We start from the raw sequence: 57671 nt of genomic DNA, 5'->3' as shown, positions 1-57671 counted from the left end.
TTGAGGTCTAAAGCTCCATTAAGTTCTAAATACCAGGTGTTTTCTACTTTATTATCACCCATAATGGTAAGTTTTTTATTGGTATTTATAAACAATCCTAAATTAGTGTGAGAATTATAAGAGGTAACATTGTTCTTAATATTAACAATACTCCAATCTTTATTACTTATTGCATCTTCAATATCCCATACATCACCATGCAACCATGTTCCTTGACTGCTCCAATCTCCATTTGCATTAGTTTGATATGGCATTGGTGCCGTTTGCTCTTGGACAGTACTTATGTTCATTAACTTCAGAGTATTATTATTCTCTGAATAATCTGATGTTGTACTATTTTTTATATCTGTCATAGGGTAGTAAGCTAATAGATTTGCCCATGATACTTTTTGAAGGGTTTTAGTGTCCTTAATTTGCTTAGGTATAATTTTCCCTTTAACGAAACCACTATTATTTTCAATTTCTTGATAAACCAATTGCTGAACTTGCTCGTCAGTTATTGCAGAATTAAAAACTCTTATTTCATCAATATCACCAGTGAAGTATTCCTTGTTACCTACATTTCTCGATAAACGACCAACTTCAAAATCACCATTCCACTCGCTTGTTCCTAGAAAAGTTTCACCTATTAATGTGGGTAAAGTAGCCATACTTTGTAATTTACCATCAACATACATTCTAAGCTCGCCTGTTGTATTAGTAAAGGTTCCTGCAACATGATGCCATTCGTTATAGTTTATGTTGATACCATTGACAACATTTGTAGAGCCTGAAGTTGTGCGAATTCCGAACATTAACTCATTACCATTTTGAACATAGAGCCTACAAGAAATGCCTTCTCCAGCAATAGTAGTATTAGATATTACCTGATTATTAGCATCAATTTTTACCCAAGCCATAATTGTTATTTGACCTCGTCCATTTATAATGCTATTACCACTCAAATAATCATCTATTCCATCAAAATCTAAAGTTGCTGAAGGTGGTGGATTAACATTGAATAAATCGCGATAATCTAAATCACCTCCAGAGAATAAATCACCTTCAGTATCTGGCAAAATTGAAGTAGTAGGATTATTAATTTCGTCATTTACATCTGTAGAATCACTAACATTACTGCCTTCAAAATTGGTATCTAATCCATCTGAATCTGTATCATTCCCAGAGACTGAATTAGCCATTCCATTTTCTTCAATGTCTGGTGTGCCATCGTTATCTGAATCTAAATCAACATAATCATAAATACCATCATTGTCTGTATCTACAAGGGTAATAGCTGTGCCATAAGTATCATCAACACCATCTTTATTCGCATCTGTAATAGTTGAACCCATACCGCTAGGAGCTGCATAACCTATTGTTGGTTGTGCTTCAATATTATCTGGAATACCATCATTATCTGAATCTAAATCTAGATGATTATAACTACCTGAATTATCTGTATTTGTTGGGATTGTTCCTGTACCAGCAGTATTTGGAATGCCTAAAGTTGTTGCTGTTTTGCCAATAAGACCATCTGCATCACCATCTTTATCTATATCTTGTCCGCCAGACTCTATAACATCTGTTATACCATCATTATCGCTATCTACATCAAAATGATTTGGAATACCATCAGAATCGAAATCTAAATTAGCGCAAACACCCAAAGCATTTAAAGTGCAAAAATCTGGATCTAAATAGTTTGGAGTTCCATCGATATCATGATCTGCAGAAGGATCAATTCCGTTAGACTCTAGTTTATCTGTTACACCATCATTTTCATCATCTAAATCATCTACATCACTAAGTCCATCTTTGTCCTGGTCTGGCAATGTTAAAATAAATAGTTTCCCATCTCCATGGTCACTAGACCCAGCAGTAAGCCTTGCTTTAGTTATTACAGAACCGGTTGGTGCAATATCATTGAGAAAAAATAAAGCTATACCTATAGTTCCTTTATTTTCTATTACACGGTCACTCAACCAATAGTCTGTTCCAACATTAGGTGGGTTTATTGCTCCAGGCGTTCCTAGATTAGATGAAGTTCCGGTACCACCAAAGCCATATTGTGTAGTGGTTTGGTTTACAAACGTCTCTCCTAAGGATTGCTCTAGCCCTCCACCAACAGGAATTCCAAAAAATTCAATATGGTAGCAATTATTGGCGTTACGTTCTGTGATAGCAATAATACCGCTTGAGCTGGCTATAATACCACCTGCATAACTCAAAGTCTGTCGCTGCGCATTAGTAGTTTGCTCAGCTGTAAAATCGTTGCATATATTGGCTCCGTTACCATTAGCCTCAAAATAATGATTGAGGTTAAGTGATTGAAATGCATCTAGTGCCGAACTATTCCAGGTAGCAACAGCACTTGTAGTTTCTGTGCTTCCTCCGTTAAGTCTTATCCTATTAATTCCATGTCCTGTTGGCCCTAATTGTGTTAATTCATATCCCGTTGGAACACCAAAATTAAAGTAAACATTATTGTTTACGGTAACACTCTTAATGTTTGCGGGTTGATTTTGATTCGTTTGGCTAGTACTCCATTGAAAAGTAACACCAGTTTGAATACTTGAAGCGTTTGTTTGTGCCTTTATAGTTAAGGATAAAATTAAGGCTAAGACGAATAGTAGTTTTTTAGACATAAGCTATAATAGTTTGGGACTAATTATAATTATGTACTACAATAAAATCTTTAATTCAATGGAATGTATTTTAAGGGAAAGTTTTATATATACGACAAAACTTAAAACAAGATTTTACCGTATAGACCACAATGTTAGTGATTTATAATAAAGTTTCCAAGCAAATCGTTTATTATTTTTCGATAAAGCGTATAAAAAACCCGATTAATGGGTGTCTTTAAAGCCTAAAATAGTCAAATATATTAGTTAATCACTTCTCATTTTAAACACGTTAAAACCAAAAAAACTGTAAAACCTTCAACCTAGATAGGGTTTTTACTCTATCAAAGTTATTTTTAGCTACAAAACTTAAACGAAAAAAGTAACCAAATCCTCTATTTTAGAAATCAGCTGAACTTTTATTTGTGTGTTTTTTAATGCAATTTTATTGTATTTTGAAACAAAAATGGTTGAAAACCCCAATTTTTGAGCTTCTAGAATACGTTGCTCGACCCGCTGTACTGGTCTAATTTCACCAGACAGACCAACCTCCGCAGCAAAACAATAATCACTTTGTAAAGCCACATCTTCATTAGATGATAATATAGCCGCGACAACCGCTAAATCAATCGCAGGATCATCTACCGTAATGCCTCCAGTAATGTTTAGAAACACGTCTTTTGCTCCCAAACGGAAACCAGCTCGTTTTTCTAAAACTGCTAAAAGCATATTTAAACGTTTGGCATTAAAACCAGTTGCTGAGCGTTGTGGAGTACCATAAACTGCTGTGCTAACTAAAGCTTGCACTTCTATCATTAATGGTCTTAAGCCTTCTAAGGTAGCTGCAATCGCGTTACCAGAAAGCTCACCATCTTTCTTAGAAATTAATATTTCAGAAGGGTTAGATACTTCACGTAAACCAGAACCTTTCATTTCGTATATACCAAGTTCGTTAGTAGAACCAAATCGATTTTTATTTGCCCTTAAAATTCTAAACACATGGTTTCGATCTCCTTCAAATTGCAAAACTGTATCGACCATGTGCTCTAATATTTTTGGTCCAGCAATATTACCATCTTTAGTAATATGACCAATCAATAAAACGGGAGTCGCTGTTTCTTTTGCAAATTTGATGAGTTCAGTTGTACATTCTTTAACCTGAGAAATACTACCAGCAGAGGACTCTATATAATCGCTATGTAGGGTTTGTATAGAATCTATTATAACAATATCTGGCTTTAAAGCTTCAATTTGTTTAAAGATGTTTTGTGTTTTTGTTTCTGTAAGAATGTAACAGTTATTACTACTCGGGTTAATGCGTTCTGCACGCATTTTTATCTGCTTCTGGCTTTCTTCACCAGAGATATAAAGTGTTTTATATTCTAATTTTAATGCTATTTGAAGTAAAAGCGTGCTTTTTCCTATTCCTGGCTCTCCACCTAAAAGTGTTAGTGAGCCATAAACCATACCACCTCCAAGTACACGATTAAATTCTGCATCTTGCATATTTAACCTGGCTTCTTGAGACGTGTCTATCTCATTAACTTTTAAAGGTTTTGAAACTCGTTTTGTAGATGAAGAAGGCGTCTTCCAATCACTCTTTTCTGGTTTTTGAATAACTTCTTCAGTAATAGTATTCCATTCTTTACAAGATGTGCACTGACCTTGCCATTTGGCATATTGGCTGCCACAGTTTTGACAAAAAAAAGTAGTTTTAATTTTAGCCATATTCATTTTCCGTGAAAACGGAAATATATAATTTAGAAAAGCTAAATTAAGATAATTTTAGTTGATGTCTTTAAACCAACTCACAATAGCTAAAACTTTTAGCGCAGCCATTTTTGATGGTACATTAGAAAACAAAAATGTCTTTGTTTTTGTATACATGGCTTCAAAAAAGTAGTCCGTTGATAATGAGCTTATTTTAGTTTTCTTCATCATTATCCTCCTCCTCTTCTTCGCCTTCCTCATCAGTATCAACTACAGAAAGCTCGTCTATTTTTGAGAAAATAAAGTCTCTGTTGATATGGCTAACATCATTTAATGTTAACGCAGATTCATATAATTTTTTTGCCTTTTTGGTTTTACCAATCTTTTCGGCATATTGGGCTAAGTAATACGTGCCTAAAAGCGAATTTGGATTTAGCTTTTTAGCCAACTTACCAATTTTCTCCAAGGACTCTAAATCGTTTCGTTGTTCTGCAACCTTAACAACTTTTTCAAATTCTTCTTCAGTGATTTGTTTTTTTATTCCGAATAGATCTTCAATTCTATTATAACGATCCACTAAATATTTATCTAAAGTGCCTTCATAAGGCAATACTTTCTCTTCTAGTTCTTTTTCTCTAAGTGGTTTATATAATTCGAAAATCTTATCAAAAGATTTAGAAATTGCACTTGTTACTAAAGTATAGTGTGTATCATTTTTGAAATCATCAAAATAATACGTTAAGTATTGATTTTTTACTTCTGAAATCTGTGTGTTGGCTTTTAAAACAGCTTCTCTAATGCCTGGGAAATCTTTATCTGAAGTTGCCATATAATAGAAAATATCATCTTCAAAAAACTCTAAACGCTCACCTAAATAATCTTTAACAGCGCCAGACAAATCTGGGCTAATACATACATAAGCCTGAAAAAGTAAATCTTCCTTAAATAAATACGAATTAATGAAGTTGCCCATTAAATCGTGCCCAACTGCAACCCTAAACTTACTTGTGTTATACTTGCTGTCTAAGTATGGTATTAACTCATCTGCCACAAAATCATGAAAACGTAGTCCCGATTCTTTTGGCAAACCTGTAACCTCATCACAATAACCATCGTAATAGCGTTCGCTTCCTTGTACAACGCCAACGATAATAGATCCTGGCATATCATCAAAATAGGTTTGAAAATCTACTAGACCTGTAACGGGTTCGAATAAATAATCACCATCAAAAACAATTATTAAAGGATATTTTAATTCTGATGTTGGGTCGTAATTTTTTGGAAGTTTAATCTTAAGCTGACGAACAACATTAAGTTTTGAAGAGCTGATTTCGTCATAACTGATTTGTGCCAATAATGGAGTGCATAATATGCAAGCCAAAACTATTAAAATAGTCTTTCTCATTAGTAAGTAGGTTTAGTTAAGGGCTACCAAACATACTTAAATATCGCTGAATTGTGAATTTTTTTCGATGAACTGCGATTAATTTTTCATTGCATCTTGAGTATCATACATTTTTTCGAGCATTATTTCTTTGTCAATATACTGAGATGGCTCCATTAATAAGCCCGCTTTGTATCTCATTAAGGCTTTTTTATAATTACCTTCTTTTTCATGAAATAGACCCATATAATAGGCGCTTAACATTGAATTTGGAAATTCTTTTTTTACAAGTTTAGCCAGTTTTTCTAATGACTCTAAATCATCTTTTTTATTACATGCAGCAGCAATTGCTCTGATATCATTCTCTATTAATTTTTTTTCGAATCCGTAAAAATATTCTATGTCTGCATACTTCTTTATCAAATAATCATAAGGAGAACCTTCAAAAGTAAGTACTTTTTCATTGTACTCTTTAGCGTTAATTGGCTTGTATAAAGCGAATATTTCATTTAGTGCTTTTGGAATTCCTCTTCCAACTAAAGAGTAGTGATTGGCATCTTCAAAATTATCGAACTTGTAATGCAACTTGGGATTTTCGATTAATTTTAGCTTTGCATCACTTTTTAAAATAGCATTTCTCAATGCTTTTACATCTGCATCGGCAGTTGCCATGTAATAAAATGTTTCTTCCTTTAATATCGATAATCGCTCTTGCAATCTATTAATCATTTCTGGAGCCAAATCTGGACTCAAAGCTACATAAGATCTAAAAAGAGGTTCGTCCTTAAACAAATAATAATTAATAAAATTGGCAGCTAAGTCGTGCCCTATAACAATTCTAAAATTAGAAGCGCTATAATTCTCTTCTATGTAAGGCAAAAGTTCGACTACAATAAATTCATAAAAATCTGCACCTTCGTGGACTGGAAAAAAAGTATCATTATCATATAAGAAATCATCTTCTCTTGTACTTCCTTGTTTAACTCCAACAACAATACAATCTGGAATATCTTCCCAATAGGCTTGGTAATCTATATTTCCGGCAACTGGCTCAAATAAATAGTCTCCATCTAAAACCAAGACCAAAGGATATGAACGCTTTGATTCTGGATCGTAATTTCGTGGTAATTGAATTTTTAATTCGCGTTTGCCCTCTAACTTATAAGAATTAATTGTTTTATAAATCGCTTGAGCTTGAGTGTTTAAAACAACTAGGCAAATTATTACAAGAATGTAAAACTTCTTCATAGTGTAGATTGACTTAAAAGTGAAAGCAAGGTAAAAAATATTTTTATACCGTTGTTTTCTTTCTGTTATAAATTGGAAGGTAAATTAAAGATAAACCTCCTAATATTATAATTACTAATGTTTGTGAGGACCACATAATCCAACCAAAAGCTCTACTTGGATCTTCTGGCATATTAAATAATAAAAAAGCAATAACAATTGCTTCTGGGAAAGAGCCAATGCCACCATTTGTCGCTGCAATACTAAAACTTGCCAATATAAATCCTATAAGTACGGCTGCAATTGAAATGTTTTGCAATTCTGGTAAAGCAAAAGTTGTGACATAAAACATTAGTACATACATCAGCCAAATAAATACAGTATGAAATATAAATGCCCATTTCTTTTTCATTTTAAAAATACTAAGTGCGCCTTCAATTAGACCAGAAAGAAAGCTCTTAACTTTTACAGCTAACTTAGAAGTGCTTTTCTTAATAAATAAGAAAAGTGAAACACTTATCGCAACAATTATAAACACACCTAAAAACAATGATATAGGATTAAATTTATCAGCAAAGAAATTATAAATGAATTCGAATTCTAAAAAGAGTGCCAATATTATTATTATAAGCAGCATAATGGTATCAGCAATTCTCTCGGCAACTATAGTGCCAAAACCCTTATCAAAAGGAATACCTTCATAATTCGTTAAAATGGAAGCTCTGGCTATTTCACCAGCTCTGGGAATCGTGAAATTTATAAGATATGCCGAATACACGGCCATAAAGCTATTTGTAAATTTTGGTTTATAACCCAAAGGTTCTGCCATAAATAACCAACGGTAAGCTCTAGAAATATGGCTTAAAACACCTAGACTTACACCTAAAATTATCCAAACATAATCAGCATCTTTAAAATACTGAACTAAAGTAGAAATCGAAATTTGAGAAAGAGAATACCAAACCAAAGCAACTCCTAAGAGTAAAGGCAGTACAACTTTTAGGATGGATTTAGATTTACTCAACGGTTTATTTTAGGAGGTTAGTTGCCTCATCAGGGAATACTAATGATGGTTTAAACACTTTAGCTTCCTCGATATCCATAAACGCATAAGTAATAAGAATTAGTGTATCACCAACCGCAACTTTACGTGCAGCTGCCCCATTTAATGTTATTTCTCCACTATTTCGAGGGCCAGGAATACAGTAGGTTTCTAAACGCTCACCATTGTCATTATTTACAATCTGAACTTTTTCACCTTGTATAACATTAGCGGCTTCCATGAGGTCTTCATCGATTGTAATACTTCCTATATAATTCAGGGCTGCACCTGTAACTTTTACACGGTGTATCTTAGATTTTACAACTTGAATTTGCATGAGGCAAAGATAATTAATTTAGTGCAATATTATCTATAAGTCTAATATCGCCAGCATATACAGCTACAAACGCTCTATATGTTTTTTTTGTTGATTTTCGTTTAACTGGTTTTAAGGTCTTTGTATCTGCAATACTAAAGTATTCAAGCTCTAAGAGCGGCTGTTGTTTAAATTGCTTTTCAACCCATTCCGTAACACTTTGAGCACTTTTTGTACCAAACTTTACTTTGGCAGTTTTTAGCGTTTTATATATAAAAGGCACCGCATCTCTATGCTCTTGTGTCAGTATTTCATTTCTAGAACTCATAGCTAAACCATCTTCTGCTCTGTAAATGGCACAACCTATAATTTTTACAGGAATATGGTGTAACTCAACAAGTTTTATAATAATCTGTAATTGCTGAAAATCCTTTTCACCAAAATATGCGTAATCTGGTTTTACAATTTCTAATAAACGCTTCACTATTGTACCGACACCATCAAAATGACCGTCTCTAAATGCACCTTCCATTTCGCGCTCTAATCCATCAAAATTAAACGATTGAGACTTAATATTGCCGCCATAAATATCCTCTACCAAAGGAGCATATACAATAATCGTTGTATCACTTACTGTTTTTAAAAGACTAACATCAGCATCTAAAGTTCTTGGGTATTTAACAAGATCTTCTTGGTTGTTAAATTGAGTAGGATTAACAAAAATGCTAACCACAACTATATCATTCTGACTTAATCCTTTATTAACCAATGATAAATGACCATTGTGCAGTGCTCCCATAGTTGGTACAAACCCAATGGACTTTCCTTTGGCTTTTATAGCATCAATATGATATGATAATTCGGTTCTATTGTGAAATTTTTTCAATACTCTAACAAAAAATTAACGCGTGCAAACATAATATTTTACTGGCAATCTGCACAAAATTTTGTAATTTTGCATGTTTTTTACTTTTAATTTTTAAAAGCAGCAGATTTATGAAAGATAAACGAATATTGTATGTGTCCTCGGAAGTAGTTCCATATTTACCAGAGACTGAGATTTCTTCAATGTCATTTGAAGCACCAAGAATGGTAAACAAACAAGGCGGTCAGATACGCATATTTATGCCTCGCTTTGGTAATATTAATGAGAGAAGACACCAATTACATGAAGTGATTAGGCTTTCTGGAATCAACTTGGTGATTAACGACTTAGATATGCCGTTAATTATTAAAGTGGCATCTATCCCTAAAGAACGTATTCAGGTGTATTTTATAGATAATGAAGATTATTTTAAGAGGAAAGCGACATTAACAGACGAAAACGGAAATCTCTTCCCAGATAATGACGAACGTGCTATTTTCTTTGCAAAAGGAGTTATTGAAACTGTTAAAAAATTGAATTGGGCACCAGACATTATTCATGTTAACGGTTGGCTTGCATCCTTATTACCTTTATATTTAAAAGAGTTTTACAAAACAGAACCTCTGTTTACTGAAAGTAAAATAGTAACCTCTGTGTACAATCAAAGTTTTGAAGGTGCGTTAGATAAAGACATGCTCGCTAAAATAAATTTTGATGGTTTAGATGAAGAAGCAACAAAATCCTTAAAGAAGCCTGATTATATTAATTTAATGAAAATTGCTATTGATAATTCTGATGCTATTATTAGAGGTTCTGAAGAATTACCAAAAGAATTAGATACATACATTAATGATTTAACAAAACCTGTTTTAGAATTTTATTCTATTGAAGAATTTGCAGATCCATACACAGAGTTTTACACAAATACTGTATTAAACAGTTAATATTACCTATGAAAAAAAATAAATTCGCCCTACATATTACCGCATTCGCACTAATTGTACTAAGTTTTATCGCTTGTGATAAAGACTATGCTGATTTAGAATCTGATATTATTAACAATCAGAATGCTACTAATTTTGATATCTTATCAGAACAACACGATGTTATCACATATACAAAGGTTCTCGGGCCTGTTCAAACAAATAACCTCGGTGTTAATCTTAATACTCTTGGTGTGTACGATGATTCGTATGGAAGATCCACTTATAGTTTTGTAAATCAGATTACAGCCAGTGCTTTTAGTCCAAGTTTTGGCGATGAAGTTGCGATAGATTCCGTAGTATTAACGATTCCTTATTTTAGTACTGCTACAGGTGAAGAAGACGGCGACATATTATACGACATAGATTCTGTTTTACCTAAAGCCGACACCTACAACTCAATAAAATTAAGCCTTTTTGAAAGTAATTATTTTATAAGAGATTTTGATCCTAACGGAGAGTTTAATGAGAGTCAAGCTTATTTTTCAAATAAATCTGCATCAGCAACAGAGCCTATATCAGATGCTGTCTTAGAAGGGGAAGAGCTTATAATGCTTACAGGTTCTGAAACATCTTACTCAGATGGAGGTAATATTATTAATATAAGTAAAGAAGGGTTTGTTTTAGAAGAAGATGACGAGGATGGTGAAGCACAAGTTTCGCAGAGACTATCACCCAGATTAAGAGTTAAATTAGATCCAACGTACTGGCAAAATAAAATAATAGATAAAGAAGACGACCCTGTTTTAAGCAATCAAAACAACTTTGCAGAATATTTTAGAGGTCTTTACTTTAAAGCGGAATCATATCTAAATAATGGCAGTTTCTTAATACTAGATACTGGTAATCAAAACGCTAATATCACTATACACTATACACGCCTGACACCTTCGACCACTGACGATGAAGATGCAACTGACCAATCAACTTATGTTCTTAGGTTTGGCCCAAATAGAATTAATTTTATAGAAAACGATTTCACCACTCCAATTAATAACGGTGATGAAGTGAATGGAGATAGTAAACTCTATTTAAAAGGTGGAGAAGGCTCTGCTGCAGTAGTAAAACTTTTTGATGGATTTTACGATGAAGCCGAAGGTATAACTAATTTTGAAAAATTTAGAAGTGATTTCGTAAATCTAGTGGATGGTGAATTTGTGAACTCAAAACGCTTAGTCAACGAAGCAAATCTAGTCTTTTATGTTGACCAAGAAAGTTTGCCAGACAATGAAGGTATCCAAAATAACGAACCAGATCGCATTTATTTATATGATATAGATAATAAAACGTCTTTAATCGATTATAGTAGAGATGGAGCAAACAACAGCTTACCTTCGTTTTCGATAATTAATCATCTTGGTCCATTGCAACGTGTTGATGATGAGTCAGCTGGAAACGGAATTAAATACAAATTGAAGATTACAGAACATATTAATAATCTATTATTAAATGATTCAACTAATGTGAAATTAGGTTTAGCCGTTTCTCTTAATGTTAATCTAGAAAGCCCAATCATAGCGCTTGGACAAAAAGAAGTGCAAAGCACTGATAATTCAGGCTTTACAATACCATTAAGCTCGGTTTTATCACCACGAGGTACAGTATTACATGGTAATAATGCCCTAGACGAAAGTAAAAGAGTGTTTTTAGAAATATATTACACAGAACCAAATAACTAAAAAATTAACCTATGTGTGGAATTGTTGGATATATTGGTCATAGAGAGGCTTACCCTATAGTAATTAAAGGACTTCAAAGACTAGAATATCGTGGCTACGATAGTGCTGGTATTGCTTTATACGACGGAAATAATATCAAACTTTCAAAAACCAAAGGAAAAGTATCTGATCTTAAGGAACGTATTGAAACTGAAATTTCTACTGACGGGACTCTAGGAATGGGCCATACACGTTGGGCTACACATGGTGTTCCAAACGATGTTAACTCTCATCCGCATTACTCTAATTCTGGAGATTTGGTAATTATCCATAACGGTATTATTGAGAATTACGCTGCCTTAAAAAAAGAATTAATTAAGCGTGGTTATACTTTTAAATCAGATACAGATACTGAAGTTTTAGTCAACCTTATTGAAGATGTAAAGAAAAATGAAAACACAAAACTCGGTAAGGCTGTTCAAATTGCTTTAAATCAAGTTGTAGGCGCTTATGCCATCGCTGTTTTCGACAAAAATAAACCTAATGAAATTGTGGTTGCAAGATTAGGTAGTCCATTAGCTATTGGTATTGGCGACGACGAATTCTTTATTGCAAGTGACGCTTCACCATTTATTGAATATACTAAAAATGCTATTTATCTTGAAGATGAAGAAATGGCAATTATTAGAAGAGGGAAAAAAATTAAGGTTAGAAGAATAAAAAATGATGCTTTAGTTGATCCATACGTACAAGAACTTCAACTTAATCTTGAGCAAATAGAAAAAGGGGGTTACGACCACTTTATGTTGAAGGAAATTTACGAACAGCCTAGTGCTATTTTAGATACCTTTAGAGGAAGACTACTAAGTAATGAGGCAATTATTAAAATGGTAGGTGTCGAAGACAACATGAAAAAATTTCTTGCTGCTGATCGTATTATAGTTGTCGCTTGCGGTACATCTTGGCATGCTGGTTTAGTTGCAGAATATATTTTTGAAGATCTAGCGAGGATACCTGTTGAGGTAGAATACGCTTCAGAATTTAGATATAGAAATCCTGTAATAACAGAAAAAGATGTCGTAATAGCAATATCGCAATCTGGTGAAACAGCAGATACTTTAGCCGCTATTAAATTAGCAAAATCTAAAGGGGCATTTGTATTTGGTGTTTGTAATGTTGTAGGCTCTTCTATAGCTAGAGAGACTGATGCAGGTGCTTACACACATGCTGGCCCAGAAATTGGTGTGGCATCGACAAAAGCATTTACAACACAAATAACAGTACTTACTTTAATGGCTTTACGTTTAGCAAGAGCCAAAGGAACTATATCTAGTTCAGAATTTAGACATCACTTAATTGAACTTGAGACCATACCGAGCAAAGTAGAAGAAGCACTTAAATCTGATGCTTACGTTCAGACTGTAGCAGATATTTATAAAGATGCTACCAATTTTTTGTATCTAGGGCGTGGATTTAATTTCCCTGTTGCTTTAGAAGGTGCATTAAAATTAAAAGAGATTTCTTATATCCATGCAGAAGGGTATCCAGCCGCAGAAATGAAACATGGCCCTATTGCATTAATAGATGAGCAAATGCCAGTTGTTGTTATTGCTACTAAAAAAGGACATTACGAAAAAGTTGTAAGTAATATACAGGAGATAAAATCTAGAAAAGGTAAAATTATTGGCATTGTTACAGAAGGCGATACAAGCGTAAAAGAATTGGCAGATTATGTTATTGAAGTTCCAGAAACACTTGAATGTCTTACACCGTTATTAACGACTATTCCTTTGCAACTATTATCATACCACATTGCGGTTATGTTAGATAAGAATGTAGATCAACCTAGGAATTTAGCTAAATCTGTTACAGTTGAATAACTAAAACAGATTATAAAATCCTATTTTTTAAGCCTATAAATTGTAGAATCTACAATTTATAGGCTTAATTTTTTTTATAATTTACTATGCGCGCATAATTTTATGAGAATTTCTTACTAAATTTTCATATATTTAATTAAATTGCTCATCTAATAAATTAACTAACTCTCTAAAATGAAGACAATCTTAAAGCTTTTCACAATGCTTTTTTGTGTGGTATCGTTTGCTCAAACCACAGTAAAAGGTAAAATTTCTGACAATACTGGGTTACCCTTACCTGGTGCAAATATTGTCGTAGTAGGTACCAGCTCTGGTACTGTATCAGATTTTGACGGTAATTATACGCTATCGGTAGATCAAGTTCCACCATTTTCAATCCGTATAAGTTATACCGGTTTTGAACCTCAAACCATTGAGATAACATCCAAGAATCAAACTGTAGATGTTACTTTAGAAGAAGGCAACGCACTCGATGAAGTTGTAATTTCTGCATCGCGTACACCCGAACGTATTTTTGAATCACCAGTTACGGTAGAACGATTTGGTCTAAAAGAAATTAAAAATACTGCTTCCGCAGATTTTTACGGCGGTTTAGAAAACCTAAAAGGTGTAGATATTAACACCAATAGTTTAACTTTTAAATCTATAAATACCAGAGGTTTTGCAACATTTGCTAACACGCGTTTTATGCAATTGGTTGACGGAATGGATAACTCAGCACCAATATTAAATTTCCCTCTTGGAAATTTATTAGGAATGACAGAAACTGATGTCTTAAGTGTAGAACTTCTACCTGGTGCATCTTCGGCTTTATATGGAGCGAATGCTTTTAACGGTATTTTGTTTATGCAAAGTAAAAGTCCATTTGATCATTCGGGTATAAGTGGTTATGTAAAAAGAGGTCTTACGTCCCAAGATGCAGCCGGAGATAATACATATACTGATTTAGGCGTTAGAATGGCATACAAATTCAGTGAGAAATTTGCAGCTAAAGTAAATTTTGGTTACCTAAAAGGTACAGATTGGTTTGCTACTAATACAGAAAGTAAAGGGCCTGATAATTTTGTGACTACTGGTAGAACTAGAGAAAATGACTTAGACTATAATGGAGTTAATGTATATGGAGATGAAGTTTCAACAAATATTAGAACAGCTTCAGGCTTAGGTATAATCCCAGATGTTGTTGTTAGTAGAACAGGCTATGAAGAAAAAGACCTAACTAATTATGATGCCGAAAGTATAAAAGCAGATTGGGGACTCTACTTTAGACCTTGGGAGAATGATTTTGAAATTCAATATGTAGGTAAAGTAGGTTCTGGTAGTACTATTTATCAAGGAGGGAATAGATATAGTATTAAAAACTTCTTTTTACAACAGCACAAAATTGAAGTTAAAAATGATAATTTCTTCATACGAGGCTATGTTACTGAAGACAAAGCAGGTGATTCTTATGACATGTTTTTTACTGGTATAAATATTAATAGAGCTTGGAAGAGTGATAATGATTGGTTTGAACAATATATTGGTACTTATGCAGGCATAGAGTTCTCTGGAAACCCAAGTGGATTAACTGAAGCCGAAAAACATGCAGCATCAAGAGCTGTAGCTGACACAGGTCGTTTCTTACCTGGAACACCAGAGTTTGAAGCTGCTTTCAATCAAACAATAAACGATCCGGATTTAAATACGGGTTCAAAATTTCAAGATAATTCAAAAATCTATCACGGAGATGCCAACTATAACTTTAGTCATCTTTGGGATGCTATTGAAATACAAGTTGGTGGATCGTATAGACAATATCAGTTGAATTCATCTGGCACGGTTTTTACAGATGCCGATGGTCCAATAAAATTTTCTGAAGTTGGTATATATACACAACTGCAAAAAAGTCTAGAGCTAAATGAAAATGTTGATTTAAAATTAACAGGTTCTGTACGCTACGACAAGTCAGAGTTATTTGATGCCTTTTTATCGCCTAGAATATCTGCTGGTTTCACTATAAATGACAACCACAATATTAGAGCTTCATTTCAAACAGGTTTTAGGAATCCTGATACACAATCACTTTATATCGGACTTAACTTAGGTGTTATTAATCTTGTTGGAGGGGCTGTTGATAATCCTGATCGCTATGTAAGAACCTATGGAGTAAGTCCATTTGGAGCAAATATAATCGGTTCAAACACTATTGACTTTTCTGGTCAGGGAGCTTATTCAAATTCTCTATTTGCAACTGGAGCCGCGTCACTTGCTACACACAACCCAGCTGATAATGGTCGAGATTTAGTGGCAAACTCAAATCTTGCAAAGCCAGAACAAGTAAGTTCTTTTGAAGTAGGCTATAGAGGTAAGTTAGGAAAGATTATTATTGATGCTTCTGCTTATTACAGTGCGTACCAAGATTTTCTATCTAATGAAACTGTAGTTGCCCCTTATTATGGTGATAATGCTAATTTTGATCTTACAGGATATGACCCTTCAAACCCAGCATCTGTAGCTGGTTTAAATCAAGATACACAATTAATCTTGGCAGCTTTACAAAATGATGATTTTCAAACTTATAGAACCTACACAAATTCTGAAGCTGAAGTTAATTCGTATGGAGCTGCCATCGCAGTTTCTACAAAAGTTTTCGACGGTTTTGATTTAAGTATGAATTATACTTACGCAAAATTAGATTTTGACGAAAAGAAAAATCCAGATTTTCAGACTAATTTTAACACACCAGAGCATAAGGTAAAAGCGTCTTTTGGTAAAACTGAGTTATTTAAAAATTTCGGATTTAATGTAGCTTGGAGATGGAGTGACTCTTATTTATGGGAAGCAGGTTTTGGTGATGGTAATATTCCTGCATTTCATGTTTTAGACGCTCAAATTAATTATAGAGTACCGAGTCTCAAATCAACATTTAAAGTTGGTGCAACTAATCTTTTACAAGATGAGTATTTTACTGCAATTGGAACAGGGTTCGTAGGCTCTATGTATTACGCATCATGGACAATCAACAATCTATAATAACGAAAAAGAAAATATAAAATGAAAAATATAAAATACATCGCATTATCACTTCTTACTTTAGGCTTTTTGGCCTGTGAGAGTGATGATGATTCAGGAAGTGACACAGAGGTCTTACCAGAATTAACTGCTGGTAATGCAAATTTTTCAAATTTTGTAGCATTGGGTAACTCTTTAACTGCTGGTTTTGCAGACGGGACTTTATACAGTATTGCTCAGGAAAATTCGACGCCAAGTATCATGGCTGATCAATTTTCTTTAATTGGTGGTGGTAACTTTACCCAACCTTTAATGAATGATAATACTGGTGGTTTATTAGCTGGTGGTTCTCCTTTACCAGGATTTGGACCTAGATTAGTATTTAATGGCACTGCACCTGTACCAATTACATCACTTAATCCTGGTGCAATGACCACAACAGATATTGTACTAAATAATCCAACTGGACCTTTTAATAACATGGGTGTTCCAGGCGCTAAGAGTTTTCATTTATTAGCTCCAGGGTATGGGAATTTTTCTGGTTTATTCGCTGTGCCGGCTACGGCAAATCCATTTTTTGTTAGAATGGCTAGTTCTACAACAACTTCTGTTATTGCAGATGCAATGGCACAAGCACCTACTTTCTTTTCATTATGGATAGGAAATAATGACGTATTAGGTTATGCTCTCTCTGGAGGAGAAAGCAATACAATGTCTGAAGACTACGATCCCATAACACCTCAAGCAACATTTGATTTTGCGTATTCTACTTTGGTTTCGACATTAACTGCTGGAGGCGCTCAAGGAGTTGTTGCGAACATACCTGATGTAACTGCTATACCTCACTTTACTACAGTACCACATAACCCTGTACCTTTAGATGCAGCAACAGCAGGTGCCTTAAACCAAGGTTATGCTACTTATAATGGTGGACTACAATTTGCTTTTACAAATGGGTTATTAACTCAAGAAGAAGTAGATAAAAGAACTGTAGTTTTTTCGGAAAGTGCAAATAATGCACTGGTATTAATTGATGAAGATTTGACTGACTTAAGTAGTTTTGGTATTCCTAACTATAGACAAGCTACCGCTGCAGATTTATTTTTATTACCATTATTATCTTTAATCCCACAAGGTTATGGAACACAAATCCAATTAGAAGATAAATGGGTTTTAACACCAGAAGAGCAATTAGAAATTAAAATGGCTACAGACGCTTTTAACGCAACAATACAAGCAGAAGCTAGTGGAGCAAATTTAGCATTTGTTGATGCTAATGCTTTATTAAACTTATTGAAAGATGGTAACTTACCTTCTGGAAATTACAATTTAACATCAGACTTTGTTACTGGAGGTGCCTTCTCTTTAGATGGTGTACACCCAACTTCTAGAGGTTATGCTTTATTAGCTAATCAATTTTTAAAAGCTATTGACTTAAAATATGGTTCTAATTTTGAAGCCTCAGGTAACCTAGTTGATATAGGTACTTACAATACAAATTACTCTGCTGGTTTACAATAACAAGGCTTCATATAATTTGTAAAAACACCTTCATAGTGAAGGTGTTTTTTTTATACATAAAAAAGGAAAAAAACTACTCTTATTTTTAAATAAAACTATATCTTTGCAGCGCGAAAAATATAGGTATTCAACTAGATTGGATGAGCTGTTTTTCACATTTAAATTATTGCATAACAAAAACATAAGAGTAATGTCAAAAGTTACAGGTAAAGTTGCACAGATCGTAGGTCCAGTTATCGATGTAGAATTCGCTGCTGGTTCAGAGCTTCCAAAGATTTATGATTCATTAGAAATTAAAAATCAAGATGGTTCAATATTAGTATTAGAAGTACAATCTCACATTGGTGAAGATACCGTACGTACTATCGCAATGGATTCGTCTGATGGTTTAAGTAGAGGAACAGAAGTTCTTGCAACTGGTGCTCCAATCCAAATGCCAGTAGGAGAAGATGTTTACGGACGTCTTTTTAATGTTATTGGCGATGCTATTGATGGCTTAGGAGCTTTACCTAAAGCTGGTGATGCTGGTTTACCGATTCACAGACAAGCTCCAAGATTCGAAGATTTATCAACGTCTACTGAAGTTTTATTTACAGGTATTAAAGTAATCGATTTAATTGAACCTTATGCGAAAGGTGGTAAAATTGGTTTATTTGGTGGTGCTGGTGTAGGTAAAACAGTATTGATTCAAGAGTTGATTAACAATATTGCAAAAGGTCATGGTGGTCTTTCTGTATTTGCAGGTGTTGGTGAAAGAACACGTGAAGGAAACGATTTACTTCGTGAGATGTTAGAGTCTGGCATTATCAAATATGGTGATGACTTTATGCACTCTATGGAAGAAGGTGGATGGGATTTAACCAAGGTTGATAAAGCTGGAATGAAAGAGTCTAAAGCCACATTCGTATTCGGACAAATGAATGAGCCTCCTGGAGCACGTGCTCGTGTGGCATTATCTGGTTTAACTATTGCAGAATATTTTCGTGATGGAGCTGGTGAAGGTCAAGGAAAGGATGTACTTTTCTTTGTAGATAACATATTCCGTTTTACACAAGCTGGTTCTGAGGTGTCTGCATTATTAGGTCGTATGCCTTCTGCAGTAGGTTACCAACCTACATTAGCAACTGAAATGGGTGCGATGCAAGAACGTATTACTTCAACTAAAAGAGGATCTATTACATCTGTACAGGCAGTATATGTACCTGCGGATGATTTAACGGATCCTGCTCCGGCAACAACGTTTGCTCACTTAGATGCAACAACAGTATTATCTCGTAAGATTGCTGAGCTAGGTATTTACCCAGCGGTAGATCCATTAGATTCTACATCACGTATTCTTACAGCTGATATTTTAGGTGATGAGCATTATAACTGTGCACAACGTGTAAAAGAGTTATTACAACGCTATAAAGAATTACAAGATATTATTGCTATCCTTGGTATGGAAGAATTATCTGAAGAAGACAAAATGGCTGTAGGTAGAGCAAGACGTGTACAACGTTTCTTATCTCAACCATTCCACGTAGCAGAGCAATTTACAGGTCTTAAAGGTGTTTTAGTAGATATTAAAGAAACAATTAAAGGTTTTAATATGATTATGGATGGTGAATTAGATCACTTACCAGAAGCAGCATTTAACCTTAAAGGTTCTATTGAAGAAGCTGTTGAAGCTGGAGAGAAAATGTTAGCTGAAGCTTAATCTAAAATTTCAGAATTATGTATTTAGAAATTGTATCACCAGAAGCGACTTTATTTAGTGGAGAAGTTGATTCTGTTACTGTCCCTGGTGTTACCGGAGAATTCGAAATGTTAAAAGATCACGCACCTATTGTGTCTATTCTTAAAGAAGGTCATGTAAAGGTTGCTGGTTCTGTTACACTCGAAGAAGAAGTAGAAGATAAGTTTACGAAGGCTGATAATGGCGTTTGGTTAGCTATCAATTCTGGTACTATTGAAATGAAAGATAATAAGCTAATTATTTTAGCTGATTAATAATATTCAATCATTATAATAAAAAACGCGAAACTTAATAGTTTCGCGTTTTTTATTACACTTTCTTAATCACATTGGTAACTATTCCCCAAATAAGAAAGTTGTTTTCTTCTGTAATTTTTATAATTGGATAATCTGGATTCTCTGGTTGAAGCCACACCTCACCATCAGATACTCTAAGGCGTTTTACAGTAAATTCCCCATCTAAAAAACAAACTGCTATTTTATTGTTTTCTGGTTCTAAACTTCGATCTATAACTAACAAATCGTTATCATCTAAACCTGCGCCAATCATAGATTGCCCACTCACTTTTGCATAGAATGTCGCCTCCTTGTTTTTTACCAACTCATCATCTAAGGATAAACGTTGTTCTTTAAAATCGTCTGCTGGAGAAGGGAAACCTGCAGAGATGCCTGTGTCAAAAAAGTTTGTACCAGCCCCTTCAATGGCTTCTGGTACGAAAAACGTTAAACTTGAAGATTTGTGTGCTATCATAGAAAACTCGTTTTCATTCCCTTGAAAAAGGGGAATCTTATTCTTCTTAATTCAATTCTAAATTTAGTTACAATTCATGAGATTCCTTTTTTCAAAGGAATTTTATTTAACTACGATAATATCATTAATATTAGTCGTATATCTTGGCGATAAGCGTTCTTGGCGCATTTTCCAAGTGCGTTCTAAATCTTGATTTCCCAATTTAATTTTATAATCCTTATACTTTTTATTTATGTTGTCTATAGCAGCCATTAAAGGCTTATGCTTAGGGTTCTCTTTGTTAAACAAATCTAATTGATAATTATCGGTTGGCACTATACCTGTAACAATAACTCCTGCCCTTTTATATTTAATGCCTGTTTTATAAATCGATTTTACAGCATTTACGGCTTGCGTGCTAATTAATAAAGAAGAATCCGTAGGATACGGAAAACTTACCATAGTGCTTCCTCTGTGTTGTTCTAAATCTTTTTTATGCTTATCGCTACTTAACATCACAATAACCATGTGGCAACTAGATCCTTGTTTGCGCAATTTCTCGGCACAACTTGTTGCAAAGGTAGAAATGCGTTCTTTTATATTATCTATATCTGAATAGGTATATTCAAAACTTCGTGTTGTAGCAATAGCGCGTTTTGTTTTAGGAGCATCTAACTCTATTTTTGAAACTCCTTCTAAGTCTTTTTTTAGTTTCCACTCTGTAATCGAAAAGGTTTTGCGCACCCAATCATCTGGCAATTGCGTAAAGTCGTATGCTGTTTTACACCCTTTTGCTTTTAATCGTTTTTGCAATGCTCTACCTATTCCCCAAACATCTTCAAGTTTAATCCATTTCAATGCTTTAATTCTTGAAGTTTCAGAATCTATCACATAAACTCCTTTAGTTTCGTTAGGAAATTTACGTGCAATCTTATTAGCAACTTTAGTTAATGCTTTTGTAGAAGCTACACCAACACAGGTCGGAATGCCTGTCCATTTAAGAATACGTTGTCTCATTTGATTTCCGTAATCCTGAAAATCATAATTTTCAAAGCCTTTAAACTGAAGAAAAGCTTCATCTATACTATACACTTCAATATCTGGTGAAAACTGTTCTAGTATTCTCATTACACGACTACTCATATCGCCATATAGTGGATAATTTGATGAAAGTATTTTAATATTATTCGCTTTACAAAACCCTTCCCATTTAAAGATTGGTGCACCAAAGGGAAGCTCTAATGCTTTAGATTCATCACTCATAGAAATAACACAACCATCATTATTGCTTAAAATAGCAACAGGCTGTCCTTCCAAATTCGGGTTAAAAACTCGCTCGCAAGAAGCATAAAAATTATTACAATCTACTAAAGCATACATAGACTATAAAGGTAATAGATTTAGTCTTCAATGTATTCTAAAATATCACTAGGTTGACAATTTAAAGCCTTACAAATTGCTTCTAAAGTTGAAAATCGAACAGCTTTAGCTTTGCCAGATTTTAAAATTGACAAATTAGCCGTCGTTATGCCTATGATTTCAGCAAGGTCTTTACTTTTCATTTGGCGCTTAACCAACATTATATCTAAGTTTACAACTATTGGCATTATTAAATAGTTAGGTCGTTTTCTTCTTCTACTTGTTTTCCTTTTTCAAAAATTTCAGCCAAAATATAGAACGCTAATCCTGCAGGAATTAAAAATGTAAATTCTGCTTTGAGTTCATTAAAAAAGCTGAAAGTAGATTCACCTATTGCAGCTAATAGAAACCTAAGAATCAATACACCCACGGTATAACTAATAAAAATATTTCCAATCTTTTTAAAATAACTAATGTTCTTATCGCTAAAGTAATTGCCAGTTTCAACTTCCTTTAATATGGATAAAAAATAACTAAAGCCATATATGAGATAAGCTCTCCAAAAGAAAAGACCCGTACTTATAGCATAGTAACTCCATTCAATCGCATTCTTAGAAGTAAACCAAGACTCACTCTTATCTGCAGTTTTCGCCCAATTCTGAAACTTTTCAAACTGGTTAAAATCAAACTCGTGCATATCGTTTAAAAGGACTGAAACAGCACCTAATAAAATAGCATAAGTTATAACGGTTAATATGGTTGTGTTGTCTTTCATAATTTATACAGTTAATTCATTTTCTTCTTTGGCTTGCTTTGCTACTTTAAAGACCTCACTCAGAATCATAAAAAATAAACCAAGGCAAACGAGTAATATAAAAGGACTTAAACCTAAATTGATTTTAAACTGTCCTTGCGACACCAATCGTGCTATAAAAAACAACAGACTTCCAAAGACACCAATTCCAGAAAGTAAATAACCTATTTTATAGAAGTTTCTAATTACATCCAAATGAAATGGTTTTACTTTTTGAAAATAACGCAAGGTCTTTCTAAATATAAAGAGACAGTAAATTGATAGCGATACCACAACTATATATAACAGTCCAAAAATTTGTTTTATAGTATTAGAAGCAATATCACTAAAAGTCATCTTATCAAATACTATATCTAAAGCGTATGGATCAATAAACATATAGGCTGTAAAAAAAGCCATTAACAATAGCATTGGTATACAAGTTACTATCCAAACAAAATCCACTAAACTTTTTAGAATAATTAATTTTCGCATGTTAAAAATTATCGTTTTACAATAACAAATATATAAAAATTATTGATAAACAATAATTTTTTATTAAAAAAAGATAATTTCAAAATCTTTATACAGTTTGTATCTTTGACTCGTGTTACCAAAAAAACTATACAAAAAACTAGACGGAAGAAAAGACAACAATGCGTTTCGGCAATTGGGTTCTGATTCTAATCTAGTAGATTTTTCATCAAATGACTATTTAGGTTTTTCAAAATCAGAAACCATTTTTAATAAGGCGCATCAATATCTTATTGACAAAAATCTTAAACAGAATGGAGCTACAGGTTCACGCTTACTATCAGGGAATCATTCTTTATATTCTCAAGTAGAAACGGAACTTTCTAATATCCACAAAAGTGAAGCCGCGCTAATTTTTAATTCGGGTTACAACGCTAACATAGGTTTATTGTCTTCTGTACCGCAACGTGGTGATGTCATTTTATATGATGAGTATTGCCATGCTTCCATAAGAGATGGTATAAGTATGAGTAATGCTAAATCTCATAAATTTAAACATAACGATTTAGAAGATTTAGCTGAGATGCTGAAAAGAGTTCAGCATGACAAATCGGAAGTTTACGTTGTTACTGAATCTGTTTTCTCAATGGATGGTGATTCTCCAGATATTTTAACATTTATAGAATGCTGCGCAGAACATAAAGCACATATTATAATTGATGAAGCACATGCTTTGGGTGTTTTTAAAACAGGTCTAGTACAACAGCTTGGTCTTGAAAATTCAGTTTTCGCAAGAATTATAACTTTTGGTAAGGCTCTTGGTTGTCATGGAGCAGCTATTATAGGTTCTCAAGATTTAAAGGATTATCTCATTAATTTTTCGCGCCCTTTTATTTATACTACGGGTTTACCATCGCATTCATTAGCAACACTGAAAATGGCATATGAAGAATTAGTTGCAACTGATACTATTAGATTACTTAGTGAAAGCATTTCTTTTTTTAAATCAGAAATTAAGAGACTTAACCTTCAGGAATTATTTATCGAAAGTAATTCAGCCATCCAGTGTTGCATAATTTCAGGTAATGAAAATGTGAAATCTGTTGCGCATCAACTTAAAGACAAAGGGTTTGATGTAAAACCTATTTTATCACCTACAGTGCCAAAAAACGAGGAGCGGCTTCGCTTCTGTTTACACAGCTACAATTCTAAGCAAGAAATTTCGGAAGTCTTGGGCTTGTTAGCTACCTTTGTGACGTAGTCATGCTGAACTCGTTTCAGTATCTCATCATAAAAAATTATGAGTCAGACATTTGTTACCGTTGCTAGATTTCAATATTCATCTGAAGCACAAATCATAAAAGGGCGATTAGAAGCCGATGGAATTGAAGTATTCTTAAGAGATAATATCACTATAGATACCGATCCATTGGTGAGTAATGCTATTGGAGGCGTTAAGCTTAAAGTGCTTGCTCAAGACGAAAACAAAGCTAAAGACATCCTTAAATCCATTAAAGAGTATTCTGTTGACGACGAAGGGCAACCGATTATTTGTCCAAATTGTAAACAAGAACATATTGACTTATACTCGACAATAAAAGATTTTAAATCAATGATGTCATTTTTAATAGGTTTCCTATTTGGAACTTTACCATTTAGTACACGCTATCAATATGTATGTGAAGATTGTAAAACTGAATTCCCTGTAAAATGAAAACCTACTTTATCACAGGCATATCAACAGATGTTGGTAAAACAATAGCTTCAGCAATTTTAGTTGAAGCCCTAAATGCAGATTATTTTAAACCCGTACAAGCCGGTGAACTAGATAATTGCGACACTAAAAAAGTGCAACAATTGGTGTCGAATTCTAAATCCGTTTTTCATCCTAATAGTTACGCCTTACAAACACCAATGAGTCCTCATGGTGCAGCAGAAATTGATGGATTGACTATAGATTTAAAACAAATAAAACGTCCAAAAACTAAAAACCATCTAGTTATTGAAGGTGCTGGAGGTTTGATGGTGCCTTTAAATGATAAAGACACAATCTTAGATCTTATACAACCAAAAGACAAAGTCATTGTGGTATCTCGCCATTATTTAGGAAGTATTAATCATATACTTCTAACTATAAATACTCTAAAAGCTAAAAGTTTTGATATCGCTTTAATTTATAGTGGCGACGAACACAAGTCTACAGAATCAATAATTGATAAAATGACCGGAGTACCAGTAATCGGAAGAATAAATGACGAGCCGTATTTTGATAAGAATGTGATTAAAGAATATGCTGAAAAATTCAAAGAGAAATTGTAACTGTCATTCCGCACTTGATGCGGAATCCATAATGCCTAGTGAATAAAATATAGATTCCTGCCTTCGCAGGAATGACAAAAGAAGATAATGAGTTTAAAAGAACGAGATAAAAAACACCTTTGGCACCCACTAAAACAGCATCAATTACATCCAGAAAGTACAGCTATTGTAAAAACTAAAGGTTGCATCTTAACTGATGAAGACGGAAATGACTACATAGATGCCATTTCATCTTGGTACACTTGTATGTTTGGTCATTGCAATGACTATATTATTGAAAAGGTCTACCGACAAATGCAGCAACTAGACCAAGTGATGTTTAGTGATTTTACGCATGAACCTGCTGTTAAGTTATCCGAAGAACTTATTAAGATATTACCCAAAGGTCAGAATAAAATTTTCTTTAATGATAATGGTTCCACTGCAGTTGAAGCTGGTATAAAAATGGCATTGCAATACTACTTTAATAAAGGTAAAAAACGCTCAACATTCATTGCTTTTGAAAACGGGTTTCATGGAGATACTTTTGGAGCAATGAGTGTTTCTGGCTTATCTGTTTATAATGGCCCCTTTGAAAACTTTTTAATTGATGTAAAGCGCATTCCAACACCAAACGGAACAAATCACAAAGACATACTAAATCAATTACAAAACTTTGCATCTAACTATGACATCGCTGGTTTTATTTATGAACCTTTGGTACAAGGAGCAGCCGGAATGAAAGTTCATGATGCTGATGGTTTAAACACCATTCTTAAGTTTTGTAAAGAACATAGCATTTTAACTATTGCAGATGAAGTTATGACTGGTTTTGGTAAAACGGGTAAGTATTTTGCTTCTGATTATGTAGATACAAAACCAGACATTATTTGTTTAAGTAAAGCCTTAACAGCAGGATTAGTGCCAATGGCAATAACCTCATGCACTCAAAACATCTACGATGCATTTTTGAGTAACGACATGGCAAAAGGCTTTTTTCATTGCCATACTTACTCAGGGAATCCTATCGCTTGTTCTGCTGCAATAGCTGCAATAGAACTTTTGCAATCAGAAGATATCCAGAATAATATTAAGCGAATTACTAACTCGCATCAAAAATTTAATGACCATATTAAAGCACATCCTAAAGTTAAATCTACACGACAAATAGGTGTGATTTTTGCCTTAGATCTCAATACCAAGATGGAACGCTATGGAAGTTTGCGTGATAAACTTCTAAAATTCTTTATGGACAGAGGTGTGTTTTTAAGACCTCTTGGTAATACGATTTACATTCAGGTTCCGTATGTTATTTCTGAAGAAGAACTTCAAAATATATATAGAGTGATTGAAGACGCTTTAGAGATCGTCTAGCTATTCTTCAATTTCAGTCTCTAATAAATTAATAGTTTCTGTTTCCCCATCAATTTTTACATAAAGTGAATTATATGTCCATTCATCATTTATTTTTTCAGCATCAACAATAATATTACCTTCATCTTTAGGGCCTTTTATTGGTATCGTTAATTCCGCAGTAGTAGATCCATCTGCATATTTATAGCTCGTATTTCCCATACCATTAGTCTCAATTGGAGTTCCTAAGAATTCAATAACTTTTTCATTTTCTATCGTTTTAGCATACGCATGTGTATAAGGTTCAGATTCCTTTACAGCATCTGTAACTTTATAAATTAAACCTCCTATAGCTAAAGCTACAATAACAATTATTGACAAACAACCGCCACCAAGTACCCATCCCCAATTTCTACTAAACCAACTTTTCTGTTTATTTTCTTCCATGCTATTTTAATTGATTACTAAATGTAAGTAAACTAAAAAAAGATTATGTTACAAATTGATAATAAATTAGAGCAGTTCATTTTTAGACTAGGGTTTAAATCTTATTTTTGTTTTAAACAAAGTTTCTATTGAATCAACCCATTTCTATAACTGCTATTTCATCCATTTCACCTTTAGGTTTTATTAAAGAAACCATCTGGGGAAATTATAAATCTAACGCTCACTTTTTTAACGAAAAAGATGGAACTTTTGTTGCAGAATTATCTCGCGAAGCCAAAAAAGAGATTGAAAAACTCCGACAATCAAACACTAAATACAAACAACTAGATGATTCTGTTTTGTTTGGAATTTTCTCGGCAAGAGAAGTGATTAAAGAAGCTGGATGGTCAGCTTCAGATAATTTTGGGATTAATATTGGTTCTTCTCGAGGTGCTACAGGTTTATTTGAAACCTATTTTGAAAGTTTTTTAAATAAAAACAAAGCCGAAACCTTAAGTTCCCCAACCACAACCCTTGGTAATATTTCGTCTTGGGTTGCACATGATCTACAAACGCAAGGTCCAGAGATTTCTCATTCAATTACATGTTCTACCGCATTACATGCCATGCTCAATGGAGTCGCTTGGTTAAATTCTGGTATGTGCAATAAATTTTTAGTTGGTGGTAGTGAGGCTCCATTAACACCATTTACAATTGCACAGATGAAGGCCCTTAAAATCTATGCCAGAAAAGATAATGCATACCCTTGTCGCGCACTCGATTTTAATAAAACCGAAAACACAATGATTTTAGGAGAAGGAGCAGCAATGGCTTGTTTAGAAAAAGGAAAAATTGAAAACGCTTTAGCCATTATAGAAGGTATTGGTTATGGAACAGAATTATTAGAACATAATGCATCGCTTTCAACTAATGCCGATTGTTTTCAGCGCTCTATGAGAATGGCATTAGGTGATTTAAACCCAGAAGACATTGATATTATAGTAACACATACACCTGGCACAATTAAAGGTGATTTTGCAGAATATAATGCAATAAATCAGATTTTTTGTAACAAAATTCCTTCATTAACTACTAATAAGATGAAAGTAGGTCATAGTCTTGGAGCTTCCGGACTATTAAGTATAGAAATGGCGGTGCTTATGCTTAACCATCAAACATTTATTGACATTCCGTACTTGGAGCAATCGCGTCCAAAAAAGATTTCAAAAATTATGATTAATGCCGTCGGCTTTGGTGGTAATGCAGTGACTATTTTACTTTCAAAATAAGATTGCGCAGTCTTATAATGGTCGTATATTTATTCACGCATTTAAAATCTCAAAGTTATGACTGAATGGTTTTCAAATTTAGAATTTTTCACAAAAGTCTATTGGTTAATAGCCATTATAGGCTCTCTAATTTTTTCGGTAGTAATGTTATTGGCATTTACCGGAGGAGATGCTGATGATATAGACGAAGTAGACTCTGACATAGATTCAGGTGCAGGGTTTCAATTCATCACCTTTAAAAACTTGATAGGCTTTTTCACCATTTTTGGTTGGAGTGGAATTGCAAGTATTGACGCTGGCTTATCAAAACCTGTAATTATCATTATCTCTCTGTTATCTGGATTGTTAATGATGACAATTATGGCAGCACTATTTTATTTTATTAGTAAACTTACTGATAGCGGTACATTAAATTACACAAATGCTATTGATGCTGTTGGCGAAGTCTATTTGACCATAGGTGCAGATCGCTCTAGAATGGGAAAAGTAAATGTTAGTGTACAAGGCACTATGCGAGAGTTAGATGCACTTACAGACTCATTAACCGAATTAAAATCCGGAACCATTATAAAGGTCGTCGATGTTACCTCAAACGGTATTCTCATTGTTGACCACACACGTAAACCAATTGAGCCCTCAAAAGCTAATAAAGAGCCATTGCTAAGTAATAACGCTCAAAAGAAACTTTTATAATTAATAATCAACCCTTAAACCCAATAACATATGAAATTACTGAGCATACAAGAGAACTTTAATATGGATGGCATAGGTGGACCTATGTTGCTAATATTTGTCGCATTATTTATAGTATTAACCTTAATTATTTTAATAAAACGTTATAAACGTTGTCCATCAGATAGAATATTAGTAGTCTATGGTAAAGTTGGCGGAGGACAATCGGCCAAATGTATTCATGGAGGTGCTGCATTTATTATTCCTGTTATTCAAGATTATGAATTCCTAGATTTAACACCAATATCCATTGAGGTAAATCTAGTTAACGCCTTATCTAAACAGAATATTCGTGTTAATGTTCCCTCTCGTTTTACCATTGGTATATCAACTGAGCCAGGTATTATGCAAAATGCAGCAGAGCGTTTATTAGGATTGGGTCAGAATGAAATTCAAGAATTAGCACAAGAAATCATTTTTGGTCAACTACGTTTAGTAGTAGCTTCAATGGATATTGAAGAAATTAATAATGACCGTGACAAATTCTTAACTAATATCTCACAGAGTGTAGAAACTGAATTAAAGAAAGTAGGTCTTAAATTAATCAACGTAAACATAACAGATATCGTAGATGAGTCTGGCTATATTGAAGCGCTTGGTAAAGAAGCTGCTGCACATGCAATTAATGCAGCTCGTAAGTCGGTTGCAGAAAAAACTAGAGATGGTTCAATTGGTGAGGCTAATGCTGTACAAGATGAAAGAACACAAGTTGCTGCAGCAAATGCACAAGCTGTAGAAGGTGAAAACACTGCGAAAATTGCGGTAGCGAATTCAGATTCTTTACGTCGTCAACGCGAAGCAGAAGCAGAGCGTGTGGCTATTGCATCAGAGAAAGTACAGACTGCAAAAGCATTAGAAGAGTCTTATGCCGCAGAGCAAAATGCAGAAGTTGCTAGAGCAGAACGTGAACGTTCTTCTCAAATGGCTGATATTATTGTACCTGCTGAAATTGATAAACGTAAAGTTGAAATTGATGCAGAAGCTGAAGCAGAACGTATTAGAAGACGTGCAAAAGGTGAAGCTGATGCGATACTATTTAAAGCGCAAGCAGAAGCTCAAGGGCAATTTGAAGTCTTAACAAAACAAGCTGCTGGTTTACAAGAAATCGTAAAAGCTGCTGGAAACAATAGTAGAGATGCTGTATTGTTATTAATTGCTGATAAATTACCAGAACTGGTACAAATTCAATCAGACGCTATAAAGAACATTAAGATTGATAAAGTTACGGTTTGGGATAATGGCGGAAATGGTGAAGACGGAAAATCGTCAACCGCTAATTTCTTATCAGGCATGTACAAATCAGTACCTCCTTTACAAGAAATGTTTAATATGGCTGGTATGGATTTACCTGAGTATTTAAAAGGTAAAGACAAAAAAGAGATTGAAGCAGATGAGGCGGAAATTGATACTTCTGAAAAGAAATAAAACAAGTTGAAAATTCCACTTTACAAAGTGGAATTTTCTATTTTTACAACATAATAATTTTCTATGAGCGTAGTAAGACACAACTGGACGAAAGAAGAAATTCTAGAGATCTACAACAAACCCTTAATGGAACTGCTTTACGAAGCAGCAACAATACATAGAGAGCACCACGACCCAAATACAGTTCAGGTTTCTACTTTATTGTCTATTAAAACTGGTGGCTGCCCAGAAGATTGTGGTTACTGTCCACAAGCGGCACGTTATCACACAGACATTAAAGGCAATGATTTAATGAGTGTTCAGCAAGTAAAAGCGCAAGCTTTACGCGCTAAGTCATCTGGAAGCTCACGTGTATGTATGGGAGCAGCTTGGAGAAATGTAAAAGATGGGCCTGAGTTTGATCAAGTTTTAGAAATGGTACGTACCATAAACAAGCTAGATATGGAAGTGTGTTGCACACTTGGTATGGTTACAGAAAACCAAGCGCAACGTTTAGCTGAAGCTGGTTTATATGCCTACAATCACAACTTAGATTCATCAGAGGAGTACTATAAAGAAGTTATTTCTACTCGTGGTTTTGAAGATCGTTTAGAAACTATAGATAACGTTCGTAAAACCAATGTAACGGTTTGTTCTGGTGGTATTATTGGTATGGGAGAAAAGGTTGAAGACAGAGCAGGAATGTTAGTTGCGCTTTCAACTTTAAATCCTCAACCAGAATCTGTACCTATTAATGCATTAGTCGCAGTAGAAGGCACACCTTTAGAAGAACAAGAACCTATCTCAATTTGGGATATGGTGCGTATGGTAGCTACAACTCGTATTGTAATACCAGAAACTCAAGTGCGGTTGTCTGCAGGAAGAACTCAAATGACAAGAGAAGGTCAAGCCTTGTGTTTCTTTGCTGGTGCCAATTCTATTTTTGCAGGAGATAAACTCTTAACAACACCAAACCCAGATGTGAGTGAGGATATGGAAATGTTTAAGGTTTTAGGTTTAAGTACTCAAAAGCCATTCATTAAAAAAATGCAACCAGAATCTGTTGAAGCTAAAGATTCTCAATATCAGCATTTAGGTGAGAAACCAAAATGGTCGCGACCAGATTATAAAATTGAACGTAATGAAGAGGCTAAACAAAAAGCTAAAATTTTAAAGTAGTTTACTTTAAAATAAATAAATTGAGTTATACACTTAAGAAACGTGATTTTATTTTTATTTCTACTGATTTTAAACTAGTTACATAAAACCGAAGGAAGAACTAGAAGATTCTATCAGTATGTTTGCATATTTTTAAAGAAAAACACATTGTAACTAATTGAATGACAGTATCAAAACTAACAGCAACTAAGTGACTAACTCAATAAATAAATTTTAGTAACGCTTTATGAGCTTCGTTATACTAAGCATTTGAATATTGCACTTAAATCTACAAGAAATTCCTGTTATTAAAACCATCACAAAGACCAAGTTTCTATAACACATAAGAGTTTTTAAGAAAACGGCTTCAGTTTAAAAACTTATAATATATTTGCCCATTCAAATTTTAGATAGAAGATTATGAAAAATTTAGTTTTAATTATGGCATTAATTTCTGTTTCATTTGTCAGTGCACAGGCATTCGATGGCAAAGGAGATCAAAAATTTCAAATTGGTGCTAATTTTCAGGATGAAGCAACAGGTATTAATGTGAGCTTTGATTACGGTTTAGGTGATAATATTTCTATAGGTGTATCTTCATCTTATGCTTTAGGTATTGATGATAGTTTTGGTGCAGATTTTGGTGATCGTTTTGATTTAAAAGCAAGATTTAATGCCAATTTAGGTAACGTTTTAGCTATCGATGAAAATTTCGATGTTTATCCTGGTCTTAGCTTAAGCTTAAAGAATTTTGGTGGCCATATTGGTGCACGTTATTTCTTCTCTGAGGGATTTGGAATATTTACTGAAGCTACATTCCCTTTAGCAAAATATAGTAACGACAAAACTGATATTGGTTATTATATCTACAATCAGTTTACTTTAAATATAGGTGCTACATTTAATCTGTAGTTTACCTTTTAATTATAGTACAAGAGCTCTTTTATTAATTTGAAAGGGCTTTTTTTTACAGATATTCGTTAAGCTTTTCGTAAATTAAATGCGATTCCCATCCTCTATATAATAAGTAATCTGCAACCTTTTTCTTCTTTTTGTAAAGGTTATTTTCTTTGACTTGGCTAATTCGCTTATTTACAAGTTCATCTAAAGTATTATAATAATCGTCTAAATCAATTTCTTTAAGAGCAGTATCAATATTATATCTAGAAATCTCTCTAAACCTCAATTCTCTTACTAATCTGTTTTTTCCCCATTTTTTTATTCTAAACTTCCCTCTTACATAAGCCTTGGCAAAACGTTCTTCATTAAGGTAATTATTCTGAATTAAATACACCAATATGTTATCGATTACCTCAGGAATCATTCTCATTTCCTTTAACTTAGATTTCACTTCTTTGTGGCAACGCTCTTGATATGCACAATAATTTTCGAGTTTTTTTCGCGCTTCATCGACCGTATATGTTTTTTGTAGATTCAAACATCTAAAATACAAGATTTTAACTCATATTTGCTAGTGTGATGGTAATAAAGTGTAAAATTTCTTTATCCCCAAATTAACCTAAAAATCACCCTCATGAAAAAAAATTACTACCTAGCCTCATTATTATTTTTTGCTTGTCTTTGTTTTGCTTTTGGACAGAGCGTTTTTACAAACCCAATAAGTGGTTTCCGTCCAAACAATGACAATCCTTATATTAATGGCCAAATTGTAGATGCTAATATTACAGCAACTGGTATAGGTCGCGGAACAGGCATCAATCCAAAAAATACTAATGATAGGTATAATGCTAGTGGTTGGAATACTGTAGCGATAGATTTAACAGCATACTTCGAATTTACAATAACGCCAAATGCTGGTTTTGAAATTGACTTTGTAAGTTTTGAATATACTGGACAAAGTTCTCTTACTGGACCAACAGACATTGTTTTTAGAAGTAGCGAAGATGGTTTTACTACTAATATTGGTACTCCTATAATTACTGGGGCTACAATTAATTTATCTGGACTAGACTATCAAAACATTACAACTGCCATTACTTTTAGAGTCTATGCTTGGAATGCATCTGGAGGTACAGGTACTTTTAGCATTAATGATTTCACTTTTAATGGTATAGTTAGTACTGATGGCTGCCAAAATACCACGACATGGAATGGGACGACTTGGGATAATGGAATCCCAGATACCAATACAGAAGCGATTTTAAATGGCACCTACGATACTACTGCAAATGACAACTTAATTGCATGTAATTTAACTGTTAACGCTACTTTAAGCATTCAGAATGGTGGCTATATTATAATAGAAAATGATATAATAGCGAATGCTAACATTAATGTTGCAACCGAAGGGTCTGTTATCCAAATAGATAACTTAGCAACCGTTAGTGGCACAGGAGTAATTGAAGTTACTAAAACAACAGCTCCAATGAATAATTGGTACGAATATACCTACTGGAGTTCTCCAACATCTAATACTACAATAGATAATGGTATAACTGAAGGAACCCTAAATAGACGATTTAGATTTGAAGGACAAAATTTTTTAGATGAGTATGCAGAATCTAATAATGATGACACACAAATTCTTGGGCAAGATGATATTGATGATAATGGTGACGATTGGATCTTAGTTAATGGCACAGATACTATGACACCAGGCTATGGTTACGCCTCTACTCATAGAGAAGATTTGTTTTTTGGTCCACCAATGAGTTCTCCTCCTTACCAATTTGATTATACATTTACAGGTCTATTTAACAATGGTGTTATTACAGTCCCTGTTTACAGAAATGATACTGAAACAAATGATACTAACTGGAATTTTATTGGCAATCCCTATCCCTCCGCGATTAATGTTGATACCTTTTTTAATGAAAATGTAAATGTTTTAAACGTAAACGGATTACTAGATGGCACAGTTTATTTATGGTCTCAGAATACGCAACCATCTGATACAACTAACGGTAATGCATTACTCAATTTTGTTCAATCTGACTATGCAACTATTAACGGAATTGGTGAAACACAAGGAGGAGATGATACGAATGGTGACGGCATGGTTGATATTAATGACAAACCTAGTCGTTTTATACCTTCTGGTCAAGGTTTCTTTGTTTCTTTTAGTGATACACCTATAAGCGTTACAGGTAATGTTATTTTTAATAATTCGATGAGAGTAACAGGTAACAATAATCAATTTTTTAGAAATTCAACAACAAATACGAGTTCTTCTAATAGAGTTTGGGTAAATCTAACTTCTGATAATGGAGTGTTTAATCAAATCTTAGTTGGCTACATTAATAATGCAACTAATGGGTTTGATGGCACATACTTTGATGCACCAAGAAATTTATCTACAGGCGCAAATTCTATTTTATATTCAATTATTGATAACAATGACAAGAAATATGCTATTCAGGGACGAGATTTAAACTCGCTGAATGAAGATGAGATTATTCCTTTAGGTTTTTATACTTCAATTGATGAGCCTACAATTTATACTCTATCATTAGCCCTCTTTGAAGGTGAGTTTTTAAATAATAGTGCTATTTATATAAAAGACAATCTATTAAACACTATTATCAATCTTAAAGATTCTGACTACATATTTACATCCGTAGTTGGTGAATTTAATAATCGATTTGAAATAGTGTATAGAGCAGGTGCACTTTCTATTGATGATAATCGGGTAGATAAAAATGACTTATCAGTAATTGAGTTGATTAACGGAAATGTTCAATTTAAAATTGGTAAAAGTTTTACTATAACAGATGTTGAAATTTTAGATATTACAGGAAGACAAATTTATAATCTAAAAGGTGATAGTTCAACTGAAATATATGACTTATCTCTACTCAGTAAAGCCGCTTATATTGCAAAGGTAACTTTGTCAAACGGACAAGTGATTAGTAAAAAGGCTATTAAACGACAATAATATAAATAACAAAAAAACACAACAGATCTTATCATTATAATGAGGTGTTTTATAGCGAATATTTTAAAGCTAAAATCAAGTTTCTACCTGCTGCTGAAATTCCTGAAGAATACGGTCTGTAACGTTGATCCGTTATATTCTCTAAACTTGCTGTAATACTAAGTTTATCGTTATACCTATATTGCGTTCTTATATTAAGCGTACGCCAAGATGGTGCATAAGGGTTTCCATCTTTATCTGAAGCATATAAATAGTCTTTAGAAATCTCTGAAGGAGCCAGTTGATTAAACGACAAAGCGTTGTTATAAATTAAAAAGGCATCCAACAAAAACTTATCTTTTTTCCATATTAGATGCGTGCGTCCAAAATTTGGTGCTACATGTCTAATTGGGGCTTCAACACCTTCATTATCTTCCGTACCACCAATAACATTATATTGTGATTGCAATTTTAATTGATCTGTGAAATTAATTTCTATACCTGCTTCAAAGCCATAAATCCATGCTTTTGATGCGTTTTGTATAGCCTGAACCGTACTTAACTCACCATCATAAACAATTTCGGTTTCACCATTTATTTCAAAATCTCTTCGAATTAAAGCATTATCTAAAAACGTATAATAGGTTGCTAAATCTAAAATGACTTTGTCAGAAAAATTCAATTTTAAACCTAATTCACCTCCATAAGCATATTCAGCCTTTAAATTTTTATTTGGCACTACCACAGATCCAGGCTCCGAATCGAATACTTTACCTATATCATCTATATTAGGCGCTCTAAATGCTGTTGAAGCATTCAGCTTCCATTGAGTCATATCACTTGGAGACCAGGTTATACCTGCAGTACCTGTTAGAGCACCTGTATTTACTTTGGCATCGTTAAACGGAAGATTTAAAAACACGTTGTTTTCGGTAAAGTCTGCGTTTGCAATTACCTGGTTATATCGTAAACCCGACTGAAATACGAACTTACTATTGGGTTTATATTTAAGACTTGAATAAGCTGCGAAAGACTGCCATGTTGAGCCTTTTGGATAACGTGTAACATTTTGCACACTTGTATTTGCATCTATATTTTCATCTTTCCCCTCCGATCCTACTGTATTATAGAGATATTCTACACCATAGTAAATTGTTGTCTTAGGATGTGTCTTTTTCTCTAAATCTAAATTAAAAGAAATGGCATCTACATTTTCTTCCCTCACTTTTCGTATAGTTGACTGAAAATCTCTATCACTTCTACTCTCTACGAAATTTTGATAAGCAACTGTTGTTTGTATTTTATCATACAAATTAGAGCTACTGCTGACCTTAGTTAATTGCAGATTACCCATAAACCATTGTTGCGGGCCATACTCCCATTCTGCAGATCTAAGCGTTTCAACTCCAGGTCTAATCAATCTATCATATCTTGGGTAATCTGAAGTCGTTGTGTAATATATGCCTAAATCAAAATTTAAATTATCAGAAGGTTCATAACGGACTTTTTGCATTAAGTTAATCTGGCTGTAAGCCGTAGGTTTTTGAATTTGAGGATCGGAATTAGTTACAATAACATCTTCGCCACTTTGCCTTATGACATATTCTGATCTTAGATAATCGTCTGGTCCATTACTTCCCATTCTTAAATCATCAAAATCTGTGTAACTGACATTAGTTAAAAATGCCCATTTTTTATAGCCCAAATTAAGATCAAAGTGTCCTGTTTTTTCTTCGTTAGTGCTCGCATATCTTACCAAAGCATTACCACTAATATACAGTTTGTCCTTATAAGATAAATGCGGTTTCTTAGTATAAAAACTCATTACACCACCAATAGCATCACTTCCATAAACTACAGAACCTGCGCCTAATGTAACTTCGGTATTCTGAATAGATAATGGATCAATAGATATGACGTTTTGAAGATTACCTCCTCTAAAAATGGCGTTATTCATTCTAACGCCGTCTACTGTAATTAAAAGTCTATTGGTAGAAAAACCTCTAATCATAGGGCTGCCGCCACCTAATTGACTTTTTTGAATATAGATGTTCCCTGTATTTTCTAATAAATCTGCACTAGTTTGCGGATTGGCTAATTCGATTTCATTGGCATTAACACTAACTATAGTTTGAGGAATATCACGTTTACTCTGTTCAAATCTTGAAGCCGAAATAACAATTTGTTTTAATCCTTCAACCCTTGGAACTAAATAAATAACATTATTGTTTTCAGAAATATCAAACTTTCTTAATTGCAGTTTTTTGTATAGCAAGTTTTGAAAATAAATCAATTCTCTCGGGTTGAAACTATCCAACTTGGCTTGTCCATTTATATCTGTAACTACATATTTGGTTTTCTTTAAATTATAAATTGCAACACCAGGAATTGGCTCATTACTACTTTCTTCTAAAACTGTAATGTTTTGAGTATAGACCATCTGCAAAAAGAGGAATAAAAAAATACTAAGAGTTATATTATACTTCACTTTTATACTAATCGTAGCTAAAATCGTTACTTAAAATTTAGCTTAATGAAATACGTCGTTAAGCACCTGTAATGATTTAGGTTTTTTAAAACCACCCAAATGTAATTCAAAATAATACAATAACATATTTAAAAATTCTTGTCTTTGTTTTGCATTTATTCTAATACCATTTAATGCATCAAAATTTGTGCCCAAGAGCTCTTTTAAGAGGATTAAATTTTTACCAGAAATCGAATATATTCCATTTTTAGAAGCTTCAAAAACTCCAGATTTTAAATTAAAATAAGGATAGATGCTGTTTAAATTTTCAGGCTGAAACCCAAAATATCGTGTTAATTTTAAAAGAAATAATAAATGAAAGTTTGAAAATTGATCTTCATTGTCTAGATATTGTAAAGCGGTTTCTATATAATGAAATAAATCCTCGTTCTTTTCTTCTTCTTTAAGAACAGTGGTAAGAATTTCGGATAAAAATAAAACGATTGCGCTTTTGTATATGTTAGTATGAAGACTTTTATATATATAATTGGCTTTTACTTCTTTTATAACATGAAGTGATTGATTGGGTTTGTAATTCTCTTCGATTTGAAGTTGAGATAAGACTTGAAAATAAACCGTTTTAGTCTGGCTTTTTTTAGACTTTAAAACTCCTCTTAAAATATAATTGACCACACCTCGTTGTTGGGTATAGCATTTTACAATAAGATCGTAATCTCTATATTTTAGTTTGGAAAGAACAATGCTAGTGTTTTTTGTAAGCATGTTTTATTTAACTATAAGCACCTTAATAACTTTTGTTTCAAAAGAGTCTAAATCTGAAATCATTACTAAATAAACACCTGTTCTTACAATAGAATTTCCCATGTTTTTACCATTCCAGATCGCTGTGCCGCCATCTATAGCAAAATTATACTTAGCATTTGAAGATCTTTGGTTTATATTAGATTGTGCTTCTGCTACAAGATTACCTTCAATATCCGTGATTTTAATGTTTACATTTTCTGTAAGTCCACTAATTTTAATTCCCTTATTAACATCATTAAGATCACTAAATCCGAGTACATTATACTCTGGTCGCACAGGGTTTGGATATACAAATGCTTTTTCTAAAGTTTCTTCAGGTTTAGAGCCTCCTGCTCTAAAAGATAATAATCCTTTACTTGTAGCTATGTAAACAATTCCATTGTCTAAATCTATTGAAATATCGTTAATTGTATTAGATGGTAATGGAGAGTTCTCTACAGTAAAATGATAAATTGTACTTTGTCCATCTGACGAAAAATAAAAAATTCCAGAATCTGCTGTGCCAACCCATTTATTATTAGAACCATCTACTTTAATATCTGTAATAGATTGATCATCTAATAACTCTTTTGGTATGCCCTCTTCTAATATAATTATTGCCCTTAAGGTTGGGTTAGGGTCATCATAAAAACTACCTGTGTTAAATAATACCCTTAAACCATTAGTTGTACCAATCCATAATTGATTTCTATTATCTAATGCTAGAGTCGTAAATCTTGTAAATGGCGGCACACCTTGCTCATCAGAATTTATATTTCTTATAGGATTGTTAGCCATGTTTTCATTATAAGCTATTAATCCGTTATTATAAGATCCAATCCATTTTGTACCATCATTTCCAATTTCCAAATCAAAGAATCCTATTTCATCTGTAAATGCATTAATAATTAAATTAGAAAAACTATACCCTTGCCAATTTCCGGTTATTGGGTCATAAGATTTTAGCGCCTCATCCACTCTACTATTTAAAACCCAAAGTAATCCATTAGAGTCAAACTCAGAAGCCGAAATACGAATATCTATATAATTTGGGTTATTAGGTAAGGCTAAAGACTCAAGCCCACTATTGGTTTGGTTATAAAGAGTTGTAGGTTCATAATTATTAAGTTCTAAAAGGCCTCTGAAAAAAGAACTTATAAATACTTGATTTGGATTAAATATGTTTGGTGTTATCTCATTTAACTCTCTTGCACCCATAAGGTTATCAAAAGGAATATTATTCCATGAACCCTCGGATAAATAACTAATGCCATTTGATCTGATTGGATATGGATTTAGAGCCGCTGTGAATTCACCAAAAGTTGCCCAAACCGTTTCCGTAGTTGCATTTAGCCTAAAAACACTGTTCTTTAGTGGTCCGTTTGGTTTAATTTCCAAATAGGTAATACCATCAGAAATTTGACTGCTAATAACACCAAAATCTTCCGTGCCAATATATATAAACTCATCTAACAAAGTTGAAGAAGTAAAATTAGTGTCAAAATCATCTGTGGGTAGAAAGCTGTTTATTAATTGAATATTTTCGTCATAAACATAAATGGTATTTGTGGTCGAAAAAATTAAGTTAGAATCAGATACTTCAGCATCTAAAGGCAGTAATGGTAAAGTAAATAAGTTGCTTATTAAAGCCCCATCTATCTCATAAAGCGCTCTATTTTCTCGAACAGAATACAATCTATTATTTATTGTATTCATGGTATGATAGTTACCCGATATAATCGTTTCCCATTGCGAAAAATCTATTAAATTTGGGTTATTTAAATTTGCTTTTTTTATACCATTATTATTTGTACAAGCTGCGAAAATTTCATTATTTAAAACAGAAACTTGCTTCACCGTAATTTGAGAACCTCCATTGCCTAAAAAATAGGTGTCACCAAATTCTAAGCGCTCTAAATCGTAAATGGAAATTCCATAATTCGTCGAAATATAAATTAACCCTTCACTCTCATAAAAATGATTAATACGTTTGTTTATAGGAGTAATATTTTGTTTCTCTAAAATATCAACAACAGTTAATACAGATTCATCAGTTTCTGAATATACCTCCATTAATCCCGTCTCATAACCAATAAGTAAGTATTGATATATTGTACTGTAATATACAGTAGTAATTTGCCCACCAGAAAGCCCTTCTACGGTAGTTATAGTCTTTACTTCATTAGTTAATGTGTCATATTCAAAAACAGCATTTTCAGCAGCAGCATATATTTTATTTTCCCCACTTACTACATCAACTATATTATTATACGAGAAATGTGATTGCCATAGTGCTGTTGACTCTTGGCTGTAACATGAAGCCGTAATACCAAACAGTAGAATTAAGATTTTAAAAACAGTTTTATTCATTAATAAATATGTTTGCTCAAATATATTTAATAGTAACGATATTTTTGAACTAATCATATATTAAGTCATAAAAAAAGCTTCTATGTAAAAACATAGAAGCTTTAATATATTTACCATAAATAATTAAACAACGCCTTGAGCTAGCATCGCATCTGCAACTTTTACAAAACCAGCAATATTTGCGCCTGCAATGTAATCTATAGATCCATCATCGTTTTTTCCATACTTTACACAAGAATCATGAATATCCTCCATAATATCTTTTAATCTTGCATTTACTTCTTCTCTCGACCAACTTAAACGTAATGAGTTCTGACTCATCTCTAAACCAGAAGTTGCTACTCCGCCTGCATTAGAAGCTTTGCCTGGAGCGAATAAAATTTTAGCTTTTTGGAATTCGTGAATGGCTTCTGGTGTTGATGGCATGTTAGCTCCTTCGGACACACAGATACATCCATTCTCTATTAATTGTTTTGCCTCATCTCCATTTAACTCATTTTGAGTAGCACATGGCAAAGCAATATCACATTTTACAGACCATGGTCTTTCACCTACTATATATTTTGCGTTAGGATATTTATCTGCATACTCACTAATTCTACCACGTCTTACATTTTTAAGATCCATGACAAAATTTAATTTCTCGGTATTAATTCCATCTTCATCTAAAATGTAACCTCCCGAATCTGACATTGTTAGTACTGTTGCACCTAATTCTAGCGCTTTTTCAGCAGCATATTGCGCTACATTACCTGATCCAGAAATCACAACCCGTTTTTCATTAAAAGAATCGTTTTTTGTTTTTAGCATATTATCTGCAAAGTAAACGTTTCCATATCCTGTTGCTTCTGGTCTAATTAGTGATCCACCCCAAGAAGCTCCTTTACCTGTAAGTACACCTGTAAATTCATTCTTAAGTTTTTTATACATCCCAAACATAAACCCAATCTCTCTTCCTCCTACACCAATATCTCCTGCAGGAACATCTGTATTTGGACCAATATGTCTAAATAATTCACTCATAAATGCATGGCAGAAACGCATAATCTCATTATCTGATTTTCCTTTAGGGTCAAAATCAGAACCACCTTTACCTCCACCCATTGGTAATGTCGTTAATGAGTTTTTAAACACTTGCTCAAAAGCTAAAAACTTTAAAATACTAGCGTTTACTGTTGGATGAAAACGCAATCCTCCTTTGTATGGACCAATTGCCGAATTCATCTGAACTCTATATCCTCTATTTACCTGTATTTCTCCTGCATCATCTACCCAACTTATTCTAAAAGAAATTAGCCTTTCAGGTTCAACCATTCTCAATAAAATATTCTTACCGTGATATATATCGTGCTTAGCGATATAAGGAATAACTGTTTCTGCTACTTCTTTAACTGCTTGTAAAAATTCTGGCTCGTGGCCATTACGTTCCTTTACAAGCTCTAAAAAAGTGTCAATTTTATCTTTCATATATGTTACTGTTAAGAAATTGTGATTTATTGGATGCAAAGATACATTATCTGTAAAAATAACTACTTATTTTTTTTTATTCTCAATAATTTTTTCACAATATCAAAATTCTTTAAAACTTATAGACCACAATAGACTATGCGTTTTATCTGTTTTATTTGGTAGTTCGTCGAGTTTTTATATATTTGTTCGGCAAGAGCCTCAACAATAAATTTATATGGTAATAAACATAAAGAGACTATTCATTCCATTTGCAGTGTTTTTATCTATGCAGCTAAGTTATGCTCAGCTAGGTTTTTCTCACGAAATTGGTGTTATTGCTGGCCCTATAGCCTATCAATCCGATTTTGGTGTTCGTTATGATTTTGAAACAAATTCTGGAAATACAGGTTTTGGTATTGGTATAGTTCATTATATTAACTTTGCTTATCGTGCTGATTGTAATTGTTACACAACTGACACCTACTTCAATGATCATTTTAAATTAAGAAGTGAAATTGCTTGGAACAAAACGACTCTTAATCATTTTGGTAAATGGGTAGAAAATGATAGAACAAGTGCTGATGCCGATCGTTTAAGAGCACATACTGGTGAAGCTCAAAATTGGAATATTGGAATGCAATTAGAGTTTTTCCCTAGAAGTGTGAGAGCTTTTTCTGCTGGTGCTTATTCATTTGCACCATTTGCAAGTTTAGGAGCACATTATGTCTCGTACAATCCTAGTGTTAAGACTTCATACGGAGATACGAATATTGAAGACGCCAACAATTTTTATTCCTACTGGGATCCAGGCTCTGTTAGCGACCAAAGCGGATCTACATGGTCTGTAGTATCTAGTGTGGGAACAAGATATAAACTGACTATCTTGTCAGATTTGATGATAGACTTAAGGTTTCAGTATTTTTTTAGTGATTTCACAGATGGTCTAGATCATCAATTATCATCTAATAAATCTAATGACTGGTTAGTATGGCTAAACTTTGGTTACATCTATTATCTAGATTAAGGTTTCAACAATAAGAACATTTAACCATACCAAATCATATGATTTGGTGTTTTCATTATTCAAAATCTAAATTTAATTATCCTATCGCTTGTTTTAAATCTGCAATTAAATCATCCTCATCTTCTATACCAACACTTAATCTTATTAAGGAATCTACGACACCTGTTTTTTCACGTTCTTCTTTCGGAATACTAGCATGCGTCATACTTGCTGGATGACCTGCTAAGGATTCTACACCACCAAGAGATTCTGCTAAAGTGAAGATTTTTAAATTTTCAACAACCTTAATGGCTTCTTCATAGTTGTTTCCTTTCGTTGTAAAGGATACCATGCCACCAAAATTATTCATCTGAGATTTTGCGACATCATAATTTGGGTGACTTTCAAAACCTGGCCAATACACCTTTTCAATTTTTGGGTGATTGACTAAAAATTCTGCTACAGCCTTTCCATTTTCACAATGGCGTTGCATACGTATATGAAGTGTTTTAATTCCTCTTAAAGCTAAAAAAGCATCTTGAGGGCCGCAAATTGCACCTCCAGCATTTTGAATAAAATATAAGCGATCAGCTAATTTCTTATCCTTTACAATTAATGCTCCCATTACTAAATCACTATGACCTCCTAAATATTTAGTAGCAGAGTGCATTACAATATCTGCTCCAAAATCTAATGGTCGCTGTAAATATGGAGTTGCAAACGTATTGTCAACTGCAAACAATACATTATGTTTTTTAGCTATTTTTGCTGTTGTAAGAATATCTATAATATTCATCATTGGGTTAGTTGGAGTTTCTACCCAGATCAGTTTAGTTTTATCATTAATATAGTCTTCAATGCGTTCTGCATTTTCCATACCAATGAAATGGAATTTTATTCCGAAGTCTTCATAGATTTTAGTAAATAAGCGGTAAGTTCCCCCATATAAATCGTTTGTAGAAACCACCTCATCACCAGATTTTAATAATTTTAAAACTGCATCGATAGCAGCTAAACCAGAGCCAAATGCCAATCCGTAATTTCCGTTTTCTATACTCGCAAAAGCATTTTCTAATGCATTTCTAGTTGGATTGTGTGTTCTAGAATACTCATAACCTTTATGGGCACCAGGAGTAGTTTGAGCATACGTTGAAGTTTGATAAATTGGAGGCATTACAGAGCCATAAGCAGGGTCGTGATCCTGACCTCCATGTATTGTTTTTGTATTAAATTTCATTTGTATTGAATAAAAAATTAAAAAGCCTTTAGACGTATGCTGCGAAATAACTTAACAGAATGTGGATCTTTTTTAAGCACAACAAATTTAACCTATATTCGTTCTATCTAAATCTATACAATACCTTTATTCTATGTTTAACAAAACTCATATATTTTGAAGCGTTTTTTTTGTTTTTTTGTTTTTCTAATACATTTAAATTCGTGTACTACTGAATTTAAACCTGCTACTTTTAATACTGTAACAATTGAAAAGTCTTTTGATGCTGATATTACTGGCACTTATGACAATGCTAAAGGCAAAAGTGAACTTAGTGAGGCTATTAATACCAGTATTAAAAATGCTATTATTGGCACATTAAGTTCAATTAAAAACAAGACGGAACTTAATACCATTTTAAAAGAATTTAATTCAGAATATCTAAGTTTTAAAAAGGACTTTCCAGATGCTTCGGAGCCTATTTGGGAACTAAACATAGAGACTGAGTTATTGTATCAGTCTCAAGACATTATTACCATAGCGATTAGTGTTTACGAATTTAAAGGTGGTGCGCATGGAAATGAGAAAATTAAATTTCTAAATTTAAATGCTAAATCTGGCCAAGTTCTAAACCAAAATGATATTGTTAAAAAAATGGATGCCTTTTATACCTTAGCTCAAAAGCATTTTGTGAAATCATTAGAGGTCGAAGAAGACAACTTAACAATGGAAGATTTCTTTTTTGGAAAGCCATTTCAATTACCTGAAAATATTGGTTTTAGCGATGATGGATTAGTTTTGCTTTACAACGCTTATGAAATCGCATCCTACAATCAAGGTTATACTGAATTTATAATTCCGTTTGATGACGTAGAATCTTATCTAAAGATAAATTAATCCGTTTTTCTTGTTAATCTTTTAATAATTGGCTCTACAGTCAAACCCTGTCCTACAATAGATAATATTACTACAATATAGGTGATTACTAAGAATAGTTCTCTATGCATTTCTTTAGTAAGACTTAAAGCTAAAGCAATAGATATACCACCACGTAAGCCGCCCCAAGTCATTATTAAATTTGTTTTTGGGACAAAGTCTAATCGTTTAGCAAAAAACTTAATCGGCAACCATAAAGAGATATAACGACACATTAATATAATTGGTATCGCTAAGAGGCCAGCGTAAATATATTTCTCCTCTAATGTTAAGACTAGTATTTCCATACCAATCATAACAAACAGAATAGTATTTAAAAGTACATCTATAAGTTCCCAAAACTTATCGACATAAGCTTCAGTTGTCTCAGACATCGCGGAATTTCTAACGGTATCATTACCAACAATAAGTCCTGCAGTTACCATTGCCAATGGTGCTGATAAGTGAAATTTATGCGCCAACATGGTTCCTCCCATTACAACTGCTATAGTTAAAATTACCTCTACCTCGTAATTATCAATAGATTTCATTAAACGATATGCTATCCAACCGATTAACAATCCTAGGAACACTCCTCCTATAACCTCTTGTCCAAACAGGGTTGCTATTTCAGAAAATTCAATAGCTGCATTAGGCTTAGCGGCAATGGCAAAAATTGTTAAAAAAACTACAACACCTACTCCATCATTAAACAATGATTCACCAACAATTTTAGCTTCTAGTTTTTTTGGTGCTCCAGCTTTTTTTAGAATTCCCAAAACTGCAATAGGATCTGTTGGTGAAATTAAAGCACCAAACAACAAACAGTAAATGAATTCAACATTTAGTCCTATCCATTGTAAAACATAAAACATTACAACACCAACTAAAAACGTTGAAACTAAAACTCCTAAGGTTGCGAATGCTAATATTGGGCCTCTCTGAATTTTTAACTGATTAAAATTGGTATGCAAAGCACCAGCAAAAAGCAGAAAACTTAGCATAATATCGAGTAGAACAGTTTCAAAATCAATGCTCGATATAAATTCTTTTTCCTTTGCAAGAAGTGTATCATCAAATTGTCCAATTCCAACTAAAATAACTGTAAACACGATAGTTATTAGCATTAGACCAATAGTAATTGGAAGTTTTAAAAATTTCACGTTTATATATCCAAAGATTGCAGATAGAACTATTAAAATTGTTGCGATTGAGTAGTATTCCATAACATTAAATCAATTTTCTAGGTGCTAAAATATAACCTAAATAGATACCTTCATGAAAATTATTAAAGTCTATCGCTTCTTCAGCATTACTTAAAGTGCTTTTGGTACTGAACTTATATTGATTATACGGCATCAACTTCGGCTTGAGAACTCCCTTCTGTATTTGTTCATTTTCTATATGTTGCAACCATTTCATCAGAGGCAACCACTAAGATTTAGATAAATTATACACCAATAATTGTTGTTTAGCTCTGATGTGTACAATATTCAAAATACTGTTATTATTAAACCCTATTGGCGCTTTATTCAATTCTTATAACGTGCAATTTTTATAACACTTCTTAATAATTTCAGCTTCTTATTGCAATGCTGAAAACGCAATAAGTATAAATATATTTTTCTAAATGTAACTAAAATTAGTATTAATTAAGGTTACTTTGTAGTCTCAAAATTGTTGAGATTTCGGATATGAAAAAAATATATTATTTAAGCACTTGTAATACTTGTATGCGAATTATAGCTGAACTCAATTTATCTAATGAGTTTCTACTCCAAGACATAAAAATTGAATCTATTACTAAAGTTCAAATTGAAAATTTGAGAGCGCTAACTGATAGTTACGAAAGTCTGTTTAGTAAACGTGCAAGACTATATAAAGTACTTAATTTAAAAGATAAGTCACTTACTGAAGAAAATTATAAAAACTACATTTTAGAACACTATACATTTCTAAAACGTCCCGTAATTATAATTGACGATAAGATATTTGTAGGCAATTCTAAAAAAACAATAGAAGCAGCAAAACTCTCTATACATGAATAGTAGAGGCTTTGCTATTTTTGCGCTCTTTATGGTCCAGGTTTTATACGGACTCAATTATACCTTTGCAAAAACGGTAATGAATGAAAATTTTGTAAAACCATTTGCGTTAACGGTTTTAAGAGTTGGCGGTGCTACAATTTTATTTTGGTTATTCAGTATTTGGTTGCCAAAAGAAAAAGTTGAGCAAAAAGACTATTTTAAATTTTTTATCGCTGCAGTGTTTGGTGTAGCCATAAACATGCTGTTTTTTTTAAAAGGTGTTGAACTAACAACACCGATACATGCCTCTGCTATTGTAACTATAACACCTGTTATTATTTTAATTTTATCATCGATTATATTAAAAGAAAAAATTACAACTTTAAAAATTAGTGGTGTTGCCTTAGCTTTTTTTGGTGCTTTAGCCTTAACGCTCTTTGGCGATTCTGAAAGAGAAGGAGACAATATTATTTTAGGAAATACTTTTATTTTATTAAATACTTTCTTCTATAGTGTTTACATCATTCTAATAAAACAGTTAACCGCAAAATATCATCCCTTTACTTTTATAAAATGGTTGTTCCTTTTTGGATTTTTTATGGTATTACCATTTGGCTATAATGAATTACAAGAGGTACAGTGGCAAACATTTACACCCTATATTTCATTTTCTGTACTCTTTGTTGTTATTGGAGCAACTTTTGGGACTTATTTACTAAATCCGATAGCGCTAAACAAGTTAAAGGCCTCAACAGTTGGTGTGTTTATTTATTTGCAACCTGTAATTGCTGGTCTATTTGCCCTTATTATGGGAGCAGACACAATAGATACATTAAAAATTATTGCGATGGTTCTTATATTTTCTGGTGTATATTTAGTCACGCTTAAACCTAAAAAAATTAACTGATTTGTCTTTAAAATCTAAAATATTTAAAACGGTAAATAGCATTCCTCAAGCTTATTGGGATAGCGTAAATTGTTGCACCAACATTTATTATTCTCCAGAGTTTTTAAGTGCCTTCGAACTTGCAAACACTGATATTGAATTTAATTACATCTTTATTTTAAAAGGTGAAGAGGCTGTAGCTTTTGCAAACACACAAATCGTAACTATTGGTATTGAAACCATTACCAAAAACATTAAAATGTATGCTAATTTAAGGCGTGTTATTAATAAAATGTTTTGTAATAATCATGTCCGCGTTTTGTTTTGTGGCAATGTATTTTTAAGTGGTGAATATGGTACGTTTTTAAAGGATGGTGAAGATAAAATTGAAACGTTTAAAGCCATTGCTGATGGAGTAAAGCACTTATCCAAAATTACAAAAAAACTCAGTGCCATTTTTGTTAAAGATTTTGAAAAAGAATCCCTTTACATTACAAATCATTTAAAATCTTACAACTATACTGCAATGCATGTAGAACCTAATATGATTATTACTCTAAAACCAGAATGGCATTCTTTTGATGATTACATAAACACCTTAAAATCAAAATATAGAGTAAAAGCGAATAGAGCAGATACTAAAAGCAAAAGTTTGAAAGCTCAATTTTTTACTGTTGAAGATATTCAAACACACGAAAAACAACTACAGGAATTGTATCAGAATACTATTAACAATGCAGATTTTAATGCACAAATCTTAAATCTCGATACCTATATTCATCTTAAAAAAGCGTACCACGAAAAATTTATTGTAAAAGGTTATTTTTTAGATGGCAAATTGGTTGGATTTCTTTCTGCTATGCAAAATGAAACGCATCTTGATGCACATTTTATTGGCATTGATTATTCTAATAATAAAGAATTTGCCATATACCCAAGGATTTTAAATGATTATGTAAAACTCGGTATTGAAACAAAATCAAGTCAAATTAATTTAGGTAGAACAGCTTCAGAAATTAAAAGTACGCTTGGTGCAAAACCAAAATCTTTAGTGTGTTATTGTAAACATAAAAGGCATATTCCTAATAAAATTTTGACACCTTTTATAGAAAATGTTCATATAAAATCATTTAAACAGCACTCGCCTTTTAAATAAGAATTTATTCTCATCGGTTTTGGTCGCACACCATTCTTTCGAGTATCCTCTTTAGAAAGGATTTTATAACTTTCAGATTTTGGAAATTTTTGAACTAATTCTAATAAAAATTCTGGTAAACCAGTTAATTTTCTTGCTTTTAAATCTATCCAACCACCTTGCATTTCACAATAAGCTAAGTTTTCACCTTTATGATTGTAAAAATTATGCTCAAACATAAAAAGCATACCATCTTCACTTAGTCCCGAAACCTCTATAGTAACTGTAATTGGTGCTCCAAGAAACGATTCTTTAAAATAGTGCATGTGTTCATAAAATACCACTAGCCCTAAATTATTATTTTTAATTTCTGGCATTGAGAAGCCAAATTCTTCAAAAAATGCCATACGCGTATGGCTCATAAAATTAGTGTAGGCAGAATTCGCTAAATGACTATTAGCATCCACATCACTCCAACGGATTTCAAACTGTTTTTTGTACATAGATTACATTTCAAATATGGTTACACCAAATTAAACATGTAATGTCGTATAAAGAAATTACATATTCAAGTAGGTATGGCAAAGTTATAAAAGTCAATTCCAGAAACTGGTTCCTTTAGAAACTATTTAAACAAACCATAAAACCATTCAATTTTGTACCTTTGCGCAACTTTAATAGCAGCATCTTAATGATACAATCCATGACAGGTTACGGGAAATCTGTACTTCAGCTCCCAACAAAAAAAATATCTATTGAATTAAAATCACTGAATAGCAAAAGTTTAGACCTTAACGCTCGTATGCCATCCATGTATCGTGCAAAAGAGTTAGAAATCAGAAAACTTATTGCCAAAAACCTTGTTAGAGGAAAGGTCGATTTTTCGCTATTTGTAGAAATTACTGGTGAAGACACAAGCTCAAAAATTAATAAAACAGTAGTAAATGAATACATAAAACAACTCAAGGATGTTGTTAATGGTAATGCTACTGAACTATTAAAAATGGCAATTCGTTTACCAGATGCGGTAACCACTGAACGCGATGAAATCGATGAAGAAGAATGGAGCACAATTAACACTGAAATAATAGAAGCCATTTCTAAAATTGTGATTTATCGAAAAGATGAAGGCGCCATTTTAAAACAAGATTTTATAGATAGAATTACTACACTTAGACGTTTATTAGATGAGGTTATCACTATGGATCCTGATCGTATTGACGGAGTAAGAGCTCGTTTAGAAAAGGGTATTTCTGATATCAAAGAGAAGGTAGATGAAAATCGTTTTGAGCAAGAGTTGGTTTATTACATTGAAAAATATGATATTACCGAAGAAAAAGTACGATTAGATAATCACTTAGACTATTTTACTAAGGCACTAAATTCTGATGATTCTAATGGCAAAAAACTGGGTTTCATTTCTCAAGAAATAGGAAGAGAAATTAATACTATAGGTTCAAAATCTAATTATGCTCCGATGCAAAAATTAGTAGTTCAGATGAAAGATGAGCTCGAAAAAATTAAGGAACAATTATTGAATGTCCTGTAATTAGTTGACAGTGTATAGTCGCAGTTAGCATTAAAAAATCATTGTCAATGTTAAAAGAAAATAAAAAAAAACAAGGTAAGCTCATCGTATTCTCAGCACCTTCGGGCTCAGGAAAAACAACAATTGTTCGTCATTTATTAAAGCAGCAAGAACTCAATTTAGAGTTTTCTATTTCTGCAACATCTAGAGAAGCAAGAGGTAATGAGGCACACGGAAAAGATTATTACTATTTATCTTTAAAAGAATTTAAAAACAAAATAAAAGCAGATGAATTCTTAGAATGGGAAGAAGTTTATAGAGACAACTTTTACGGTACGTTAAAAACTGAAATTGAGCGTATTTGGGCAAAAGGAAAACATGTTATTTTTGACATTGATGTTTCTGGAGGTTTACGTATAAAACGAAAATTTCCCGAACAAACATTAGCTGTTTTTGTGAAGCCACCAGATTTAAACGAACTCGTAAGACGTCTTAAAGACAGAGGGGAAGAGAATGAAGAAAAAATAAGTATGCGTGTTGCAAAAGCACCTGCAGAATTAGCAACTGCGCCACTATTTGATGTTATTGTTGTCAACTCTGATTTAGACCAGGCTCTAGAAAACGCTTATAATTTAGTTTCAGATTTTATAGCTCAATAATATGAAGATTGGTTTATATTTTGGCACCTTTAACCCAATACACATTGGTCATTTAACTATTGCTAACCATTTAGCAGAACATAGCAATTTAGACCAAATTTGGTTTGTAGTAACTCCAATGAGTCCTTTTAAAAAGAAAAGTAGTTTACTCGATAATCACCAGCGTTTAGAAATGGTATATCGTGCCACAAAGGATTACACAAAATTAAGACCTAGTGATATTGAATTTGATTTAAAACAACCCAACTATACTATAGATACACTCACTTATCTTTTCGAAAAATTTCCTGAACATGAGTTTGCTTTAATAATGGGTGAAGACAACTTAAAAAGTTTTCATAAGTGGAAAAATTATGAGCTTATTCTAGAGAATCATTCTATTTATGTTTATCCTAGACTTTCAAATGGAAAAATAGAAACTCCGTTTAACGACCATCCTAAAATTTTTAACATACCTGCGCCAATAATGGAGCTTTCTTCTACGTTTATAAGAAATGAAATTAAAAGCGGGAAAAATGTTCGACCTATGTTATCTGATAATGTGTGGCATTATATAGACGAGATGAATTTTTATAAATAAAATCTGAATTATTTTTTCAATTTGCTATATAATCATTAAATTTATCTAAAGAAAAAGAATGACGTTTACCATTGTGTTTTTTAATTTTCATCTCAAGCTTAATTTTAATAAAAGTGAGAGACGTTTCCTTGAGAAATAATTTAAACGTGAAAGACGAAAAGCGACTTTTAGTTGCTGGTGGATTAGTAATTCTATTTTTAATAACAAATATAACATTGCCTTATCCTCAGTCATTATATTGGTTCCTCTTTCTTGGTATCATATTAATTAGCTTTGTATTATGTCGTGGTATTATAAAAAAGGAATCTTTACGTTTTAAGAGTTTAAACACAAAAGACATGACAGTAAACGTAGCCTTCTACGGTCTCTTTATTATTGTTACGCACTTGTATATTTAAAAATGATAAAACGCATTTTCTAGATGCTCAACACTAAATCCTTTTTTCTCTTTTACAATAGCAATAATATCGAACCGGACTTCTAGATCTAGGTCATTCTCATTTACATATTCATCTACTGCCTTTACCAAGTTTTTTATTTGTTTGGGCTTTACAAAGTCTTGCGGATTACCAAAATCTATTGTTGACCTTGTTTTAACTTCAATAACGGCTAGAATATTATCTTTTAGTGCTAAAACATCTACCTCAGCTTTATCAAAACGATAGTTTCTCTCAATGATTTCGTACTTATTTTTAAGTAGAAAATCTACGGCTAATTGCTCTCCTTTTTTACCAAGTTCGTTATGTTGTGCCATGCTCACCTCCCACGAAAGTGGTTATCTTTTTAGTTCAACTTAAATTTTATAATTAGCATCAATATAATCAATTGCTTGTTGCTGAGTTAAAACTGAGAAATTTTTATAGCGATTATGCACATCAACAATTTCATCTAATGCGTGTTGCACTAGCTCTTTGTTTTTCCATGTATTAAGATGTGCAACAACAGTTTTTAAGCAACCACGCTTATATGATATTTGTCCAAGAACATGAATTAACGTATCTGAAACACGTTTGGTTTCGTCAAATTCAAGCTCCTTTAATAATGGTAAAATATCTTGAGGATGTGTTCTGCCTCTCAATTCAATACCATGGCAAATCTCTCGTCTAATTTCCTTGTCTTGATGTTGAAGATATATCTTTGCCCAAGCCAAAACTGGCACAGGGTTTCGTTCTCCCATTTTCTTGATTGAGCCTATAACTGCATTTCTAACGCGATGATGGTCGTCAAATAAACCAGTATCCATAAAATCTTTAATCTTATTAAAATGAAACTTCCCGATTTCACCAGCAGCATTAACTATTGTTTGTCTTACCAATTCATTAACAGAGCGTATCAAATGTTTTAATACAGAAAGTATTATGAGTTGTAATTGCGGTTGTGCATAGAAAATTTTACCCACAGCCAAATAGCCTGTTTTACGAATATAAGTGTCATCATCTGAAAAGTATATTATAATGTTTTCAGTCTTGTTTTGTTTTAAATCATTTTCAATTTCTTGATTGATTTTTTCTACAATTTGGTTACGTTCTTGTTTTGTGAGGTCGTAGAATGACATGTTATTTCTTAAAAACAAGCGAAGTACTTTCCTTCTCAACTTTCAATTCCACAATTCGCCCCAAAACCAACGCTCTATTATCTTTCTCATGACCTGCTGGCATATTAAAAGCGATTGGAAAATCATAATCTACTAAAGCATCAAGAATTAATTGTTCTACTGAAGTTCCCCAAAGTGTAGTATTCTGTCGCATTTTAGATATATTACCTACGATAAGACCATTACAGTTATCAAAATAACCAGCACGTTTCATACTCTGTAGCATACGATCTATATGATACTTGTATTCGCCTATTTCTTCAATAAAAAGAATCTTTCTAGAGGTGTCAATACTTTCTTTTGATCCTAACATAGTATGCAACATTGTTAAGTTACCACCAACCAATTGACCTGAAGCCTCACCTACTCTGTTATAATTAGAACCTTCTAACACATAATTCGTTGGCTTCCCAAATAAAGCCGATTTAAAAGTGTCTATCGAACTCTTTACTTCGCTTAAATCCTTTGTTAAACTTACGCACAATAAAGCATGAAGTGATTCAAATCCTTTATTTTGTAATTGGTTATGTAAAGCAGTAATATCACTATAACCAATAACCCATTTTGGGTTTTCTTTAAATCTTTTATAATTCAGTTTATCTAAAATTCTAACCGTTCCGTAACCGCCTCTTGCGCACCAAATAGCACTAATTTTAGGATCATCCATAGCTTTTTGCAAATCCTCACAACGCTCGTCATCAGTACCAGCAAAATGATTCGATTTACTAAATACGTGTTTACCAACTATAGCATATAAACCCCAACTTTTTAATAAATCAACGGCTTGTTGCACTTCGCGCTCTCGATTTTTCAAGATGCCAGATGGTGCAACAATAGCAACTGTATCGCCTGCTTTTAAATATGGTGGCTGAATTAATTCTGATATCATTTCAGTAGAATTATCAGTTTCCGTTTGAGTATAAACATTCATAGACATTACTAAAGCAACAGCATAAATTAAATATTTAAATTGTGGTCTCAAGGTCATAAAAACTGCTTTCTGTAAATGTACATTTTTTTTCTAAATCGCTTTTATATTGTGTATTTTTGTGCCTTGAAAAAATCCGAAACTATGCCGAAAAGATATACCATAACAGCAGCATTACCATATACAAATGGACCAATACATATTGGGCATTTAGCTGGTGTTTATGTACCCGCAGATATTTACTCAAGATACTTAAGGTTAACAGGTAGTGACGTTGCTTTTATATGCGGAAGTGATGAGCATGGGGTCCCCATTACAATTAAAGCAAAAAAAGAAGGTGTTTCTCCACAATATATAGTAGATAAATACCATGCCAACATAAAAAAATCTTTTGAAGATTTTGGTATTTTATTTGATAATTACTCGCGTACATCGGCTAAAATTCATCACGATACAGCTTCAGAATTTTTTAAAACACTTTACGATAAAAATGAATTTGTTGAAGAAGTTTCAGAACAACTATACGATGCAGAAGCTAATCAGTTTTTAGCAGACCGTTTTGTTATAGGCAAATGCCCTAAATGTGGTAATGAAGAAAGCTATGGTGATCAATGTGAAAACTGTGGAACTAGCCATAACGCAACAGATTTAATAAATCCAAAATCTGCTATTACAGGAAATGTGCCTAGTTTAAAAGAAACCAAACACTGGTTTTTGCCTTTAAATAAGTACGAAAATTTTTTAAGAGAATGGATCCTAAAAGGACATAAAAAGGATTGGAAGCCTAATGTGTATGGACAAGTAAAATCTTGGATTGATGATGGCTTAAGACCAAGAGCCGTAACCAGAGATTTAGATTGGGGAATTCCTGTACCAGTTAAAGGTGGTGAGGGCAAAGTGCTCTATGTTTGGTTTGATGCACCTATCGGTTATATTTCTGCCACAAAAGAATGGGCAGAACGCGAAGGGAAAAACTGGGAAGACTACTGGAAAGACGAAAACACAAAGCTTGTTCATTTTATAGGTAAAGATAATATTGTATTTCACTGTATTATTTTCCCAGCGATGCTAAAGGCTGAGGGCTCTTATATTTTACCCGAGAATGTCCCTGCAAACGAATTTTTAAATTTAGAAGGTAATAAGTTATCAACCTCCAAAAATTGGGCCGTTTGGTTACCAGACTACTTAATAGATTTTCCTAATCAACAAGATGTATTGCGTTATGCTTTAACAGCTAATGCACCAGAGACAAAGGATAACGATTTTACTTGGAAAGATTTCCAAGCCAGAAATAACAATGAATTGGTTGCTGTTTTCGGAAACTTTATTAATCGCGTTGTGGTTTTAACTAATAAGTATTATGAAGGTGTTGTTCCTACTCCATCAGACTATTTAGATATTGACAAAGAGACTTTAGCTACAATAAAAGCATATCCAGCTGTAATATCTAGCTCTATTGAACGATATCGTTTTAGAGAAGCGAGCCAAGAATTAATGAATTTAGCACGACTTGGGAACAAGTATTTGGCTGACGAAGAACCATGGAAAACAATTAAAACAGACGAAACACGTACTAAAACAGTAATGTTTATAGCTTTACAAATTGCTTCAGCTTTAGCTGTTTTATGTGAGCCGTTTTTACCTTTTACTTCAAAAAAACTCAAAAACATACTTGGCTTATGTCATAACGAGGAAGGAACTAATGTGGTAATCTCTTCAAATAATGAGATTGCCACGACTCAAACAAATGTGTCTCTTAATGACGAATTAAAATGGGGCGATATTTCCACAAAAGAAATCTTACTTCCTGCTGCGCACCAAATTGGTAAAGGAGAACTATTATTTTCAAAAATTGAAGATTCTGAAATTCAAACACAGCTCGATAAATTAGAAGCTAGTAAAAAAGCTAATGAAGCTGCTAAGAAAATTCTAGAGCCTCAAAAAGACGAAATTACATTTGAAGATTTTACAAAATTAGATATTAGAGTTGGCACGATTCTAGAGGCAGAAAAAATGCCAAAAACTAAAAAACTACTTGTTTTGAAAGTAGATACTGGTATAGATACACGTACAATAGTTTCGGGTATTGCAGAAAGCTTTAAACCAGAAGATATTATTGGTAAACGGGTTACTGTATTAGTGAATTTAGCTCCAAGAGCTTTGCGCGGAATTGAAAGCCAAGGTATGATTTTAATGACTGAAGATAAGTTTGGTAATTTGGTGTTTGTGAATCCTGACTCTTCGACTGCGCTCAGTGTTAGTGAAGAAGATGTTTCTAATGGATTAAAAATTAGTTA

Annotated in this window: 51 protein-coding genes (1 of these 51 running past the window's edge); 26 read left to right on the top strand and 25 right to left on the bottom strand. The window is 33.1% G+C overall.

The genetic code is table 11. From position 1 onward, the window contains the following. From AAC053_RS01985 to panC, 7 genes are all read right to left on the bottom strand, one after another. Positions 1-2627, bottom strand: the 5' portion of a protein-coding gene (locus AAC053_RS01985) for a LamG-like jellyroll fold domain-containing protein (protein ID WP_339752109.1). Its footprint begins 1627 nt before the window's first position; 2627 of the gene's 4254 nt are visible here — the first part of the coding sequence; it begins with the start codon at positions 2625-2627; the stop codon falls past the left edge of the window. A 348-nt stretch (positions 2628-2975) separates the two neighbouring features. Then, a complete protein-coding gene (radA, locus tag AAC053_RS01980; RefSeq protein ID WP_339752106.1) occupies positions 2976-4334 on the bottom strand; it encodes a DNA repair protein RadA in 1359 nt (452 codons plus the stop codon). A gap of 196 nt (positions 4335-4530) precedes the next feature. Further along, the gene (locus AAC053_RS01975; RefSeq protein WP_339752102.1) at positions 4531-5721 is read right to left on the bottom strand and encodes an alpha/beta hydrolase-fold protein; all 1191 of its coding nucleotides are present in this window, start codon (positions 5719-5721) and stop codon (positions 4531-4533) included. Positions 5722-5799: 78 nt separating this feature from the next. Beyond that, complete coding sequence (locus tag AAC053_RS01970; RefSeq protein WP_339752100.1) at positions 5800-6948, bottom strand: alpha/beta hydrolase-fold protein; 1149 nt, start codon at positions 6946-6948, stop codon at positions 5800-5802. A gap of 43 nt (positions 6949-6991) precedes the next feature. Then, complete coding sequence (locus AAC053_RS01965; protein WP_339752097.1) at positions 6992-7951, bottom strand: lysylphosphatidylglycerol synthase transmembrane domain-containing protein; 960 nt, start codon at positions 7949-7951, stop codon at positions 6992-6994. 4 nt (positions 7952-7955) lie between these two features. Beyond that, positions 7956-8306, bottom strand: a complete 351-nt coding sequence (gene panD, locus AAC053_RS01960; RefSeq protein ID WP_339752094.1) for an aspartate 1-decarboxylase — start codon at positions 8304-8306, stop codon at positions 7956-7958. A 13-nt stretch (positions 8307-8319) separates the two neighbouring features. Continuing rightward, on the bottom strand, positions 8320-9171 hold the full coding sequence (gene panC, locus AAC053_RS01955) for a pantoate--beta-alanine ligase (RefSeq protein WP_339752091.1): 852 nt from the start codon (positions 9169-9171) through the stop codon (positions 8320-8322). Between the two features lie 110 nt (positions 9172-9281). Between panC and AAC053_RS01950 the strand changes: the two genes are divergently transcribed. The 7 genes from AAC053_RS01950 to AAC053_RS01920 all read left to right on the top strand — a co-directional run bounded on the left by AAC053_RS01950 (position 9282) and on the right by AAC053_RS01920 (position 20178). Beyond that, on the top strand, positions 9282-10094 hold the full coding sequence (locus AAC053_RS01950; RefSeq protein ID WP_339752089.1) for a glycogen/starch synthase: 813 nt from the start codon (positions 9282-9284) through the stop codon (positions 10092-10094). Between the two features lie 8 nt (positions 10095-10102). Next, positions 10103-11812, top strand: coding sequence for a DUF4270 domain-containing protein (locus tag AAC053_RS01945; protein WP_339752088.1), 1710 nt, complete (start codon positions 10103-10105; stop codon positions 11810-11812). A gap of 11 nt (positions 11813-11823) precedes the next feature. Beyond that, positions 11824-13671: a glutamine--fructose-6-phosphate transaminase (isomerizing) gene (gene glmS / locus AAC053_RS01940; RefSeq protein WP_339752087.1), complete on the top strand. Its 1848-nt coding sequence runs from the start codon at positions 11824-11826 to the stop codon at positions 13669-13671. Between the two features lie 174 nt (positions 13672-13845). Then, positions 13846-16686: a TonB-dependent receptor gene (locus tag AAC053_RS01935; RefSeq protein WP_339752085.1), complete on the top strand. Its 2841-nt coding sequence runs from the start codon at positions 13846-13848 to the stop codon at positions 16684-16686. Between the two features lie 21 nt (positions 16687-16707). Further along, a complete protein-coding gene (locus tag AAC053_RS01930) occupies positions 16708-18186 on the top strand; it encodes a G-D-S-L family lipolytic protein (RefSeq protein ID WP_339752082.1) in 1479 nt (492 codons plus the stop codon). A gap of 190 nt (positions 18187-18376) precedes the next feature. Then, the gene (gene atpD / locus AAC053_RS01925; protein WP_339752079.1) at positions 18377-19885 is read left to right on the top strand and encodes a F0F1 ATP synthase subunit beta; all 1509 of its coding nucleotides are present in this window, start codon (positions 18377-18379) and stop codon (positions 19883-19885) included. Between the two features lie 17 nt (positions 19886-19902). Further along, positions 19903-20178 carry a hypothetical protein gene (locus AAC053_RS01920; protein ID WP_339752076.1) on the top strand — a complete coding sequence of 92 codons (276 nt, stop codon included), beginning with the start codon at positions 19903-19905 and terminating at the stop codon, positions 20176-20178. A 55-nt stretch (positions 20179-20233) separates the two neighbouring features. Here the strand turns inward: AAC053_RS01920 and umuD are convergent, their stop codons facing one another. The 5 genes from umuD to AAC053_RS01895 all read right to left on the bottom strand — a co-directional run bounded on the left by umuD (position 20234) and on the right by AAC053_RS01895 (position 23300). Beyond that, positions 20234-20674 (bottom strand): translesion error-prone DNA polymerase V autoproteolytic subunit, encoded by a 441-nt coding sequence (gene umuD / locus AAC053_RS01915; protein ID WP_339752074.1) that lies wholly within the window; start codon positions 20672-20674, stop codon positions 20234-20236. A 102-nt stretch (positions 20675-20776) separates the two neighbouring features. Next, positions 20777-22033 carry a Y-family DNA polymerase gene (locus AAC053_RS01910; protein WP_339752071.1) on the bottom strand — a complete coding sequence of 419 codons (1257 nt, stop codon included), beginning with the start codon at positions 22031-22033 and terminating at the stop codon, positions 20777-20779. A gap of 20 nt (positions 22034-22053) precedes the next feature. Then, complete coding sequence (locus AAC053_RS01905; protein ID WP_339752069.1) at positions 22054-22260, bottom strand: helix-turn-helix transcriptional regulator; 207 nt, start codon at positions 22258-22260, stop codon at positions 22054-22056. Between the two features lie 2 nt (positions 22261-22262). Beyond that, entirely contained in the window at positions 22263-22787 is a 525-nt protein-coding gene (locus AAC053_RS01900) for a DUF2975 domain-containing protein (RefSeq protein ID WP_339752067.1), read from the bottom strand. A 3-nt stretch (positions 22788-22790) separates the two neighbouring features. After that, the gene (locus AAC053_RS01895) at positions 22791-23300 is read right to left on the bottom strand and encodes a DUF2975 domain-containing protein (protein WP_339752065.1); all 510 of its coding nucleotides are present in this window, start codon (positions 23298-23300) and stop codon (positions 22791-22793) included. Between the two features lie 112 nt (positions 23301-23412). Between AAC053_RS01895 and AAC053_RS01890 the strand changes: the two genes are divergently transcribed. The 4 genes from AAC053_RS01890 to bioA all read left to right on the top strand — a co-directional run bounded on the left by AAC053_RS01890 (position 23413) and on the right by bioA (position 26951). Beyond that, positions 23413-24540: a pyridoxal phosphate-dependent aminotransferase family protein gene (locus AAC053_RS01890; RefSeq protein WP_339752063.1), complete on the top strand. Its 1128-nt coding sequence runs from the start codon at positions 23413-23415 to the stop codon at positions 24538-24540. A 39-nt stretch (positions 24541-24579) separates the two neighbouring features. Further along, complete coding sequence (locus AAC053_RS01885) at positions 24580-24993, top strand: DUF2007 domain-containing protein (protein WP_339752062.1); 414 nt, start codon at positions 24580-24582, stop codon at positions 24991-24993. Beyond that, positions 24990-25598 (top strand): dethiobiotin synthase, encoded by a 609-nt coding sequence (gene bioD, locus AAC053_RS01880; protein WP_339752061.1) that lies wholly within the window; start codon positions 24990-24992, stop codon positions 25596-25598. The genes AAC053_RS01885 and bioD overlap by 4 nt, the downstream gene beginning before the upstream one ends. An 87-nt stretch (positions 25599-25685) precedes the next feature. After that, the gene (bioA, locus tag AAC053_RS01875) at positions 25686-26951 is read left to right on the top strand and encodes an adenosylmethionine--8-amino-7-oxononanoate transaminase (RefSeq protein WP_339752059.1); all 1266 of its coding nucleotides are present in this window, start codon (positions 25686-25688) and stop codon (positions 26949-26951) included. On the opposite strand, the gene AAC053_RS01870 is transcribed toward bioA, so the two are convergent. Then, a complete protein-coding gene (locus AAC053_RS01870) occupies positions 26952-27377 on the bottom strand; it encodes a cytochrome c oxidase assembly factor Coa1 family protein (protein WP_339752056.1) in 426 nt (141 codons plus the stop codon). Positions 27378-27505: 128 nt separating this feature from the next. Here AAC053_RS01870 and AAC053_RS01865 point away from each other — a divergent pair, with 128 nt between their 5' ends. The 5 genes from AAC053_RS01865 to AAC053_RS01845 all read left to right on the top strand — a co-directional run bounded on the left by AAC053_RS01865 (position 27506) and on the right by AAC053_RS01845 (position 32851). Then, positions 27506-28645 carry a beta-ketoacyl synthase N-terminal-like domain-containing protein gene (locus tag AAC053_RS01865; protein WP_339752054.1) on the top strand — a complete coding sequence of 380 codons (1140 nt, stop codon included), beginning with the start codon at positions 27506-27508 and terminating at the stop codon, positions 28643-28645. Positions 28646-28702: 57 nt separating this feature from the next. Continuing rightward, positions 28703-29338 carry a hypothetical protein gene (locus AAC053_RS01860; protein ID WP_339752053.1) on the top strand — a complete coding sequence of 212 codons (636 nt, stop codon included), beginning with the start codon at positions 28703-28705 and terminating at the stop codon, positions 29336-29338. 30 nt (positions 29339-29368) lie between these two features. After that, the gene (locus tag AAC053_RS01855; RefSeq protein WP_339752052.1) at positions 29369-30802 is read left to right on the top strand and encodes an SPFH domain-containing protein; all 1434 of its coding nucleotides are present in this window, start codon (positions 29369-29371) and stop codon (positions 30800-30802) included. A gap of 63 nt (positions 30803-30865) precedes the next feature. Further along, positions 30866-31960 (top strand): biotin synthase BioB, encoded by a 1095-nt coding sequence (gene bioB, locus AAC053_RS01850; protein ID WP_339752050.1) that lies wholly within the window; start codon positions 30866-30868, stop codon positions 31958-31960. Positions 31961-32359: 399 nt separating this feature from the next. Beyond that, positions 32360-32851: a DUF6646 family protein gene (locus AAC053_RS01845; protein ID WP_339752048.1), complete on the top strand. Its 492-nt coding sequence runs from the start codon at positions 32360-32362 to the stop codon at positions 32849-32851. A gap of 55 nt (positions 32852-32906) precedes the next feature. Here the strand turns inward: AAC053_RS01845 and AAC053_RS01840 are convergent, their stop codons facing one another. Continuing rightward, positions 32907-33377: a regulatory protein RecX gene (locus AAC053_RS01840; protein ID WP_339752046.1), complete on the bottom strand. Its 471-nt coding sequence runs from the start codon at positions 33375-33377 to the stop codon at positions 32907-32909. Between the two features lie 96 nt (positions 33378-33473). Here AAC053_RS01840 and AAC053_RS01835 point away from each other — a divergent pair, with 96 nt between their 5' ends. Then, positions 33474-35834 carry a hypothetical protein gene (locus AAC053_RS01835; protein ID WP_339752045.1) on the top strand — a complete coding sequence of 787 codons (2361 nt, stop codon included), beginning with the start codon at positions 33474-33476 and terminating at the stop codon, positions 35832-35834. A gap of 49 nt (positions 35835-35883) precedes the next feature. Here the strand turns inward: AAC053_RS01835 and AAC053_RS01830 are convergent, their stop codons facing one another. The 4 genes from AAC053_RS01830 to gdhA form a co-directional block, all read right to left on the bottom strand. After that, a complete protein-coding gene (locus AAC053_RS01830; RefSeq protein WP_339752044.1) occupies positions 35884-38253 on the bottom strand; it encodes a TonB-dependent receptor in 2370 nt (789 codons plus the stop codon). Between the two features lie 90 nt (positions 38254-38343). After that, positions 38344-39063 carry a DNA repair protein RecO gene (gene recO, locus AAC053_RS01825; protein WP_339752042.1) on the bottom strand — a complete coding sequence of 240 codons (720 nt, stop codon included), beginning with the start codon at positions 39061-39063 and terminating at the stop codon, positions 38344-38346. A 3-nt stretch (positions 39064-39066) separates the two neighbouring features. Next, complete coding sequence (locus AAC053_RS01820; protein ID WP_339752041.1) at positions 39067-41454, bottom strand: ABC transporter substrate-binding protein; 2388 nt, start codon at positions 41452-41454, stop codon at positions 39067-39069. A gap of 123 nt (positions 41455-41577) precedes the next feature. Beyond that, positions 41578-42921: an NADP-specific glutamate dehydrogenase gene (gdhA, locus tag AAC053_RS01815; RefSeq protein ID WP_339752040.1), complete on the bottom strand. Its 1344-nt coding sequence runs from the start codon at positions 42919-42921 to the stop codon at positions 41578-41580. A gap of 217 nt (positions 42922-43138) precedes the next feature. Here gdhA and AAC053_RS01810 point away from each other — a divergent pair, with 217 nt between their 5' ends. After that, a complete protein-coding gene (locus tag AAC053_RS01810) occupies positions 43139-43927 on the top strand; it encodes a glutamate dehydrogenase (protein WP_339752039.1) in 789 nt (262 codons plus the stop codon). A 76-nt stretch (positions 43928-44003) separates the two neighbouring features. Here the strand turns inward: AAC053_RS01810 and AAC053_RS01805 are convergent, their stop codons facing one another. After that, a complete protein-coding gene (locus tag AAC053_RS01805; protein WP_339752038.1) occupies positions 44004-45143 on the bottom strand; it encodes a cystathionine gamma-synthase in 1140 nt (379 codons plus the stop codon). Positions 45144-45299: 156 nt separating this feature from the next. Between AAC053_RS01805 and AAC053_RS01800 the strand changes: the two genes are divergently transcribed. Then, positions 45300-46019 (top strand): DUF3298 domain-containing protein, encoded by a 720-nt coding sequence (locus AAC053_RS01800; protein ID WP_339752037.1) that lies wholly within the window; start codon positions 45300-45302, stop codon positions 46017-46019. Here the strand turns inward: AAC053_RS01800 and AAC053_RS01795 are convergent. Beyond that, the gene (locus AAC053_RS01795; RefSeq protein WP_339752035.1) at positions 46016-47263 is read right to left on the bottom strand and encodes a sodium:proton antiporter; all 1248 of its coding nucleotides are present in this window, start codon (positions 47261-47263) and stop codon (positions 46016-46018) included. The two genes, AAC053_RS01800 and AAC053_RS01795, sit on opposite strands and share 4 nt — an antisense overlap. Positions 47264-47267: 4 nt before the next feature. Beyond that, the gene (locus tag AAC053_RS01790; protein WP_339752034.1) at positions 47268-47396 is read right to left on the bottom strand and encodes a hypothetical protein; all 129 of its coding nucleotides are present in this window, start codon (positions 47394-47396) and stop codon (positions 47268-47270) included. Positions 47397-47731: 335 nt separating this feature from the next. Here AAC053_RS01790 and AAC053_RS01785 point away from each other — a divergent pair, with 335 nt between their 5' ends. From AAC053_RS01785 to AAC053_RS01775, 3 genes are read left to right on the top strand one after another with little or no spacing between them, the layout of a single operon-like run. Then, on the top strand, positions 47732-48085 hold the full coding sequence (locus AAC053_RS01785) for an ArsC/Spx/MgsR family protein (RefSeq protein ID WP_339752033.1): 354 nt from the start codon (positions 47732-47734) through the stop codon (positions 48083-48085). Continuing rightward, positions 48078-48971 carry a DMT family transporter gene (locus tag AAC053_RS01780; RefSeq protein WP_339752032.1) on the top strand — a complete coding sequence of 298 codons (894 nt, stop codon included), beginning with the start codon at positions 48078-48080 and terminating at the stop codon, positions 48969-48971. Before AAC053_RS01785 ends, AAC053_RS01780 begins: the two co-directional genes overlap by 8 nt. A gap of 1 nt (position 48972) precedes the next feature. Beyond that, positions 48973-50106 (top strand): hypothetical protein, encoded by a 1134-nt coding sequence (locus AAC053_RS01775; RefSeq protein WP_339752030.1) that lies wholly within the window; start codon positions 48973-48975, stop codon positions 50104-50106. Here the strand turns inward: AAC053_RS01775 and AAC053_RS01770 are convergent. Next, the gene (locus AAC053_RS01770) at positions 50067-50588 is read right to left on the bottom strand and encodes an acyl-CoA thioesterase (protein ID WP_339752028.1); all 522 of its coding nucleotides are present in this window, start codon (positions 50586-50588) and stop codon (positions 50067-50069) included. The two genes, AAC053_RS01775 and AAC053_RS01770, sit on opposite strands and share 40 nt — an antisense overlap. 188 nt (positions 50589-50776) lie before the next feature. Here AAC053_RS01770 and AAC053_RS01765 point away from each other — a divergent pair, with 188 nt between their 5' ends. The 3 genes from AAC053_RS01765 to nadD are packed head-to-tail and all read left to right on the top strand — an operon-like array spanning position 50777 to position 52852. Continuing rightward, positions 50777-51634, top strand: coding sequence for a YicC/YloC family endoribonuclease (locus AAC053_RS01765; RefSeq protein WP_339752026.1), 858 nt, complete (start codon positions 50777-50779; stop codon positions 51632-51634). Positions 51635-51681: 47 nt separating this feature from the next. Beyond that, entirely contained in the window at positions 51682-52272 is a 591-nt protein-coding gene (gene gmk / locus AAC053_RS01760) for a guanylate kinase (protein ID WP_339752025.1), read from the top strand. Between the two features lies 1 nt (position 52273). Then, on the top strand, positions 52274-52852 hold the full coding sequence (gene nadD / locus AAC053_RS01755; RefSeq protein ID WP_339752024.1) for a nicotinate (nicotinamide) nucleotide adenylyltransferase: 579 nt from the start codon (positions 52274-52276) through the stop codon (positions 52850-52852). A gap of 394 nt (positions 52853-53246) precedes the next feature. On the opposite strand, the gene AAC053_RS01750 is transcribed toward nadD, so the two are convergent. The 3 genes from AAC053_RS01750 to AAC053_RS01740 are packed head-to-tail and all read right to left on the bottom strand — an operon-like array spanning position 53247 to position 55335. Then, a complete protein-coding gene (locus AAC053_RS01750; RefSeq protein WP_339752022.1) occupies positions 53247-53606 on the bottom strand; it encodes a YraN family protein in 360 nt (119 codons plus the stop codon). A gap of 39 nt (positions 53607-53645) precedes the next feature. Beyond that, the gene (locus tag AAC053_RS01745) at positions 53646-54407 is read right to left on the bottom strand and encodes a HEAT repeat domain-containing protein (protein ID WP_339752021.1); all 762 of its coding nucleotides are present in this window, start codon (positions 54405-54407) and stop codon (positions 53646-53648) included. Position 54408: 1 nt separating this feature from the next. Further along, positions 54409-55335, bottom strand: coding sequence for an LD-carboxypeptidase (locus AAC053_RS01740; protein WP_339752126.1), 927 nt, complete (start codon positions 55333-55335; stop codon positions 54409-54411). Positions 55336-55518: 183 nt separating this feature from the next. Here AAC053_RS01740 and metG point away from each other — a divergent pair. Further along, positions 55519-57671, top strand: a 2153-nt coding sequence (gene metG / locus AAC053_RS01735) for a methionine--tRNA ligase (RefSeq protein WP_339752019.1), incomplete at its 3' end; no start/stop codon positions are given.

Origin of the sequence: uncultured Winogradskyella sp., from assembly GCF_963975125.1 — a bacterium.
Classification (GTDB): Bacteria; Bacteroidota; Bacteroidia; order Flavobacteriales; family Flavobacteriaceae; genus Winogradskyella.
The sequence above is the reverse complement of the archived record's forward strand: the minus strand, read 5'-3'. Positions and strand labels throughout refer to the sequence as shown.

What these genes read in the sequence shown, in the direction of transcription:
- AAC053_RS01810 (WP_339752039.1), top strand. Translation starts at nt 43,139, where the DNA reads ATGGTAATAAACATAAAGAGACTATTCATTCCATTTGCAGTGTTTTTA.
- AAC053_RS01795 (WP_339752035.1), bottom strand. Translation starts at nt 47,263, where the DNA reads ATGGAATACTACTCAATCGCAACAATTTTAATAGTTCTATCTGCAATC.
- AAC053_RS01785 (WP_339752033.1), top strand. Translation starts at nt 47,732, where the DNA reads ATGAAAAAAATATATTATTTAAGCACTTGTAATACTTGTATGCGAATT.
- umuD (WP_339752074.1), bottom strand. Translation starts at nt 20,674, where the DNA reads ATGATAGCACACAAATCTTCAAGTTTAACGTTTTTCGTACCAGAAGCC.
- AAC053_RS01835 (WP_339752045.1), top strand. Translation starts at nt 33,474, where the DNA reads ATGAAAAAAAATTACTACCTAGCCTCATTATTATTTTTTGCTTGTCTT.
- AAC053_RS01905 (WP_339752069.1), bottom strand. Translation starts at nt 22,260, where the DNA reads ATGCCAATAGTTGTAAACTTAGATATAATGTTGGTTAAGCGCCAAATG.
- bioA (WP_339752059.1), top strand. Translation starts at nt 25,686, where the DNA reads ATGAGTTTAAAAGAACGAGATAAAAAACACCTTTGGCACCCACTAAAA.
- AAC053_RS01750 (WP_339752022.1), bottom strand. Translation starts at nt 53,606, where the DNA reads ATGGCACAACATAACGAACTTGGTAAAAAAGGAGAGCAATTAGCCGTA.
- bioB (WP_339752050.1), top strand. Translation starts at nt 30,866, where the DNA reads ATGAGCGTAGTAAGACACAACTGGACGAAAGAAGAAATTCTAGAGATC.
- AAC053_RS01780 (WP_339752032.1), top strand. Translation starts at nt 48,078, where the DNA reads ATGAATAGTAGAGGCTTTGCTATTTTTGCGCTCTTTATGGTCCAGGTT.
- AAC053_RS01910 (WP_339752071.1), bottom strand. Translation starts at nt 22,033, where the DNA reads ATGTATGCTTTAGTAGATTGTAATAATTTTTATGCTTCTTGCGAGCGA.
- AAC053_RS01860 (WP_339752053.1), top strand. Translation starts at nt 28,703, where the DNA reads ATGACTGAATGGTTTTCAAATTTAGAATTTTTCACAAAAGTCTATTGG.
- AAC053_RS01805 (WP_339752038.1), bottom strand. Translation starts at nt 45,143, where the DNA reads ATGAAATTTAATACAAAAACAATACATGGAGGTCAGGATCACGACCCT.
- AAC053_RS01745 (WP_339752021.1), bottom strand. Translation starts at nt 54,407, where the DNA reads ATGTCATTCTACGACCTCACAAAACAAGAACGTAACCAAATTGTAGAA.
- AAC053_RS01765 (WP_339752026.1), top strand. Translation starts at nt 50,777, where the DNA reads ATGATACAATCCATGACAGGTTACGGGAAATCTGTACTTCAGCTCCCA.
- AAC053_RS01885 (WP_339752062.1), top strand. Translation starts at nt 24,580, where the DNA reads ATGAGTCAGACATTTGTTACCGTTGCTAGATTTCAATATTCATCTGAA.
- AAC053_RS01740 (WP_339752126.1), bottom strand. Translation starts at nt 55,335, where the DNA reads ATGATATCAGAATTAATTCAGCCACCATATTTAAAAGCAGGCGATACA.
- bioD (WP_339752061.1), top strand. Translation starts at nt 24,990, where the DNA reads ATGAAAACCTACTTTATCACAGGCATATCAACAGATGTTGGTAAAACA.
- AAC053_RS01870 (WP_339752056.1), bottom strand. Translation starts at nt 27,377, where the DNA reads ATGGAAGAAAATAAACAGAAAAGTTGGTTTAGTAGAAATTGGGGATGG.
- gmk (WP_339752025.1), top strand. Translation starts at nt 51,682, where the DNA reads ATGTTAAAAGAAAATAAAAAAAAACAAGGTAAGCTCATCGTATTCTCA.
- recO (WP_339752042.1), bottom strand. Translation starts at nt 39,063, where the DNA reads ATGCTTACAAAAAACACTAGCATTGTTCTTTCCAAACTAAAATATAGA.
- AAC053_RS01770 (WP_339752028.1), bottom strand. Translation starts at nt 50,588, where the DNA reads ATGTACAAAAAACAGTTTGAAATCCGTTGGAGTGATGTGGATGCTAAT.
- AAC053_RS01975 (WP_339752102.1), bottom strand. Translation starts at nt 5,721, where the DNA reads ATGAGAAAGACTATTTTAATAGTTTTGGCTTGCATATTATGCACTCCA.
- AAC053_RS01830 (WP_339752044.1), bottom strand. Translation starts at nt 38,253, where the DNA reads ATGGTCTATACTCAAAACATTACAGTTTTAGAAGAAAGTAGTAATGAG.
- nadD (WP_339752024.1), top strand. Translation starts at nt 52,274, where the DNA reads ATGAAGATTGGTTTATATTTTGGCACCTTTAACCCAATACACATTGGT.
- AAC053_RS01855 (WP_339752052.1), top strand. Translation starts at nt 29,369, where the DNA reads ATGAAATTACTGAGCATACAAGAGAACTTTAATATGGATGGCATAGGT.
- AAC053_RS01895 (WP_339752065.1), bottom strand. Translation starts at nt 23,300, where the DNA reads ATGCGAAAATTAATTATTCTAAAAAGTTTAGTGGATTTTGTTTGGATA.
- AAC053_RS01930 (WP_339752082.1), top strand. Translation starts at nt 16,708, where the DNA reads ATGAAAAATATAAAATACATCGCATTATCACTTCTTACTTTAGGCTTT.
- radA (WP_339752106.1), bottom strand. Translation starts at nt 4,334, where the DNA reads ATGGCTAAAATTAAAACTACTTTTTTTTGTCAAAACTGTGGCAGCCAA.
- AAC053_RS01935 (WP_339752085.1), top strand. Translation starts at nt 13,846, where the DNA reads ATGAAGACAATCTTAAAGCTTTTCACAATGCTTTTTTGTGTGGTATCG.
- gdhA (WP_339752040.1), bottom strand. Translation starts at nt 42,921, where the DNA reads ATGAAAGATAAAATTGACACTTTTTTAGAGCTTGTAAAGGAACGTAAT.
- AAC053_RS01945 (WP_339752088.1), top strand. Translation starts at nt 10,103, where the DNA reads ATGAAAAAAAATAAATTCGCCCTACATATTACCGCATTCGCACTAATT.
- AAC053_RS01790 (WP_339752034.1), bottom strand. Translation starts at nt 47,396, where the DNA reads ATGCCGTATAATCAATATAAGTTCAGTACCAAAAGCACTTTAAGTAAT.
- AAC053_RS01820 (WP_339752041.1), bottom strand. Translation starts at nt 41,454, where the DNA reads ATGAATAAAACTGTTTTTAAAATCTTAATTCTACTGTTTGGTATTACG.
- AAC053_RS01920 (WP_339752076.1), top strand. Translation starts at nt 19,903, where the DNA reads ATGTATTTAGAAATTGTATCACCAGAAGCGACTTTATTTAGTGGAGAA.
- panD (WP_339752094.1), bottom strand. Translation starts at nt 8,306, where the DNA reads ATGCAAATTCAAGTTGTAAAATCTAAGATACACCGTGTAAAAGTTACA.
- glmS (WP_339752087.1), top strand. Translation starts at nt 11,824, where the DNA reads ATGTGTGGAATTGTTGGATATATTGGTCATAGAGAGGCTTACCCTATA.
- atpD (WP_339752079.1), top strand. Translation starts at nt 18,377, where the DNA reads ATGTCAAAAGTTACAGGTAAAGTTGCACAGATCGTAGGTCCAGTTATC.
- AAC053_RS01950 (WP_339752089.1), top strand. Translation starts at nt 9,282, where the DNA reads ATGAAAGATAAACGAATATTGTATGTGTCCTCGGAAGTAGTTCCATAT.
- AAC053_RS01845 (WP_339752048.1), top strand. Translation starts at nt 32,360, where the DNA reads ATGAAAAATTTAGTTTTAATTATGGCATTAATTTCTGTTTCATTTGTC.
- AAC053_RS01900 (WP_339752067.1), bottom strand. Translation starts at nt 22,787, where the DNA reads ATGAAAGACAACACAACCATATTAACCGTTATAACTTATGCTATTTTA.
- AAC053_RS01970 (WP_339752100.1), bottom strand. Translation starts at nt 6,948, where the DNA reads ATGAAGAAGTTTTACATTCTTGTAATAATTTGCCTAGTTGTTTTAAAC.